Below are 57,671 nucleotides of genomic sequence, written 5' to 3'. Positions count from 1 at the left end.
CTGTAGAACCATCTATAGAAATGTATTCTCCTTCTTTTATAACTACATCATCAAGTGCTCTTATTTCTTTATTAAACTCATCAACTTTTATTTCTCCACATCCAGCAACACAACATTTACCCATACCTCTAGCAACAACTGCTGCATGTGATGTCATTCCACCTCTAGCTGTAAGAATTCCTTCAGCTTTAACCATACCTTCTATATCTTCTGGAGATGTCTCTAGTCTAACTAAAACTACTTTTTCTCCTTTTTCATTTGCTTTTACTACATCATCAGCATTGAAATAAACTTTACCACTTGCTGCACCTGGTGATGCTGGTAAACCTTTTGCTATAACCTTAGCTTCTTTTAATGCATTATCTTCAAATTTTGGATGTAATAATTGGTCTAATTGATTAGGTTCAATTCTCATTATAGCTTCTTTTTCATCAATTATTTCAGCTTCAACTAAATCAACCACTACATTTATTGCTGCTGCTGCTGTTCTCTTACCATTTCTAGTTTGTAATATATATAATCTTTCATTTTCTATAGTAAACTCTATATCTTGCATATCTTTATAGTGACCTTCAAGTATATGAGTAATTTTTACGAATTCATCGAATACAACTGGCATTACATCAGCAAGAGTTGATATATTTTGAGGAGTTCTTATACCTGCAACAACGTCTTCACCTTGTGCATTCATCAAGAATTCACCAAATAATTTGTTTTCTCCTGTAGCTGGATTTCTAGTAAATGCAACACCTGTACCACTAGTCTCTCCCATATTACCAAATACCATTGATTGAATATTTACTGCTGTTCCTAAGTTATGAGCTATATCATTCAATTTGCGGTATACGATTGCACGAGGGTTATTCCATGATCTAAATACAGCCTCTATAGCAAGCATTAATTGCTCTTTTGGGTCTTGTGGGAAATCACTTTTTATTTCTTTTTTATAAATTGCTTTAAATTCTTTTACTATTTCTTTTAAATCATCAGTTGTAAGTTCTGTATCAACTGTGTATCCTTTTGCTTCTTTTACTCTGTCTAATACATTTTCAAATTTATATTTTGGAACTTCCATAGCAACATCAGAAAACATTTGTATGAATCTTCTGTAACTATCATATGCAAATCTTTCATTTTGTGTAGCCTCTGCTAGACCAACAACACTATTGTCATTAAGACCTAGGTTAAGAATTGTATCCATCATTCCTGGCATAGAGAATACTGCACCAGAACGAACTGATACTAATAATGGATTCTTATTGCATCCTAATGTTTTATTTAAGTCTTTTTCTAAAGTAGCTAAATGCTCTTCTATTTCTTTTATTATCTCTGCTCTTATACTTTCATTGTTAACATAATAATCATTACATGCTTCTGTTGTTATAGTGAATCCAGGAGGAACAGGTAAGCCTATCTTAGTCATTTCTGCTAAATTGGCACCTTTACCTCCTAGTAAAGATTTCATGTCTTTGCTTCCTTCACCAAAACTATAAACATACTTAGTTTCCATTGTTAAATCCCCCATTAATCTTTTTATTTTAATTTATATTATTTTTATTAATAGACATTATTAAATTTCTATTTCTTTGTATATCTTTAGACCATTTTCTTTCATTATGTCTAAAATTATACCTGCTGTTTCTTCTATTGCCTTATTTGAAACATTTATTACTGGGCATCCAATTCTTTTCATTATTTCTTCTGAATAATCTAACTCCTGAAGTATTCTTTCTAAATTAGCATAGTTTGCTTTACTAGATAAACCTAAAGCTTTTAATCTTTGAGTTCTTATTTCATTCAGCTTTTCAGGTGAATTAGTAAGACCTATTATCTTCTTAGTATCTATCTCAAATACTTCTTTAGGAATTGGTATTTCTGGAACTAATGGAACATTAGCTACTTTTATATTTTTATTAGCTAAATACATACTCAAAGGAGTCTTAGATGTTCTTGAAATTCCCACTAAAATTATGTCTGCTTGAAGAACACCTCTAGGGTCTTTCCCATCATCATATTTTACTGCAAACTCTATAGCTTCAACTCTCTTAAAGTAAGATTCGTCTAATTTTCTAATTATACCAGCTTCTCTTTTAGGTTTTCTTCCTGTTCTCTTGCTTATCTCTCTTAGTATATCTGTCATCAAGTCTATAGAACTAAGACCTTCTCTTTCACAATATCTTTCAACAATACTGCATAATTCTTCATCAACTAATGTATATACAATCAAAGCGTTTTCAGCTTTTGCATTTTCCAAAGTTTCAAGTAGTACTCCTTTATTAATCATGTATGGAAATCTTTTTATTTCATAAGTTTCATTCACATAAAACTGTGACATACATGCTTTTGCAACTTGTTGTGCAGTCTCCCCTACTGAATCTGATACTGCATATATAATTAGGTTTTTCACCAGCATACCTCCTTAATTGTCAACTATTTCTAAGAATAGCTTAGTTATGTTGGTTTTTGATATTCTCCCAACAACTCTCATATGATTTTTGTCTTCTCCCTTATATTCAACAATTGGAATCGAATCTACTTCATGTTCTATTATTTTTCTTGAAGCTAATAAAACACTTGCTCCTTTAGTTAGAGTAACTACATTTGGAGTTCTTGTCATTATCATACCTATTGGCATCTTATTTATATCAGAACCTCCTATAGTTGCTTTTAACAAGTCTTTTCTGGAAACAACTCCACATAGCTCTTCATTTTCATCTATAATAACTATACTCCCTACATCAGATAAAAACATAGTGACTATTACATCATATATACTTTCGTCCTTCTTAGCTAGTACAGGCATGCTCATTATATCTTCTACTGTTTTTTCTTTTATACTTTTACCAATTAAATTAATTTCACTGACTCCTGAATAAAAATATCCAACTTTTGGTCTTGCGTCTAATATTCCTGTCATTGTTAATATAGCTAAATCAGATCTAAGTGTAGCACGAGTCACATTCAACCTGGAGGCAATACTTTCACTCGTTATTGGTTCATTTTCCTTAACTATATCTATAATTTTTAGCTGTCTTTCATTAAGCTGAATAATAATCACCTTCTTTCATTGTGCTATACTTTTTATCTTTTCGCATCTTATATAGTATATTATATAACTATATATATCATTCTGTAAACAGATTTTTTACTGAATACGATATATTTTTTACTAAGTTCTCTTGCTTAAAGATATTTATTATATATTAATGGGGGATAATTCTTTAATTAATAGAACTATATTAGTATTACAGTTAATATTATAATACATAATTGGTCATTTTAATTCATTTTATATTAAAATTTTTAATAATATTATTTTAATATGAATACAAAGTTGCAGAACCAATTTAGATTAAACATACTAGTATCTTTTATAATTACAAATAAGCTATAATATACTTCTAAACAAAATATCCTAACAAAAATATATAGAAATTTAAAAGGGCTGATTTAGAAATATAGTATAATCCCCTTATAGTAGACATTTAAATAAAAGGCCATTATAATAGGTCTAAAAAGCGTATACTCTAAGGGGGTTTTTCTATGTCTAAAAAACACAAAAATATAGCAAAGAACTTAAACTAAAAGCTGTAAACTTATATATAAAAGAAGGATACTCATCATATAAAATTGCTGAGATGCTGAATATAAGAAGCAAAACACAAGTTCAAAACTGGGTAAAAGATTATAAAAATAAAGGTAAAATTGCATTTAATGAGGAAACTAGGGGCAGATTTAAAAATATTAGTCTAGAAAATGATAATAGAATATTTAAATCTGTTGAAGAAGAATTGAAGTACTTACGCATGGAGAATGAATTCTTAAAAAAGTTAAGTAGCCTATCGGACAAGTCAAAGTAAGCGATAAATTTAAAACAATTAAACTTATGTCTAGGAAGTATAGTATTTCTAGTATGTGTAAGTTGATAGGTGTGTCAAGAAGTGGTTAGTATAAATGGCTAAGTTATTCTAAAAAATCTACCGATAGAGGTATCAAAGATAGAATTATTAAGGATTATATAATTGAAATACATAAAAAATATAGAGGCACTTACGGTAGAAAAAGAATTTGTACTTATTTAAATAAAATACTTGATACCCCTATTAATCATAAGAGAGTATATAGGTTGATGAAAGAACTAGGAATTAAATCTATTATTAGAAAGAAAGTATATAGACGCAAGTTTAAATCATCTGAGGTATATGATAATATATTAAATCGTGAATTTACAGCTAATCAACCATTAGAAAAAATTTGTATGGATATAACATACATACCTATCGGTAAAAAATTCTTATATATGAATGTAGCCAAAGATTTATTTAATGGTGAAATAGTCGCATATGAGATAAGTACAAAAATGAATTCCAAATTAGTTAATAATACAGTAAATCAACTAATAAATATGAATTTAGCTAAAGATTGTATTTTACACACAGATCAAGGTTCACAATATACAAGTAGACCTTACTCTAAAAGGCTTAAGGATAATGGTATTATACAATCTATGTCCCGAAGGGGCAACTGCTGGGATAATGCTCCTATAGAAAGTTTTTTCAGTCATTTTAAATCTGAATTAATATATTTAATTGATACTACAGATCCAAAGGAAATGATTAGTCTAATAAATGATTATATTTATTTTTATAATAATGAAAGATACAATTAAAAAACGGAATGAGTCCGATTGAATATCGAACTCATTCCGCATAAAGATAGCCTTTTTTAAGTCTGTCTACTTGACAGGGACATATCCAAAACAGATAAGCCTCTTTTTCATTGTTGAAATGATAAAAATAATCTAAATACTACTCTTCCTTCATTTTTTTCAATAACTCTGGATTTTCAAATAAATTAAATCCTGTTAAAGCTAATATTTTTATACCATCAATCACTCTATCTTTTGCATATTGATTTATAGAAGCTTCTAAAAACTCTTTTGTGTGTAGTTCTTCTCCATTTTCAGAAAACTTCATCAAAGGATGTATACATGGCATTATTTGACTTAAATTTCCCATATCTGTTGAACCCAACATTACTTGATCGTCTTCATATATTCCAAATTCTTCCATGATTTTTGTAAATATACCTGTTAAAACTTTGTTTTCATTTAATCCTTGACAAGTTGGCTCAAAGTGATAAAATTCAAGTTCACATCCAGTAGCTATTGCAGCACCTCTAGCACAATTTTTCACTTTTTCTACTACTTCATCAAAATAATTTTGTTCTTTTGCCCTTATCTCTAATCTTACTTTTCCCATATCAGGTATTACATTTGCAGCAGTCCCTGCTTCTAGTATAATACCATGTATTCTCGTTCCATCTACTAGTTGTTGTCTTAGTGCATTTATATTGTTATATAGTAATACTACTGCATCTAGGGCATTTATTCCATTATATGGCTTAGCTCCTGCATGAGATGCTTTTCCAGTGAATATAAAATCTAGACCTCCTATTGCTATAATTTCTGGTGCTACACAAGTCTTCGAATTTGGATGTATCATCATTGCTGCATCATATCCATCAAATACACCATGTTCTATCAAGTAAGGTTTTCCATCTCCAGTTTCTTCAGCAGGCGTCCCAATTATACTTACCTCTCCTTTGTAAGTATCTAGTATACTTGAAAGAGCTATTCCAGCTCCAACTCCCATAGATGCTATTAAATGATGTCCACATGCATGACCATTTCCTGGAAGAGCATCGTATTCTGCTATAAAAGTAATTCTTGGTCCATCGCCATTTTTCTTAGTTGCTTTAAAAGCTGTAGCCATACCTGCTAAATTTTCTTCAACTTCAAAGCCCTCTTCTCTTAAAAATTCTGCTATTTTTTTAGCAGACTTATATTCTTGTAAGGCAATTTCTGGTTCATCATATAAAGATTGACATAGCCCTAAAATTTTTTCTTTCTTTAAATCTGCCACTTGTATTATTTTTTCTTTCATATCAATCTTACCTCCCATTAAATTTATTTATTCATTTTTGTATCCTATTATAACTTTAATTTAGTTTATCTTTATTCTCTTTTAGGTATCTATTTTCCCAAAATTCAGCATTTTTTATATCCAGTTCTATAGGGTTAAAAGTTCTATCATTCCTTTTAATTCCTATCTTTTTCTGTCTTAGATAATCATAATATGCATTTATAGCTGGTTTTTTTAATGTAAAGATGGCAATTAAATTTATATATGTTAATATCCCTATACATATATCACCTAGTGCCCAACTTATAAGTGGCTCTATAAAACAACACATTGCTGCACATATTATAAGCATAAATCTACAGACATTAATTATGTACTTTCATGTTTTTCTGCTTTAATTCTAGTTACTAAGTAAGATACATTAGTCTCCATCATGTATGAAAATGCTAACAAAGTTGTAAATGTAAATAATAATAAAACTATTGCTATAAAAATATCACCTAATTGCGGATGTAATGTATTTATTAATATTGTGGACCCGGCTCTACACCTGGTAGTGTTGTGCAAACACCTGTAACATTATACATTCCTGTTATTACAATCATAATACCTGTAGCCATACATATTAATAGTGTGTCTACATAAACAGAAAATGCTTGAACTAATCCTTGTTTGGCTGGATGAATGATGATATCCCAACATGAGAACTATCTCCTTCAAGCAAGAGAGTAAACATCTCTTTTACATCTCTTATTTGAAAAAATTTTAATTTCAATGAAAAATATAATCCTATACACAAACACATTACAACTAATACGGGTGACCAAACAATTCCATTAATGGTGTTAACTAAATCGGTCACTTAACTCACCACCATTCATTTTATATTTATAGACAATAATTTAAACAGCTATATTTCAATATTTTATATAATCTTTATCTTAATATATCTAAAAAATCTATCTTCTATTTATTTATATTATTTTTAATCCACAATCTACAAATATTTATTTCTAAAATCAAGAATATTAATCGATATCTAAACATAAATTTATAAACTTTTTAACGATATGTGTTTGACCAATAATCAAACAATATAAATTGGAATACATATAATGAAAAGCCTGAAATTGTTACTATATAAATAGTACAATATACAATTATTGATATATAATTAAATAGTATCTAGTTAGATTTTAAATTTTCGTATTTATTATTAGGTGTAAAATTGAGTACAACTACCATCTATTTTTGGAATTCTTTTAAAATTTAAATTAAATAGGTTTATGTAAATATGCAAATAGATAATAATTGCTACTCAATTTTATACCTTTAGGGGTAACTTTATGCTAAAACCTAGAAAACTTGATAACATTTTGATTTTTACGCTTTATTCTCTAAACATTATTATAAAACTTAATTTATTGATATTTTTTATGCTATTTATGCAATCACATTCATCAAAATAAGTATTATATTTACATATACTTAATCACCAAATTTGAATATTTAAGCTTCTAATTTACTTGCTCTTCTCTTCTTAACCTTTAATATATATAAACAAGATAATATTCCAATAATTAGAATTGCTATCTGGAATATAAATGTGTATGTGTAACCTTTATTACCATAAGTATCTATCCAATATCCTATTAATGCAAATTGGAATACATCTGGTGAAAATCCTAAAGCTGCAGCTATACCTATAGTAGTTGCTGAATATTTAACTGGAACTTTTACTTCATCTTGAACTGCATAGTATATACCTTTTCCCATGTAACCTAATATACCTACTACAAATGTTAGAGCTATGAATATAGTCATTGGAGTTGATGCAGGTAATACTAGGAATAAAATTATTACTGCTATACCAAATACATAGATTGGTAAAAGCACTTTCGTAGGTGATTTTAATTTGTCTGCACAGTATCCTCCAAATGGTGCTCCAAACAATTTTAGACCATGCTGTCTTATTATTGCTAATGCACCAGATAGTGCAACAGAACCTCCAAGTACTGATGTTATATATGGTGTAAAATAAGACATTGTAACTGTGAATGAATATACACAGAATATACTTATACCTACTAGCCAAGTATTTGGTGATTTTAGTACTGTCATAAAATCACCAGCAGACATTTTTTCACTTGCTTCTTCTTTATCTTCTCTAATATCTACATCTTTAATTACATACCATAATACTGGACACATTGCTATTGATAATATTCCTAGAGATATCATTACCCATCTCATACCCAATGCAGGAGTTGCAAAGCATGTATAAATATATAAGAATATTGCGCCCATTACTACTCCAGAAACTCCAACCATAGCTTCATTAAATCCATAAACTTTACCTTGATTATCTTTTCCTATAACTCTAAGTATCTTTACCATAGAAGGATAGTTCATAACTAATGATGTAATTGCACAACCTACCCAAGTTGCAACTGCAAATGAATAGTTCATATTAAATGCAAATAAAAATGATACTACTCCATTAAGAAACACAGAACCTAAAATTATCTTTCTATAATCAAATCTATCTGCTAACCAACCTCCTATAGGAGCTCCAAATATATTTCCTAATCCATAAATCGTAAGTAGAAAACCTAGTTGAGTATTTGTACATTCTAATGCTTTTAAGATTGGATCATATAATGTATATTGGATAAATGGTATAATATAAACTAATTCCCAAGATATTGCTATAATAACAAGTTGAAACATTAACTTTCCAAAATTTATACCGTTCCCTTTTTCTCCCATATTTAAACCCTCACTTTTTATATTTATTCACAAGCATAATTGAGTTCTTTTTTTATAACCTCTGCAAGTATTTGAACACCTTTAACAATTTGTTCTTCTGACATTGTTGTATAGTTAAGTCTCATAGTATTCTTTGGACCATTGTTTGCAAAGAAAGATTCTCCAGAAACATAAGCAACTCCAGCATCAATGGCTTTATCTAGTAAATCATCTACATTTATGCTTTCAGGAAGTTCAACCCATATAAACATTCCTCCATCTGGCTCTGTATATTTAGCTTCCTCTGGGAAATGTTTCTTCATAGCATCTAACATCAATAGACATCTTTTTTTATACTCTGCTCTTATTTTTTCTATATGCTCATTTAAGTTATATTTCTTTAAAAATTCTATTACTTGTACTTGAGAAAATTGGTTTGACTGTAAATCTATACCTTGTTTTAAAAGTTCTGCTTTATCTATAATGTCTACATTACCACACATCCAAGCAACTCTAAATCCTGGACATAATACCTTTGAAAATGACCCTAGATATAATACTTTGTCTTTAGTATCAAGTGATTTAAGTGTAGGTAGAGGCTCTGGTGTGAATCTTATTTCTCCATAAGGATTATCTTCTATTACTATGACATCATATTTATTTACAACTTCCATAAAATCTTTTCTTCTTTGTAGAGACCACGTTTTTCCTGTAGGATTTTGAAATGTTGGTATTACATAGATTACCTTTATATTAGAATTTTCAGATAATAATTTATCTAATTCATCTGTTACCATTCCTTCTTCGTCTGTATCTACTCCTAAAAAATCACATTCATAAGGTCTAAATGCATTTATTGCACCTAAGTAACTTGGATTTTCTGTAACTATTATATCTCCCTTTTCAAGTAAAATCATAGCACTAAGAGCGATACCTTGTTGTGACCCAGTAGTTATTATGATATTTTCTGTTTTTGTATCAATATTTTCTTCTTCTTTCATTCTTTTTACTAATAAATCTAATAACTCATCTTCACCTTTAGTAGGTCCATATGCTAAGGCAAATTTTCCTCTTTCATTAAGTACTTTTTGAGTTATTTCACTTATCTCTTCTATTGGAAATAAATTTGGGTCAGGAAGTCCTGCCGCAAAAGATATAACAGTACCACCACTTGCTACCTTCTGAGCTATTTTCTTTTGAGAATCTCTTATAGCTGAAGCTTTTACCATATCCATTCTTTTTGCATATTTCATAATACTTTATCCTCCTTAATAATAATTTCTTATTGTGATGCTAAGCACGCTAATGCTATTGAATTTATTTTAATTTCAGCTGTATCAGAACGTGAACCTAAAATTATTGGATTTGTTGCTCCTAAAACTATACCTGCCCACTTAGCTTTATTAAATCTAAGCCATGACTTTCCTAATATATTCCCTGCTTCTATATTTGGAAATACTAATAAGTCAACATCACCAGCGATATTGCTTTTAATACCTTTATGTTCTGCTGCATGTGCATCAAATGCTACATCAAATGCTATTGGACCTTCTACTATACAACTTGGTATTTCTCCTGATTTTTCCATCTCCACAAGTAAGTTGGCATCCACTGTAGATTGTATTTTAGGGTCTACCATTTCATTTGCAGTAAGTATCGCAGTTTTAGGATTTTCCATACCAATACTCTTCATAGTGAGAAGTGCATTTATCATTATATCTTTTTTTTGATTTAAATTTGGTGATACATTTATACCACTATCAGTGCAATAAAGAAGTTTGTGGTATTGAGGTAATTCATATACTGCAAGTAAACTTAATAATCTTCCTGTTCTAAGACCAGTTTCTTTGTTTAGTATAGCTCTCATATAGACACTTGTATTTACTAATCCTTTCATAAGAATTTTAGCATCCTTATTCTTAACTATTTCTACAGCCTTTTTAACTGATTCATCAGGATTTTGACATCCTATTATTTCATGACCTTTTAATCCAATTTCTCTCGATATATTTTCTATTTTATCCTTATCTCCTACAAGAATTGGCTTTATAATATTTAAATCTGTTGCTGATTTCACAGCCTTTAATACTTCTTTGTCTTCTGCAACAGCAACACTTACAATAACAGGTTCAAGCTTTTTAGCCTCTTCCAATAAATTATTAAAATCTTTTAACATACTCTTTCTCCTAAATATTAATAAGTTTTTGCTATTTCTTCTCCATTAAGTACTCTAAGTGCTCCAAGAGCAAGTGCTTCCATTTCCATCTCTCCTGGTACTATCTCTACTGGAGCTAGATATGACACTTTTTCTATGACTCCTTTAATTACCATTTCCGAATGAGATATACCTCCTGTTAAAATAATTCTATCTACATTTCCTGAAAGTGAAGCTCCATACATAGAGATTTCTTTTGCTACTTGATAAATAAATGCATCCATTATAAGTTTTGCCTTCTCATCACCTTCCTTGATTCTGTTTTCAATTTCTATCATGTCTTTTGTACCTAAATAGTCATACATTCCTCCAATAGAACTTACTTTTGAGACCATTTCATCATGAGTATATTTTCCTGAGTAACACAATTCTATAAGAGGATATGCAAGTAAGCCACCGCTTCTTTCTGGAGAAAATGGGCCATCAGATCTTCCACCACTTCCATCAATCATTTTGCCTTGTTTATGTGCTACAATTGATATTCCAGAACCTAAATGAGCTACAATAAAGTTATAATCCTCGTATTTTCCACCAAATTTTTGTGCAATTTTTCTTGAAACAGCTTTATGATTTAATGCATGTAACCAGCTAGCTTTTCCTATATCTGATATTCCTGTAATCCTTGATACATCATCAAACTCATCCACAGAAACTGGGTCTACTACAAATGATTGTACTCCTATTTCATCTGCTATGGTTTTGGCTAATAATGCACCTAAATTTGATGCATGCTCTCCGTTTATTTCATTTCTCATATCCTCAATCATTTCTTCACTCACAATATAAGTGCCACCTTTTATAGCTTTCATAAGTCCACCACGACCAACTACTGCATCAAAAGAATTTATATTATGATTCTCACTACTTAAAATATCTACTATTAATTGTTTTCTATAGTCATATTCGTCAAATACTTTAGAAAAGCTTTTTAAATCTTCTCTTGTATGAGTTATATTTTTTTTCAAAACTTCATTTTCATCTTGAAAAACAGAAATTTTTGTAGATGTACCACCAGGATTTATTACTAGAATTTTCAATTTAACACCCCCTAGTTCTATTATATAGAACATTGTTCTTATTTTTTAACCTAAAACCTTCGTCCTATTATTCAGAACGATGTCCTATATTTATCAATTAAATACTAACATATAAAAATAAGTATTTCAAATATTTAAAATATTCATTCATAGTCGTATCCAGCTTCAAATGCTTCTACATTTTTAGCATTAAATTTACCTTTACCTTGATTTTCAAAGTATTCACACATACCACTTTCAAATTCTTCTTTTGTAAATAAATCTAAATTCTTTACCATAGCACCTAACATACAAATATTAGCAGCTTTTTCATTACCTAAATTTTGTGCTATTTCAGTAACGGGTACTCTTATAACATTAATATCTTCTCTATATTTTCTATCCTTACTTACTAGTGATTCATTGACAAACATATAACCATTTGTTTTCATTAAACTTTCATACTTATCTACTGATACACTATTCATTCCTAATAATATATATGGATTTTTTACACAAGGATTTGCAATTTTTTCATCGCTTACGACAACATTACAATTTGCACTTCCTCCCCTCATCTCATTTCCATAAGATGGGAACCATGTAATTTTCTTTTCTGCCTTATATGCAACATACATTATAATTTTTCCTGCTGTAAGAACTCCCTGTCCTCCAAAACCAGCACATATAATTTCATTCAACATATTATTTCCTCCCTAATCAATAAATTCTCCAAGTGGATACTTTGGAACAAGTTCATTTTCGATTCTCTTCATAGCATCTACTGGTTTTAATCCCCAGTTTGTTGGACATGGTACAAGTACTTCTATTAAGCAAAAACCTTTCTTTTCTTTTTGTTTTTCTAGAGCTTTTTTGATGTATCTTTTTGTTGTATTTATTTCTTTAGGGTTAGTTATTGTTCCTCTTGCTAGATATGCTATATCTAAATTTCCCATAACTTTTACAACATCAAATGTTGAACCATGATCTGCGTAATTTCTACCCGCTGGAGTAGAAGCTGTATATTGACCTTCTACAGTAGTTGGAGCCATTTGACCTCCTGTCATTGCAAACATGTTATTGTTCATAACAAGAAATATTACATTATCATTTCTAGTAGCAGCTGACATAGTTTCTCCAAGCCCTATTGCATAAGCTCCACCATCTCCAGCTATTGTAAATATATATTTATCTGGTCTAACTCTTTTCATAGCTGCCATCGCTGCTCCCATTTTACCATGAGGTGGAACGACAACATCTACATTCATACTAAATTGAAACATATGATTACAACCTATATCTGAACATATAATTGTATCTTGACATATATCCATTTCTGTTAGTACTTCTCCAATAATTCTATCGACTATAGAGTGTCCACAGCCTCCACAGAACATATTTTCACACATCATTATTGCTGGTGCTTTTTTAGCCATAATTAAAATACCTCCTCTTGCTTAGCTTTTCCATCTATAATCTGTTGAGCAAAATCTATTAATTGATTTACTTCTGCCATATATTGAGCTGTTGCTACTGAATACACTGGAAATCTATTATCACATGCTATAATTACATCTTCCTTCATCTGTGCCATCATGTTCATTTCAACTGTTACAAGCCCTTTCAATGAATCACTTAATTTTTTAAATGCTTTTCTTGGGTAAGGCCACAATGTTTTTGGTCTTATTAGTCCTAATTTTATTCCTTTTGCTCTAGCATCTCTAACTGCACCTTCTGCTATCCTTGAGGAAATTCCATACGCTACAAATACTACTTCTGCATCTTCTATTTCTATTTCTTCCCATCTTTGTTCATTTTCTTGAACTTTTCTCATTTTTTCTATATAACCTTTTTGCCATGTATCTTGGTCCTCAAAATATGTTATATCAGTTATAACTTTATTTTTTTCTCCTACAGGTGTTCCTTTAGCAGCCCATGGAGCTTTATCCATATCGTATTCTTTCATTGGTGGTGCTATACAAGGTTCTACCATTTGACCTATTGTAGCATCAGAAAGTATAAGTACTGGATGCATATATTTTTCAGCTAATTCAAAAGACTCATATGCCATATCCATATTTTCTTGAACACTATTAGGTGCCAATACGATTAGATGATAATCTCCATTTCCTCCACCTTTTACTGCTTGCCAATAGTTATCTTGACCAGCTCCTATAAATCCATCACCTATACCATACCTTTGTACACATGCTACAACTGCTGGCAAACCAGCTGATACCCAATATGCAATACCTTCTTGTTTTAATGAAAATCCTGGACCAGATGAAGAAGTCATGGCTCTTGCTCCAAGTGCACTTGCTCCCATAACCATATTTACACTGGCTATTTCTGATTCACCTTGGATAAATACTCCTCCAACTTCTTTTTGTCTCCATGCCATCATTTCTAATATTTCTGATTGTGGTGTTATCGGATAACCTGCATAAAATCTACAGCCACCACGTATAGCACCTTCTGCTAAAGCTTCATTTCCTTTAATTAATAAACTTTGCATACTTTTTCTCCCCCCCAATAAAAATAATTTATAATATTTCAAATACTAAATCAGGACACATTGTATAACAAGCGCCACATTGAATACATTTTTCTTCATCGACTTTGATAGTTACAAAGCCTTTTTTATTTGTGTAATCAGAAAGACTTATTGCATCTTTTTTACAAGCTTCAATACAAAGATAACACCCCTTACATCTTTCAACACTCAATTTGACTTTTTCCATTTCTCAAATCTCCCCTTTATGTAATATTTTTTACTTAATTTTAAATATATAATATTTATATTTTGTATAAACACTATATATGCATTAATTTTGTTCTGTAGTATAGAACATCGTTCTGTTTTTATATTGCTTAATTAAAAGATAACACATTTGCTTATATATTTCAACAATATTTTAAATTTTAAGAATATTTAAATTTAGATTAAATAAAAAGAGGCTATATTTAAACTGATATTCACAAATAACAATTTAAATATAGCCTCTTTTTATTATCCAGATTAAAAAATCATCTAAAAAGTTCAGATATACTTTTTGCAGTTTCTATAACTCTTTTAATTTTATACTCAAAGTCCCCTTCTCTCATTCTTATAGTTGGACCTGATAAACTTATTGCTGCAATAGCTTTATTGTCTTTATCTAAAATAGGTGCTCCAATACAAGTTAACCCGTGTTCTAGTTCTTCATCATCTATGGCATATCCCTGTTCTTTTATTTTTGCTAAAAAAAGCATCATATCATCCCAATTATCAATTGTGTGTTCTGTATACTTGTGTATTGGTGTTTTTCTATATTTTTCAAAATCTATAGAATCATTAAATGCCATAAGACATTTTCCAACTGCTGAACAATAACATTCACTACTTGAGCCAACTGATGGATTTACCGAGAGTAGTTGATTTGAACCATATTCTTTATGTATTATGATACTCCTTGGAGAATCTTGAGCTCTTTCTTCCAATATAGATACATTAACTACTTCGTTAAATTCTTGATTTAATTTTTTCGTATATGGTTTTACTATTTCAGTCAATGACATTTTTTCTCCCACAACCATACCTATTGCATATAAATTTATTCCTAGCCAATACTTACCATTCTCTGTGTTTTGTATAACAAAACCTTTGTTTTCAAGAGTGACCAAAGTTCTATGTATAGTACTTTTATATACTCCCATAACCTTACTTATTTCAGTTATTCCCATTTCTCTCTTTTCATGATATAACAGCAAAATTATGTCTAGGGCTCTATCTAATGCATTTATTATTTCTCCCATATACAAAAACTCCTCCTGCAAATATTAAGTGCTACTTCAACACTCTATTAAATATTATATATTAAAATTACAAAATTATCTATTTATCTTAATTATATTTTACAAAACAAAAATATTATACTTATTTTATAAAATAAAAACAAAATACTCACTACATCTTTCTTATTCTTGCTTATAGTAAGATTATTCTGTTATATTTTTATCCTATATAGATAATAATATATATATCTATTATACAATAGATATATTTTTACACAAGACTAATAATGAGGTGAGATAATGGACAATTTTAAGAAAATATTGTTAAATGAACTACCTAATTTTAAAGAATATTCCTTAAAGTTTTTAAATGGAGAAATAAATAAAATGCAGTACAAAGGATTTTCAGGTGGATATGGTGTCTATGCTCAAAGAGATAAAAAATCCTTTATGATAAGACTTAGAGTATCTGCTGGAGTTTTATGTAAATATCAACTTAATAAAATTTATGAAATGGCTATTAAACATAACTTAGATAAAATACATTTAACAACTAGACAGGCTATACAACTACACGATTTATCTATAGACTCTATTGTTGATGTTATGGAAGAAGGAATAAAAAACGATATATTTACTAGAGGTGGTGGTGGTAATTATCCTAGAAATGTCGGATTATCTCCATTATCTGGAGTTGACCTTAGCGAAGCCTTTGATGTTACTCCATATGCAGTTGCTACTGATAAATATTTTATCAAAAATGCCACTACATATCATTTACCTAGAAAATTAAAAGTTTCTTATTCTAATTGTTACACAGATACTGCTCATTGTAGTATACAAGACTTAGGATTTGTAGCTACTTTGAAAAATGGCGAACAATATTTCAGAGTCTTCTTAGGTGGAGGTTTAGGTAAACATCCTAAAGTTGCTTTAGAACTTGATGAACTTATAAAACCAAAAGATGCACTATATTGTGTTGAAGGTATGATTAAATTCTTTATGGCTTATGGTAACTATGAAAATAAAAATAAAGCTAGGGTTAGATATATGGTGGAAACACTTGGTGAAAAATTATTCTTAGAAAAGTTTAAAGAATACTATAAATCAGAAAAAGAAAAAGGTGGTCTTAAACTCAATGTTGAAGAAATAGACTACTCTAAATCTGGAGTTAAAATAGATGTATAAGATTCTAGATTGATACCTCAAAAACAGGATGGTCTATACACTGTATATATACATCCAGTTGGAGGTATATTGTTGACAAAGGATTTAGATACTTTACTTAAAGAATTAGATAATATTGAAAATCCTATGATTAGACTAGGAATGACAGAAGGATTATACATTTTAAATTTAAATGGAAATGAAGCAAAAAGGATATTAGAAATAAGTAAAACTATTAGTTGTAATTCTCAGCTAGAACAGAGTATATCTTGTATAGGTGTTCCAATTTGTCAAATGGGTATACAAAATAGTCAGAAAATGTTACATGAAATCATAGATTATTTTAGATTACAAAATAGTGAAGAAGTTTTAAATAAAGCACCTAAATTATATATATCAGGATGTTTAAATTCGTGTGGTGTTCACCAAGTTGGTAGTATAGGTTTATGTGGTAAAAAGAAGAATGTTGATGGTGTATCTACAGATGCATTTGAATTGTTTGTTGGAGGTAGTTTTGAAATAGGCAAGACTAGATTAGGAAAGTCACTTGGAGATTTTAAAGCTAGTGATATTCCTGAAATGCTTTATAAAATATCTGACGCATCATCAGGCAATTTTTATGAATGGGTAAATTCAAATGATGATATTTTAAACAAAATAACTGATAAGTATAAAATATAATTTATTATATTTACTTACAAAAAGTGTGGGTGTCTCAAAATGAACTTTTTAGTTTATGAGACACTCTTTTTCTATGAAATCAAATATATTTTCATCATCTCAACAATGAAAAATAAGACTATCTCTATTTTGAGACAGCCTTATTTCTTATAAATAGTTTAAATTTTATTTATAAACAATTTTAGATAAATCACAAATTTCTAGCATAGTATCATATACTTGTTTAAGTAAAGCAAGTCTATTGTTCTTGATAGCTTCATCATTATCCATGACCATAACTGTATCAAATAAATTATCAACTACTGGTCTTAAAGATGCAAATTCATCTAAAGCAATACCATATTTCTTATCTTTTAATAATTCCTTAACTTTTATCTTTACTTGTTTAAATTCATTGTAAAGTTTAATTTCAGCATCCTCTTTTAATAAAGTTTCGTTAACTTTATCACTTTCTGCTTTTTGAGCTAAAGTAGAAACTCTATTAAATGCAGTAAGCATCTCAACTAATTCATCTTTTTCCAACCAATTATTAAGCTCTAAAGCTCTCATGTGCATATCAGAAACATCATTTATATCAGAACTTAAAACAGCATCAACAACATCATATCTTATTCCTAAATCTTTAAATAGATTTTTTACTCTCTCATTGAAGAAATTCATTATTTGTTCAACAACTTCTTCTTTATTAAAATCTAATTCAGAGTAATTATCTAAAGCATGTTCAATAAGTACTTTTATATCTACAGCAACTTTTCTATCCATAAGTATACTTAATATACCTAAGGCTTGTCTTCTTAAAGCATATGGGTCTTGAGAACCTGTTGGTTGTATACCTATAGCGAAGAAACCTGCTATTGAATCCAACTTATCAGCTATTGATAAGGCAACCCCTGCATTAGTCTTAGGAAGTATATCTCCTGCAAATCTTGGAAGATAATGTTCAAAAATAGCTTCACTTACAACCTCATTTTCTCCTCCAACTTTTGCATATTCTTTTCCCATAAAACCTTGTAATTCGTCAAATTCTCCTACCATTCCAGTAACTAAATCTGCCTTAGATAATTTAGCAGCCCTTATAGTATCTTCCTTTTCATCTACTAAACCTAAGCTATCAAGTATATCAGCACTTAATTTTTCAAGTCTTAAGGTTTTATCATAAATAGTTCCTAGTTTTACTTGGAATACAACAGTTTTTAATTTTTCTATGTAGCTTTCTAAGTTTCTCTTAGTATCTTCTCTATAGAAAAATAAAGCATCTGCAAGTCTTGCTTCTAAAACCTTTTCGTTTCCAGCTTTAACATTGTCTATTCTGTAAGAATCACCATTTCTAACAGCTATAAAGTTAGGTAACAGTTTTCCATCTTTAAGTACTGGGAAATATCTTTGATGTTGTTTCATAGGAGTTATAACAACTTCTTTTGGTAGTTTTATATAATCTACATTAAATTCTCCATAAAAAGCAGTTGGATATTCAACTAAGTAAGTTACCTCTTCAAGTAAATCTTCATCAAATTCAACTTCTCCACCCAAAGAATTTGCAACTTCTATACATTGTTTTCTTATAATTTCTTTTCTCTTATTTTGGTCTAAAACTATATAATTTTTTTCTAATTTTTCAAAATAATCTTCTATAGAATTGACTTCTATTGTACTTTCTCCTAAAAATCTATGACCTTTTGTTATATTAGAAGATATTATTCCTTCTAAATCAAACTCTAATACTTTATCATTTAATAATGTGACTATCCATCTTATAGGTCTTGCAAATTTAAGATTTTTTCCTCCCCAACGCATAGCTTTTGGGAATACTACAGATTTTATAGTTTCTGGTAATATATCTTTTAATACTTCTGAAGTTTCTTTTCCATCTTGCTTTATAGTAGCAAAGATGTATTCGTCTTTTCCAACTTGTTTAAAGTATATATCAGATTCACTTAACCCTTTGCTTTTTATAAATCCTAAAGCTGGTTTTGTTAAATTATTTTCTGCATCAACAGCAATTTTCTTAGCAGGACCTTTTATTTCTTCTTCTAAATCATTTTGTTTATCACTTAATCCTTCAACTACTAAAGTCAATCTTCTTGGTGTCCCATATGCATTTACTTTATCAAAAGATATTCTATTTTCATCAAGTAATTTATTAAGATTGTTTTTTAATTGTTCTAGTGTGCTGCCTACAAATCTTGATGGCATTTCTTCAACACCGATTTCAAATAAAAGATAATTTTTCATTATTTGTCACCGTCCTTTAAAAGAGGGAATCCCATTTCTTCTCTTTGTTTTACAAAAGTTTCTGCAACAGTCTTTGCCATATTTCTAACTCTACCTATAAATGAAGCTCTTTGACTAACTCCTATTGCACCTCTTGCATCCAATGTATTAAATGCATGAGAGCATTTTAACACATAATCATATGAAGGTATTACAAGTCCATTTTCCATAAGTCTTAATGCTTCTTTTTCATATATATCAAATAGATTAAACAACATATCTGCGTCACATAATTCAAACGCATACATTGAATTTTCATACTCAGCTTTATTAAATACTTCACCATAAGTTATTTTATCATTCCATTTTAAATCATAAACACTATCAACTTCTTGAATATACATAGCTAATCTTTCTAATCCATATGTAATTTCTCCTGTTTCAAGCTCACATTCAATGTTGCCTACTTGTTGAAAATACGTAAATTGAGTTATTTCCATACCATCTAGCCAAACTTCCCATCCAAGTCCCCAAGCACCAACTGTAGCAGCTTCCCAGTTATCTTCAACAAATCTTATATCATGCTCACTTGGGTCAATTCCAATTTCTTTTAAACTTTCCAAATATAACTCTTGTATATTATCTGGAGATGGTTTTAGTATAACTTGGAACTGATGATGTTGATATAGCCTGTTTGGGTTTTCACCATATCTTCCATCTGCTGGTCTTCTTGAAGGCTCTACATAACATACTTGCCAAGGTTCAGGTCCTAATGATCTTAAAAAAGTATTAGGGTTCATAGTTCCCGCACCTTTTTCAATATCATAAGGTTGCATCACGATACAACCTTGCTTTGACCAGTATTTTTGCAACGCCAGTATCATCTCTTGAAAATTCATAAAAATCCCTCCTATAACAATAAAGCCTCTCGTCTACACGAAAGGCTATTTTAATAGTTCTTTTACAACTTTTAGAATATCAAATTCTATAAAATTTGTCAATGTTAGCGATAATTCTCACAATTATCTTCTCTTCATTTTTTAAAAGTCACTTTATATCTATTTATTTTCGTCTTCGTCTTCTTTATTCTTTTCAAATTCTTCTTTCATAAGGTCATCAGTTACATCTTTGTCATCTTCTTTTTTATCAACTACTACATCCTTCACATCTTTAGCTGCATTAGTTATCATATTCTTCAAAACATGAAGTTTTTCTTCATTCAATTCACCTAAATCTACAATTTCTCCATCTTCTTCATTTTGAACTTTTATACGATATTTACTTATAACGGCAGCTGATAGACCAACTAAAGTAGCTAATGGTACAAAAGCTAATCCAACAACTCCAACTGTTAAAGGAATGTTCATCATAGTTTTTCCATCTTTTTCAATTATTACTCTTACTACACTACTTTTTCTAAGAAGCTCTTTTAGTTGAAATTTTATATTTTCTCCATCTTTACCAAATACTTCTTCCATAGTTTCTTTAGCAGATTTTGCTTTACAATTACAAGTATTTTTTTTATTTTCTAAATATATTACTGCTTCAATTACATCTCCATCGCATATTACTAATGCCTCTTTTGCTTCTGCATAAGTTGCTCCTGGAACTCTTTCAAAGACTGAATCAACCATTTCAATAGTTATATTACTACTCATCATTATCCACTCCCTTATTATTTTTTACACTTTGTAATACGTGTAATGATTTAAAATTAATATTATCAACATAAACTTTCAAATACTTGTCTAGAATATTCTCAAGCTCATGTGTTATATATTTTGATACTTTAGCTTTACTACATGTTAAAATATCATTCCTTAATACATATTCCATAAGACTTATAGTTGTTAAGTCTAATTTTATATTATTATCAAAAAGTTTGCTACACTTACTACATAGTATACCACCTTCGTAGATATTAAACACAGAATTTTGCAAAATTTTACATTTACAATTAATGCATTTATTCACTATAGGTTTAAATCCTATATAGTCTAAAAATTTTAACTCGAATGCTACTGTTATAAACCTATTATCTGTATTCTCTTGTGTATACAAATACAGCGTCTGCGCAAGTAATATAAATAACCTATTATTAGTCTGATTTTCAAGTATAGAATTCTCAACTAATTTTGTAATATATGTAGCATAAGAAAATGCCTCTATATCGTAGGATATATTATAAAAACTTTTTATTATTTCGCTTTGAGTAACCTTGTACATATTACCTTGTTTTTTTAAGGTAAAATTGCTATAAGAAAATAACTGTGATGATGAAAGTAAAGAGCTCTTATTTTTTTTGGCTCCTTTTGCTATTGCAGATATCTTTCCAAGCTTCCTTGTAAATAGTGTAAGTATTATATCACTTTCCTTATACCTTATAGCTTTAAGTACTATCCCCTGGGTGTTCAGGATTATCATCGTCTTCTTTTTTCTCCCTTACTTCTTCAATTTCTTCATGTATGTTTTTGCAATCACAGAAATATAAATATGCATCTATACTACCTGTTTTTTTAAAAACTTCCCAACTGATATTGTTCATTTTTAAAAAACCCCCTTCTTACATTTATACTTATATTTTTAGTAAGAAGAGGATAAATCATACATAAAGTTATTAAACAATTTTTGACAATAATGCTGTTGTTATTATAATGTAAACTGCTATGCCAGTTATATCAAGAGCTGTAGATATAATTGGTGATGAAACTGTAGATGGGTCTGCATCCATTTTTTTTAATAAAACAGGCATAAACGCACCTATTGTTGCACCCAAAACCATATTTATAAATAATGATATTGAAACAATTAATACAATGTCTAACTTTCTCATAACAAAGTAAATTATAATACCTGTTATTATACTACACAAAAGACCTGTAATAATTCCTACAATAGCTTCTCTAACCACATTACTAAAATTCAAATCTTTATTAGACAATGTTATTACTGTAACAGATGATGATTGAGTTCCAATATTTCCACCCATACCAATTACTACTGGTATAAAAAATACTAATGGAGCATATACAGGGTTCATTATATAGTCTAAGTTAGAAAGTATTAACGAAGCCAACAATCCTCCTATTAATGTAATAATTAACCAAGGTAATCTTCCTCTAAGTGCTGATATTGTCTGCTCTTTCAATGTAGGGTTTTCTTTTTCAGCAACTTCTCTTTCATGTTCTGAACTTCCTGCAAACTTATACATATCTTCAGTTGCTTCTTCTTCCATTACATCGATTATATCATCTACTGTTATTATTCCTTTTAATTTTTCTTGTCTATCCACTACTGGAATTGCTATTAAATTGTATTTAGATACTAATCTTACTGCTTCTTCTCTATCTTCATCTACATAAACAGAGATTATATTTTCACTCATCAAATCTTCTACTATATTTGCATCTCTAGCTATTATTAATTCTCTTAATGACAATACTCCAACTAGTTTTTCTTCATCATCAACTACATATATATAATAAATAGTTTCGGCTTCTTCAGCTTCTTCTCTCATATGGTCTATCGCCTCAAGAGCTGTCATATCTTTATTTATAGAAATATATCCAGTAGTCATTGTTCCACCAGCAGAATCTTCATCATAGAATAATAGCTCTTTTACATAATCAGCATTCTCTTGATTTAAAAGATTTATTATGTGTTCTCTTTCTTCTTCTTCAAGCTCACTTAACTTGTCTGCCATGTCCCCAAGAGACATAAGTTCAAGTGTATTTTTTGAGTGTTCTACATCCAACTTAGATAAAATACTAATAAAAAACTCTACACTACCTTCTTCTAATATAGAAGATGCCATATCTAAAGGAAGTACTTCAAACAATTGAATTTTCATGTCTTCCTCTAAATTTTCCATTATATCGAATATATCAATTATATGATATTCCTCTATTAATTCTCTTAACTCCAATACTTTATTATTATCAATTAATGATTTTACTTCATATAATAAATCTTGGGAAGCATCCAGTTTCCTATCCATATAACCCACCTTTATTTATCATTATATCCAAAATTATTTATATAATTTTGTAAATTTCTCCAATTTTCTTTGACTTTAACCCATAATTGAAGATTTATTTGTGAACCTAAAAGTAATTCTATATCTTGTCTTGCTGATTTACCTATTCCTTTTAGTTTCCTACCATTTTTTCCTATTATTATTCCCTTATGTGAATCTCTTTCACAATATATTACAGCAGATACATCTACTATTTCTTTATCATTTCTTGCTTTCATTTTTTCAATTTCAACAGCTACACCATGAGGTATTTCATCATTAAGATAGTGAAGAACTTTTTCTCTTATAAGTTCTGCTATTAATACCCTCTCTGGCTGGTCTGTAATCATATAATCTGGAAAATACTTTGGTCCTTCTTCTAAATAGTTTTGTATAACTTTTATTAGGGTATCCGTATTCTTTCCTTTTAATGCTGATATTGGTACTATTTCTTTAAAAAGCCCCTCATTATCATACATTTTGATTATATCAAATAATTCATCTTTTTGGTCTAGTTGGTCTATTTTGTTTACAACTATAATTATTGGTGTTTTGACACCTCTTAAGTCCTCTATTATCTTTCTATCTCCAGGACCTATTTTTTTAGAATCATCAACCACAAATAATATTAAATCTACATTTTTAAAGGCTTCTGTTGCTGCCTTTACCATAAATTCACCTAATTTATTTTTTGGTTTGTGAATACCTGGTGTATCTAAAAATACTATCTGAGATTCTTCATCTGTATATACTGCTTGTATTGTATTTCTTGTAGTTTGAGGCTTATCACTCATTATAGCTATTTTTTCTCCAACTACATTATTCATTAAAGTAGATTTTCCTACATTTGGTCTACCAACTATACTGACAAAACCTGATTTGAACATTAACTGTCTCCTAACTTTTTTATCTTCTTGTTTTAATCACATTAAATTTATTTAGATTTTTAAATTTATTTTAAATCATTTCCAGAGAAATAGTTTGGCAACAAATCCTTTATATCATGCTCAAACACCTCTCCTTTAGTATATCCTGTTATTATTTTTATATCAGAGCCAAACTCTATAATTACCTGCCTGCATATTCCACATGGATATGTTTGCTCATTATTTTCTGAGTTATCACTTGCTATAGCTATTTTATAGATATCTTTATCACCTTCTGATATTGCTTTAAAAATGGCTGTTCTTTCTGCACAATTTGTTCCACCTAATGATGCACATTCTATATTACATCCAGTATAAACTTTACCACTCTTAGTTAAAAGAGCTGCACCCACTCTAAAACCTGAGTAAGGAGCATAAGAATGTTGTCTGGCATCTTCTGCCAACTTTAACAATTCTATGTTATCCACAACATCTCCTCCTGTATACAATAATTAAAAGTTATTTTTATTTAATACTCTACATTATATCATAAAATTTTAATTAGCACAGATTTGTTTTATTTTAAATATTTTATGTACATTTATTTTAATTATAGAACATTCCAAGCTGAAATACTAATATAGCTATCAGCACACCTAATAAAGCTCCAGCTATAGTCTCCCAAAATGTATGTATTTTTCCTTCAATCCTACTTTGGGCAACTAATACAGCCATTATATATGCAAGAGTAGATGCAACAACTCTTTCAGTCATAAGTGTAATTGCAGTTGCTATAGCAAATGCTAAAGCAGCATGACCACTTGGCATTCCTCCTTTTAAAGGAGTACCTGTAGAAGTCAATGCTTTTACAACTACAACAGCTATAAGAACCAATAATATACATATCAAGGTTATATGTAATTCTGATTCTCTTATTTTATAAATTAATATCCCAGATATATCCGTCAATTTATCATAAAACAAAATATATCCAACTACTACTGAGTTTAGTGCTGCTACTAGAACACCACCAGCCGCAACATCTTTTGCTATCTTAGCAAGCACATGATATTCATCAGTTACTAAATCAACAGCTTTTTCTATAGCTGTATTAAACATCTCCGCAACTACAACTAAACATATGGACATAAGCAACATTATCATTTCTAATTTTGAAAAGTTAAAAAACAAACTTATTATAAGAACAGCAACTGAACCTAAATAATGTATTTTCATGTTTCTTTCAAATTTAAATGTATACAATATCCCTTCTATAGCTGCATTAAATGCTTTAATTATACCTTGACGAGCTTTTCCTGGTTTCATAAAAACTACTCCCTTGTTATGTTTAACTTATTCAATATGTGTTCTTCTTTTTCTCTCATTTCTTTTGTATTTTCATCTGTATCGTGGTCATAACCTAAAAGATGAAACATACTATGACATATTAAAAAACATACTTCTCTTTCAAAACTATGATTGTACTCTATACTCTGTTCTAAGGCTCTTTCAAGAGATATTACTATATCACCTAGAGATTCTTCTTCTAACTCAACATCATCAAAATCATCACTTAAAAGAGGAAATGATAAAACATCAGTCACTCTATCAACTCCTCTATATTCTCTATTTAATTCATGAATCTCTTTATTATCTACAAAAGAAAGACTCACTTCATAATTATCATCATATCCTTCATAATCTAAACATTCTAAGATTATATCCTTTATCTTTTCAATTAACTCCTCGTTTACTTCTAATTTATCTTGTCTATCATCTAATATCAAATCCATTAACTACACCTACTTTTTATTCATTAATAATGCTATATATCTATATTACTACACTTTTACTTTCTTTTGAAAGTCTTTTCCTGTATTTTCGCTTTTTTACGTTCTTCTTTTTTAAATTCTTCTCTTTTATCATGCTTCTCATAAGCTCTTATTATTCTCTGTACTAACTCATGTCTTACAACATCTCTATCAGTTAACATTATAGACCCAATTCCTGGAACTCCTTTAAGAATCTCTGTAGCCTGTATTAGACCACTCTTCTTATTTTGTGGTAAGTCTGTTTGTGTTACATCACCTGTAACTACAGCTTTAGAACCAAATCCTAGTCTAGTTAAAAACATTTTCATTTGTTCAGAAGTAGTATTTTGAGCTTCATCTAATATTATAAATGAATTGTCAAGGGTTCTACCTCTCATAAATGCAAGTGGAGCAACCTCAATAGTACCTCTTTCTAAATATTTATTAAATTTATCAGCACCTAACATTTCAAATAGTGCATCGTATAATGGTCTTAAGTATGGGTCAACTTTGTCCTTTAAATCTCCTGGCAAAAAACCTAAACTCTCTCCAGCTTCCACAGCTGGTCTTGTAAGTATAATTCTACTAACTTCATCTCTTTTAAAAGCTTTTACTGCCATAGCAACGGCAAGATAAGTCTTTCCTGTTCCAGCAGGTCCAACACCAAAAGTTATATCATTATTTTCTATAAGTTTTATATATTCTTTTTGACCTAAAGTTTTAGGTTGAACAGCTTTACCTCTTTGAGTTATGACAATTGTTCCCTCAAGTTCTTTTATTTTTTGTTCACTACCTTCAAGTAAAAGAGACAATGAATAAGAAATACTCTGTTTATCTAAATGTTTACCATTTGATACAGTCTGATGTAATTCATTCATAAGTTTTAATGCAGAATCTACATTCTTTTCTTCTCCAATTAAAATTATATTACCTTCTCTAAGTATCACATCTATATTTAAAGTTTTTTCTATTAATTTTACATTTTCATCAAAGTTACCAAATAACTCTCTTTCAAAATTACCATCTGCTATTGTAAATTTCTTTTGTATTATCAATTGAATTAGTCCTCCTAAGATTTTAAGTTTAATTTTATTAGTTATTATTGCTATTATTATTTTGACTATTATTACTATTTTGATTACTATTATTTTCATCATAACTGTTTTGGTCTTTATTATCCTTATTATCCTCATCAAATTCATTTCTTATATCATTCAATGGCCTTTTTTCTGGATTAGAAGGAACTTCCTCTTCGCCTTCTTTTGGTTTACTTTCTTCCTTTATAAACCTTTCTGCTTCTGATTTACTAAGAGGATAAATTTTAGCAATATTTTCACTAGTTTGAACTGTTATTAAATATTCTAACATATTTTTATTAACCTTAAAGTTATGTTTTACATCTATTATTCTAGCCGAAGCTGGGATTATGTATTCTAACTCTTTTAAAGCTTTTTCAGATAATTCTTTTTTTAACTCTTCTTTATTCCTTTTCACTTCTACTTTTTTTGTTTCATAAAAAGTACTCGTCTTTATCTTTATCGGAAAAGTATAGTCTCCTATTGATAGTTTTTTTTCTTTATTTTCAACAATATAATCTTTATATTTTATATTTTTTCTCATTGTGAACTCTTTATCATAAAAACTTAACGTATATATATTTTTCTTTTCTCCAGTCTTTTTGTTTACAATATCTACATAACTTGCCTTTTTTGTAGATTCATAAAAAGTACTTGCCCATACTTCTGGTATTGATTTTGTATTAGCTCCATTTAACAAGACATCTCCCTTTTGAACTATATCTCCAGATTTAATGACAGATTTACCACTTCTAGGGATTACCTTTTCTATTATACCATTTTTTAAAGCAATTACATTACAATAATTTGATTGGTCTGTAGATTTTAGGGATTCCGCCTTTTTTGTAACAGTAACAAATATATTTGTTCCTTTTACATTAATGGATAAATATGCTACATCATTAAATTTTGACATCATATGGTCTCTAACTTCTTTTCTATCAATACTCTTCTTATATACTCCTGGTCTTACTCCAACCTTGTAAAGCTCACTTCTAAGAGCTTCTTTTTTTATCCCTTCAGGAGATTGTATATATACATCTGTCACGAACTGTGATGTTGACATCAATAAAAATAAAGATACAACAGCACAAATCCACATACCTTTGTGCTTATAAATTCTTTTGATAATAAAAGGAACCCCTGTTTTTTGCTTTACCTTTATATCAAACTTACTTCCTCTATAAATATTCTTAAACTCTTTTATATCTTGTCTATCTATATGAAACTCCATTTTAGTATTTTTTATTCTAGTTACATTGTAAACACTTATCCCATTTCTTATAAGATGATTTAAAAATTGTTCGAGTCCTACTCCTTCCACAACTATAACATAGTATCCCCTTATAAAACTTATCAAGTGTATCTCCTCCTAATCAACATACTCAACATTGTAAATAATTCCTTTTATACCTATCTCACTATCAGTAATATACTTAAGTGATAGTTTATCCCCAGATATTTTAATTGTTTTAACTTTAGTCTTTATTCTTATTAAATCAACTTCATATTCTAATATTGATAGATAATTTTCTATACTCATAAACGTATTACTTGTAACAGTAATAACTGGTTGATTTACTTGTAAATCAGTGGATATTTCTAACATAAGCATTACCCCCTTAATTAATTTTATGCTTGAAATAGGTATTTATGCACTTTATTGATGTTGCAATAGATTAGTTTTAAAATTTTTATACAATAATACCTAATATTTAATATATTATTTAAACAATAAAAAGGTAATCATATTGATAAAAAATCAATATAATTACCTTTTTATTTTTCTTATATAAAATCTAAACGTATACAATTTTTATTAGTCTTGTTCTATTAAACCATATCCACCAGCTTTACGCTTATACACTATGTTTATTTCAAAATTATCTTGATTTCTAAACATATAGAAATTGTGTCCTACCAATTCCATTTGAAGTATTGCTTCTTCTGAGCTCATAGGTTTTACATTAAATTTCTTTCTTCTTTCTATAACTATATTTTTATCTTCTTCATCATAATCATAATCATCAAATTCATTGCTATTATCTATAAAGTCAACATTTTCAAATCTTATGCTCTTATTATTTTGATTTTTGTCTTTAACTTTAGTTTTATACTTGACAACTTGTCTACTTAATTTGTCACAAACAATATCAATCGCTGCATATAAATCATCTTCCACATCTTCTGCTCTTATTATTTGCCCACTAACAGGAATTATTGTAACCTCCACTTTTTGTCTATCCTTTTTCGCACTTACTGTTACTTTCACTTCTGATTCAGGATCAAGGTATTTTTCTAACCTACTTAATTTTCCATCTACGTATCCTTTTATTCCGTCAGTTAATTTCATTTGTCTCCCAGATACTATTATTTGCATAAAAACCTCTCCCTTCAAGCCTTTCCAATTCTAATACTTTAATATGTTAATCTTTAAATACAACTTTTATAAATTTATTATATTTAAATTAATATTATTGTATATGAAAATGATTATTTTTAATAGTCTATTTATTTTTTATTTGGTGTGATATTATTAAAAGTACAGGGTAATTTACAAAACCTTTACATTCTATTTATTAATAAACCATATAAAATAATTCAAAAATCCTGCATAAACAAGCCACATCAAATATACCAAATTTATGTATCCAGCTCTCTTATCTATTTTAGAAAACTTAGAAATGGTTATTATAGAAACCAAAATCATTATTATTATATCTATTAAAGCTGTAAATCTAAGTCCAAACCCAAAAAATAGTATACTCCAAACAAAGTTTAGCACAAGTTGTAACCCATAATAAAAAATTGCATCTCTTACTTTAGGTAAGTTATAACCCTTTCTTAATATTATGTATGAAGATATACCCATCAGTATGTACAATATAGTCCAAACTATTGGAAATATAAAAGCTGGTGGTGCAAAGCTTGGCTTTGTGAGTTGTAAATAATAGGTTGAAATATCTGTTCCACTAATAATCATTGTTAAAATACTACTTAAGTAACCTATTATTAATGGTATCAATATGTTTATCAAAAAATTCCTAATCTCTTTTACTGATATAATCAAATTTTTCCCCTTCTTTCAAAATTTTCTTTGATTATAGATATGCTCAAATATGACTTGTTATTCCCAAAAACTATAAAAAGCCTAGAGATTTCTCTCTAGGCTATATCAATCTATTGTAAGTTTTGTTTTACCAACTTATTTATAAGTTTTCCGTCAGCTCTTCCTTTAACTTTTGGTTGGATAACTGACATTATTTTTCCCATATCCTTCATAGAAGTTGCTCCTACTTCAGATATAGTAGATTTTACAATTTCTTCTAACTCTTCTTCGCTTAATTGTTGAGGTAGGTACTCTTTTAAAACTTCAATTTCAACTTCTGTTTCTTTTATTAAGTCTTCTCTTCCAGCTTTTTCAAATTCAACTAATGCATCTCTACGTTGCTTTAATTGCTTTGCTATTACATCGATAATTCCATCTTCATCAAGCTCGACCCTATTATCAACCTCATACTGCTTTATAGAAGCTCTTATTAAAGTTACTACAGATTTTCTCACTGTATCTTTGTTTTTCATCGAAGATTTCAAATCCTCTTGTAACTTCTGCTTAAGGGACATCCCCTTCACCTCTTTATTCTTATTTACTACTATTTCTTAGCGTTTTTTCTTCTTGCTGCTTCAGCTTTTTTCTTACGCTTAACGCTTGGCTTATCATAGTGCTCTCTTTTTCTCACTTCTGACATGATGCCAGACATTGCACATTGACGCTTGAATCTTCTTAAAGCGCTGTCTAATGTTTCATTTTCTCTAACTCTTACTTCTGACATTTCTTTTTCCCTCCCTCCAATAGCGCAATTATGCTGGGACTGTAACTATGTTCTTTTTGCATAATATGCATTACAACCTAACACTTTGTTTATTATAAACTAAATTTTTACTTTTATCAAGTATTTTTATCAAGAAGAAACTCAATTTTTCAATAATTTAGTTTAGTTTTGTCCCGCTTCGTAATTAGGAAGCTTTTTACCAGCTAAAATATGATAGTGCAAATGCTTAACTTCTTGCCCTCCATCACTTCCACAATTATTTATGATTCTGAATCCAGTTTGGTCAAAACCTTTCTCTTTAGCTATTTTATTAATAACAACATGAATATGTGACACAATGTCCATCTCTTTATCAGGAATATCAATTACACTATCATAATGTTTTTTAGGTACAACTAATATATGATATGGAGCAACTGGGTTCAAGTCGTTAAATGCTAAGACTCTATCATCTTCATAAACTTTAGTTGAAGGTATTTCTCCGTTCGCTATTTTACAAAAAATACAATCCATTTTTTTCCACCTCCTATCTTACTAAATATTATAATTTCTACATGTTATAGCAAAATTCCTTCTACATATTCATCTTTTACATCATTTATTTTTACTTTTAATATCTGACCTTGTATATTTTTGTCACTTTCAACAACAACTCTTATATAATTTGAAGTTAAGCCTTCGTATTTATTGCCTTCTAGATTTTGTTCAAATAAAACATCTAACTCGCGACCAATAAATTTAGTTGCAAATTTATTAAAATTTACTTTACTTAAATTTAAAAGTTGTTCACTTCTAAAATGCTTCATTTGAGGGTCAACTTGATTTTCCATAATTGCAGCTGGAGTTCCTTTTCTTGGTGAATATTTAAAAATATGCATTTGTGAAAGCTCTATTTCTTTCAAAAACTCATATGTTTTTTTAAATTCTTCATTTGTCTCTCCTGGGAACCCTACTATTACATCTGTAGTTATTGCAACATCTGGCATTTTACTTCTCAATCTGTCTACAATAGTTTTGTACTCTAAAGTTGTATATCGTCTATTCATTCTTTTTAAAGTTTCATTACATCCACTTTGAAGCGATAGATGGTAATGAGGACAAACTTTATCCATCTTTAAAACTTCATTCACAAATTCATCTGTAAATAAAATTGGTTCAACAGAGCTAAGTCTAATTCTTTCTATTTCTTCTATTTCATTTATTTGTTTTATTACATCAAGAAGTTTAATATCTTTATCCTTTAAATCTTTTCCATAAGAGGCAACATGTATTCCTGTTAATACGACCTCTTTATAGCCATTATTAGCCAATTTTTTTACCTCATAGACTATACTATCAATATCTCTACTTCTAACACGACCTCGTGCATAAGGAATGATACAGTAGGTACAAAATCTATCACATCCATCTTGTATTTTCATAAATGCTCTAGTCTTTCCATTAGTCTGGCTAATTTCTATTTCTTCAAAAGCTTTAACTTTCATTATATCATCAACCGTACTAACTTTTTTGTTTGCATCTATCTTTTTAATTTCTTCAACAATCGTTCTTCTGTCATTTGTACCCATGACTAGATTTACTTCTTCTATATCCAAAATTTCTTCTGGTGATACTTGAGAATAGCATCCCACTACGGCTATTATTGCATCTGGATTTTTTTTCTTAACTCGTCTTATGTATTGACGAGATTTTCTATCACTCATATGAGTAACTGTACATGTATTTATAACATAAACGTCAGCATATTCTTCACTATTAACTTGTTCATAACCATCTTTTTCAAATAGTTCTAGCATAGCTTCCGTTTCATATTGATTGACTTTACACCCAAGTGTATAAAAAGCTACTTTTTTCAATTTATTTTTCTCCTCCTAAATCACTTAGCTCATACAAAGCTATTGTTGATGCTACAACAGAAGCTGTCTCAGTTCTCAATATTCTAGGCCCTAATGATACAACACTACAATTATTATTTTGCACTTGTTCTATCTCTTCTTCAGAAAATCCACCTTCTGGACCTATAAAAATTCCAACGCTGTCTACATTAAAATCACATTTTTTAAGTGCATGTTTTATTGAAACTGTTCTTTCATTTTCATAAGGGCAAATACTTGTATTATTTTTTTTCATATCTTCTAAAGCTTCTTTAAAACTTAAAACACCTCTTAATTTTGGTATCTTGCCTCTTTTACTTTGCTTTGCTGCTTCATAAATTATTCTTTCCCAACGTTCAAATTTTTTATCTTCTTTTTTGTCATCAACTTTAGCAACACTTCTCTTAGTTTGAACTAATATTATCTCTTCTACACCCACTTCAGTTAATTTTTGAAGTATCATCTCCATTTTTGGAGCTTTTGGAAGTCCTTGATATAGTCTTATTTTAAGTTCTGATTCTCTATTTATATCAACCTTTTCTAAAATATTTAAATTAACTACACTTTTATCTATATTCATTATCTCACAAATATACTCATTATTACTCTTGTCACATATCTCAAGTTTCTCACCTGGCTTGTATCTTAAAACTTTTGAAATGTGTTTTACATCTTCACCTTCTATAGTGCAAGTTCTATCTTGTAGATTTATATTATTTTTTTCAACAAAAAATCTATCCATTATACGTCACCATATCCCTTATTTTTTAAGCTTAGAAACTATTGCTGACCATTCACCTAATTTTTGAACTTCAACTATTTCAAATCCATTTTCAATTAAGCTTTCTTTAACTTCTTCTACTTTATCCAAAATTATACCTGAAGATATGAATATAGCATCTTCTTTCATAAAGTTTTGTACATCTTTTGCAAGTATCTTTATTATATCTGCTATTATATTGGCAACTATTACATCAGCTTTATCTTTTATTACATCTGTTAAATTACCATGCATTACAGATACATTTTCTTCAACTTTATTTTCAAGGACATTTTCTTTTGCAACTTTTACTGCCACTTCATCTAAATCTACAGCTACAACTTCTTTTGCTCCTAATTTGGCTGCTGCTATTGCAAGAATTCCACTACCACAACCAATATCAAATACTTTAGAATCTTTATTCACATACTTTTCTAATTCTCTAATGCACATACTAGTAGTCTCATGTGTTCCTGTACCAAACGCCATTCCAGGGTCAAGCTCTATGATTAAATCCCCATCTTGAATAGCATAATCTTCCCATGTAGGTTTTACTACTACCCTTTGTCCCACTTTTGTTGGTTTGTAGTATGCTTTCCATGCATTTGCCCAATCAGCTTCATTTACTTGGTCTAATGATACACTTCCTTCACCTATATCTATACCAAAATCTTTTAATCCTAAAACTTTTTGCTTTATTATTTCGACAAATTCCATCACATTTTTTTCTTCAGAAACGTAAGTTTTTATAAGGACATCATCTTCTTCATTCTTTTTAAATACTTCTTCTTCAACATAATCCCAATCTAGTTCATTTTTCTTTTGAAATAAAAAGTCTTTTGGGTCTTCTATTACAGCCCCTCCAGCTCCTTGTTCATATAGTATATTTGTTATAGGCTCAACTGCTTCTGTTGTTGTTTTTATAGTTACTTCTATCCAATTATTCATAAGTTTACCTCTCTTCTTTATAGTAATATTCCTATTTTTCCATAACTTTTATTATATCATAAATATAATGTTTTTTTGTTTTATAAATTTTTATTAATAATATCTTACATAAAATAAATTTTCCAATTTTTACTAGATTAAGCTCATAACTATTCATTAAAATATATAAATTCTTAACTTCCACTAAAATAATGACAGATATCACTTTTTAATATATTTTACATATTACATAATAATATATATTATACATTAGAATAATAATAACTACATTATTAAACAAAAAAGTTTAGTCATTTTACACATTTAATATAATAAAAAAATTTGATACTATATAATTAAAATTTAAATATCAAGGAGAATATTATGTCAGAAGTAATTTTAAAAAATATATCAAAACTTTACTCAAATGGATTTAACGCAGTAAAAAACATAAACATAGACATTAAAGATAAAGAATTTATCGTCTTAGTAGGACCATCTGGTTGTGGTAAATCGACTACACTTAGAATGATTGCTGGTCTTGAAGAAATATCTTCTGGAGAACTATACATTGGAGATAAACTTGCCAATGATATAGAACCAAAAGATAGAGATATAGCTATGGTTTTTCAAAACTATGCTTTATATCCTCATTTATCTGTTTATGAAAACATGGCATTTGCACTTAAACTTAAAAAATTACCAAAAGATGAAATAGACAAAAAAGTTAAAGAAGCTGCTAAAATATTAGATTTATTATCTCTTTTAAATAAAAAACCTAAAACACTATCTGGAGGACAAAGACAAAGGGTTGCTTTAGGACGTGCAATAGTTAGAAATCCTAAGGTATTCTTAATGGATGAGCCTCTATCAAACTTAGATGCAAAACTTAGAACTGCCATGAGAACAGAGATAACTAAGCTACATCAACAGCTTGGAACTACATTTATCTATGTAACACATGACCAAGTCGAAGCTATGACTATGGCTGATAGAATTGTAGTAATGAAAGACGGAGTGGTTCAACAGATTGCAACTCCACAAGATGTATACGACTATCCAGCTAATATATTTGTTGCAGGGTTTATTGGAGCACCACAGATGAACTTTATTAATGTAACATTAATAGAAGAAAACAACGAAATTTATGTACAAAATGAACATATTAAGCTTAAATTGAATAAGGAGAAACACTATGATTTAATAAAAGATAATTATATTAATAATGAAGTTGTTGTAGGTATTAGACCAGAAGATATTCATGTAGAAGATGCTTTTGTTAAATCTAATCCAGATACTTGTTTTAAATCAAAGATTGAAATAAAAGAGCTTATGGGAGCAGAAACTTATGCTCACTTAAAACTAGGTGAAAATACGATAACAATTAGATTTGATAGTAAAAACAGAATTAATGTTGGTGATGACTTAACACTTTCAGTTGACAATAGTAGAATACACATATTTGACAAAGAAACTACTTTAGCTATAAGATAAGAATATAATCTTATTTTTAAGGAGACTTTATGGAAGAGTTAAAAGATTTTTTAGAAAGACAACTTAATAAAAAAATAAATATCTATCCATATAAAAATCAAAGTTTAAATGCTAATAGCCATTTAGTTACTTTCAATAATATTATTTATGTTATTGATTTTCTAGATAAAAATAATCTTGATAATCTAAAAGGTAACTTTTATTTAATTTATCAATCTCACATAGACTTTGAATATCTAAAAAATATTTTTTATAATTTATATGAAGATATAAGTATAATACAACACAATGGTTTTTTTATAGTAAATTCTAAATATAACCTAGATATTAATGTAACTACACAAAATATAATTGAAGCTGAAACTTATCAAAGTACTTATATTTTTTATCTTGGTGAATTAGATAATAAATCTGATTTTGATTTTAGATTACAGTTATGTTCTGATTTACTACCTCATGTTGTAAAAGACAATGCTGAAAATAAGTTTTTAAATTTATTTGACCTTATTAGATATAAAACTTTAGATTTAATTAATGAGGATAGTATACTTAATAAGTTAATAGACTTTAATAAAATTAAATCTATTGATGAAGAACTTCTATATACAGGAATAAAGTTTATAAATAATGACTTAAACATTTCTAAAACATCTACTAGTATGTTTTTACATAGAAACACACTAGTATATAGATTGGAAAAGATTAATGAGATACTTGGATTTGATTTAAAGAACTTTGAAAATGCAATGATTTTTTATCTGAGTGTCAAATCTTATTTTCTATATAAAAAAATTTAACTATTAAATTAAGCAGAAATTTGAAAGACTAATTCAAATTTCTGCTTAATTTTAATTCAAAATATTGTATACTTGTCAAATATTCCGTACTTCAAAGCTTCAAATTTATAAATATCCAATCATTTATATTTTACAAATAATACTTTCAAATCTATTAACTATCAGACCTATTAAACCCATAAATCCACTATTTTACATTTCTTAATTCTTTCTTTAATATAAAATTCAATAAAAAACTTATTGCACCTAAGATCACCATTACATATCCTAATATCTGAAATTGTTCTGACGTTATGCTTGCCTCAAATACCATTCCAAGTAAAACAGTTGCTAAAATAGAACCTAAATAACGACTAGTTTGAAACAGACCAGAAGCTGTTCCTATACTATCAGGAGGACTTTCTTTAAACATTGAGGATTGTAATGCTACATTACCAACTCCATAACTAATGCCTGCTAATGATAAAATAATGCCCTTTCCTATTACTGGTATATAAACAAAAATTACTGAAAGAAGTACTGCACTAATAAGCATAAAAATTGATGACATCATAAGGGGCAATCTAGTTCCAGATTTGTCTATCCATTTCCCAGTTAATGGAGATATAAATATACCTATACCAGACATAAATAGCATAAATAACCCAGTTGATTTTGCACTATAGTGTAATGCATCTTGAAAATAACTAGGAAGACCAAAAAACAAAATATAATTAAAGAAATTTAATATAATAAACTGTAAGTAAACTTTTGACAATTTAGGATTACTTATAAAAAGCTTAATATCTATAAATGGTAATTTTATTCTCAACTCATGCCAAATAAAAAGACTCATCAATATTACACCTAGTACAAGTTGTTCTAAATTAAAAGACTCCTTCATAGATAGCAAAAATAACAATATAAAAATCATTGCAATTGAAAATAGAAGTATACCAATGACATCTAATCTTGACAAAACATTTTTTAAAGTCTCTTTTATAGATTTCTTATCTTTTGATTCCTTTGGGAATAAAAAATACCCTAAGCATATAGAAACCAAAACAATAGGTATATTTACAAGAAATATAGCATGCCATCCTCCTAAATCCAACAATAATCCTCCAAGTGTTGGACCTAATCCTGCTGTAGTTGAAGCAAAAATGGTTAGAACCGCTAATGCAGAAGACTGTCTTTCTTTTATATTATTTTGTATAAGAGCAACTCCAGATGGATATAATGTACTTGTTCCAATTGCCTGAATTACTCTTATAAAAATCAATATAAAGAACGATTGAACAAATGGTACTATAGATGCTGATAAAATTACAAGTATTAAACCACTCAAAAATAAGACTTTTCTACCTATTAAATCTCCTATCTTACCTGAAACTGGTTGTGCAATAGCACTAGCTAAATAAAATGCTGAAACAATCCAAGATACAGTTGTAAAACTAATATGAAAATCATTTTGGATACTATGTAAAGCAAGTGAAATCATAGAAGAATTAAGAGGATTTAGCATAGTTCCTGAACCTATAGCTATCAAAAAAAGCGTTCTTCTAGCATTTGTTTTACCCATATATCACGCCTCCAATAAGCAGTTCATTTACCTTATAAAAAAGCTGCTCCTATAATACCTGCGTCTGAACCCAAAGTTGCACATGTAATTTTAGCTATCTCTTCTTTTTTATACAATACGAATTTTCTTACTAAATCTTCTATTCCATCAAGTATTATATCACTAGATTTAGAAATTCCTCCACCTATAGATATAATTTCTGGGTCTAAAGAATTTATCGTGTTTGCAAAAGTTTTAGCTAAATACTCTTTAAATCTATTTATTACTTTAATTGCCACTAAATCATTTTCTCTATATGCATCAAACACCATCTTTGCATTTATATTTTCTAAATCACCTTCTGCTAAATCTAAAATCCTACTCTTTTTCCCTTCTTGTATAAGCTTTTGAGAATACTTTATAATTGCAGTTGCTGAGCAAAAAGTTTCTACACAACCATTATTTCCACAATTACAATTAAAATAGTTTTCTCCTATAATCTGATGACCTATTTCTGAACCCAATCCATGTGCTCCAGAAAATACTTTTTGATTAATTATTATTCCTCCACCTACACCAGTTCCTAAAGTATATAAAACACCAACATTAGCGCCCTTCATACTTCCAAACTTTGCTTCTCCAAGTGCTGCTACTGTTGCATCATTTTCTCCATGAATTTCAACATCTGGAAATATTCTTTTTAGTTCCTTATCAAAAGCTTTTCTATTCCACTTTAAATTTACACAAGTTACTAACCCCTCTTTGTTTATAAATCCCGGAACACCAAATCCAATAGATTTTATGTCACTCATAGTAAGTTTGTTATCTTCAAGCAACTTATAAATCATTATTTTTATGTCATTAAGTATTCCTTCAAAACCTTTTTCAATTACTGTTTTACATTCTGACCTAAAAAGTATCTTCCCATAATTATCAACTACTCCTGCTTGTATACCTGTTCCACCTATGTCTACACCTATATAATACATCACATTTCACCTTTCTCTTTTGAATAATTTAATTTTTACCTATATTTTATTATATATATAGTATATTAAAATGTGACACTATGCAAATTTTTCATAAAAGTTTATATACAAAGCAAAAACATCTTCTCACAGTATATTCTTACTATGAGAAGATGTTTATTTTATTAATTATTTTAATTTGGCAAGTGTTCAAAACAAACTTATACTTTAGTAATTTATACTAAAAATTATATACATTATATGCATATTTCTTTACATCTACCTAACCAGACACATATTTCTTTACATACACATCCAGAACAACAACTAATACTACATACATATTTCTTTACACATGTACATACTAAAAGTAATTTAAATTAGGTTATCCTAACTAAACTCTAATCAAATATACCCTTTGTAAAAATTTTAATTCATACAAAAGATTTAAAAATTAGATGCCTTGTCTATATAATATTACTATTTTACTACTAAAAATTTGAGTCTAGGTAATTACAATAATTATCCCAGCTCATGAGTTTTTCCAGTACTTAATCTAGCACTAAAAGCATCTAATTTTATTTTGTATATTACAATAAAGTTTTCTTCGTCATTTGGCAGTGCCACATCCGTTCCCACTGGAATCACCCCTTTCTTTTATTTGATTATATTATAGCATATTATATATTTTAGGATAAGTATTTTTCAGAAAATTATTTATATTCAGTTTTATTTTATGCACATTTATTTTTTATACAAAAATAGCCAATATAAAAATCATAATATCTCCTTTGACAATCTTATAAATAACTAAGATTTCAAAAATATGATTATATATTGGCTACTTTAACTACTTTTTCTTAAACATATCTTCTATCTTTTGTCCGAAGGTTTTCTTCTTTTCGTGGACGTTCGACCCACACTCTTTCGCAAATTCTCTCAATAGTTCTTTTTGCTTATCGTTTAATTTTTTAGGAATTTCAACTACAACCTTAACATATTGGTCTCCTCTTGAGTTTCCTCTGATTCTAGGAATTCCTTTTTCTTTAAGTCTAAATACAGTTCCAGTTTGTGTTCCTTCTGGCACACTATATTTAACTTTTCCATCCAAAGTAGGTACTTCTATTTCATCACCTAAAGTTGCTTGAACAAATGTAATTGGCATTTCAAAGTAAATATCATTTCCATCTCTAGTAAACAGTGGATGTGACTTAACATTAACTACAATATATAAATCTCCTCTTGGAGCACCTTTTTCACCCACTTCACCTTGAGCAGAAAGTTTTATCATTTGACCATCATCTATACCAGCAGGTATATCCACTTCTATAGTCTTAACTTTTCTTGTATTTCCAGTTCCATGACATTTACTACATGGAGATTCAATCACTTCTCCAGTTCCATTACAATCACTACATGGTCTTGAACTTGCTATATTACCAAATGGAGTTCTTTGAACAGTTCTAACTTGACCAGTTCCATTACAAGTTGAACAAGTTTTCTTTGATGTCCCTGGTTTTGCCCCAGTTCCATTACATTCTTCACACTCTTCGCTTCTATTTACTTTTATAGACATCTTTTTACCAAATGCAGCTTCTTCAAAAGATATAGTAACACTTTGTCTTATATCTGCACCACGTTGAGGGCCTCTTCTTCTTGCTCTTCCACCTCCGAAGCTTCCTCCAAACATGTCACCAAATATATCTCCGAACATATCTTCAAAACCACCAAAGCCTTGACCGCCAAATCCTCCTTGACCACCAAAACCTCCTTGACCATTCAGCCCATCATGTCCAAACTGGTCATAAGTTTTTCTCTTAGTATCATCAGATAGAACTTCATAAGCTTCATTTATCTCTTTAAACTTTTCTTCTGCTTCTTCATCTCCAGGATTTCTATCTGGATGGTACTTCATTGCTAATTTTCTGTAAGCTTTTTTTATCTCTTGAGCTTCTGCACCTTTACTGATACCTAAGACTTCATAATAATCCCTTTTTGTACTCAAAAATTGACACCACCTTCATTTTACAAAACGATAGCTTGTAGAATAATAAACTACAAGCTATCATTAATTCTTATATTCTACTTTAAGTTATATAATCTATGATATATTATATTCTTTATGATGTGTATTGTCCATATATCTTTAACATATATATGATTTTCACAAATCATATATGCTCCAATTATCATTTAGTGTTACATATTATATAGCTTATTTATCTTCATCTACTTCTTTAAAGTCAGCATCTACTACATTGTCATCTTTAGGACCATTGTCTTGAGCTTGTTCTGCACCTTGTGTTGCTTGTTGCTCTTGAGCTGCTTTTTGGTACATTTCTTGAGATACTTTTTGGAACTTAGTCATTACTTCATCTGTAGCTTTCTTAAGTTCTTCTGCTGTAGCATCTTGATTATCTTTTACAGTTTTTAAGTCTGCTATAGCTTTTTCTATATCCTCTTTATCACTTGAACTTATTTTATCTCCAAGTTCATTTAAAGTTTTTTCAGTTTGATATATAGTAGATTCAGCTTGATTGAATGCTTCTATTTTTTCTTTCTTTTGTTTATCAGCTTCTGCATTCATTTCTGCTTCTTTTATCTTTTGCTCTATTTCTGCTTCTGATAGATTAGTGTTTGATGTTATAGTTATTTTTTGTTCTTTTCCTGTACCTAAATCTTTAGCTGAAACATTAACTATACCATTTGCGTCTATATCAAACGTAACTTCTATTTGAGGTATTCCTCTTTGTGCTGGTGGTATATCTGTTAATTGGAATCTTCCTAAAGTTGTATTGTCATAAGCCATACTTCTTTCACCTTGAAGAACGTGTATATCAACAGCTGTTTGATTATCTGCAGCAGTTGAGAATACTTGAGATTTCTTAGTTGGTATTGTAGTATTTCTTTCTATTATCTTAGTCATTACATTACCCATAGTTTCTATACCAAGAGATAATGGAGTAACATCTAGTAATAATAAGTCTTTAACATCTCCTGCTAAAACTCCAGCTTGTATAGAAGCACCTGCTGCAACACACTCATCTGGGTTTATACCTTTGTGAGGTTCTTTTCCTATAAATTTCTTAACAGCTTCTTGTACTGCTGGTATTCTTGTAGAACCACCTACTAATAATACATCATCTATATCACCTGTAGAAAGTCCTGCATCTTGTAAAGCTGTCTTAGTTGGCTCCATAGTTTTTTCAACTAAACCTCTAGTTAATTCTTCAAATTTAGCTCTTGATAAATCTATATTTAAGTGTTTTGGTCCTTCTGCTGTAGCAGTTATGAAAGGTAAGTTTATATTTGAACTCATTGTTGATGATAATTCTTTCTTAGCCTTTTCTGCTGCTTCTTTTAATCTTTGAAGAGCCATTTTATCATTTCTTAAATCTACACCTTCAGCTTTTTTAAATTCCTCTGCTAAATAATCTATTACTATTTGGTCAAAGTCATCTCCACCTAATCTATTGTTACCTGCTGTAGCTAAAACTTCAAAAGTTCCATCTCCTATTTCAAGTATAGATACGTCAAAAGTTCCTCCACCTAAGTCAAATACTAATATTTTCTTTTCTTGGTCTAATTTATCCATACCATAAGCAAGAGCAGCTGCTGTTGGCTCATTTATTATTCTCTTAACATCAAGTCCTGCTATTCTACCAGCATCTTTAGTAGCTTGTCTTTGAGCATCTGTAAAATAAGCTGGAACTGTTATAACTGCTTCTGTTACTGTTTGTCCTAAGTAACTTTCTGCATCTGATTTTAATTTTTGTAATATTATTGCTGATATTTCTTGTGGAGTATATGATTTCCCATCTATATTTACTTTATAATCAGTTCCCATATGAGTTTTTATAGAAGTTATTGTTTTGTCTGCATTTGTAACTGCTTGTCTTTTTGCAGGTTCTCCAACTATTCTTTCACCATCTTTTGTAAATGCTACTACTGATGGAGTAGTTCTCATACCTTCACTATTTGCTATTATTTGTGCTTCTCCACCTTCTAATACTGCAACACATGAATTTGTTGTTCCTAAATCTATTCCTATTATTTTTCCCATGACTAAAATCCTCCTCGAGTAATTATATAATTAAGTTTTACTTATTTTAATATTTTATATTAAGTTAAATAATTTAACCTTTAATTTATACTTAGCAAGAAACTTTAACCATTGAAGGTCTTACAACTTTAGTTCCTAGCTTATATCCTTTTTGAAGCACCATTACTATTTGATTTGCTTCAACTCCATCTACACTTTCTTGCATAACTGCTAGATGTAAATTAGGGTCAAATTCCTTAGATTCTGCTTCTATTTCTTCTACTCCAAATTTTACTAGAGTGTCTATTAATTGTTTATGTACAAGGCTTATACCCTTATACATAGTATCTTCCTTATTTTCACATGCATCTAAGGCTCTTTCCATACTATCTATAACTGGTATCAACTCAGTTATTATCTTTTCATTTGCAAATACACCTATTGTTTCTTTCTCTTGTTGAGTTCTTCTTCTGTAGTTTGCATATTCGGCTTGAAGTCTTTGATATTTATCATTTAATTCATCTAACTCATCCTGCAATTTCTTTTCTGCTAACTTAGAATTTATATCTGTTACATTTTCATCATCAACTTCTTTTTCATCAGTTTTTTCACCTGACGTTTCACATTCTTCATTAACAACTTCCTCTTCTAACTCTACTTGAGTTTCAGATTCTTGGTTAATAGAAGTATCATTTTCTTCTCTTACTTCCTGTTGTTCATTTTTTTTATCCAAGACTTTACACCTCGCAATTTAAAATTTCTTTACTTTCTATTAATTAATAAACTCATATAATTTATTATAGAGTAAATTCTAGCATAATCCATTCTTGTAGGGCCTATAAAGCTTATTCGCCCAACCAAGTCTCTATCTATATTATAAGTTGCTGTAACTATACTACAATCCTGTGCCAGTTCACAATCATTATCACTACCAATTATTATATTTAGATTGTCTTTTTGTATTCCCTTTGATTTAATTATATCTGCTATCGTTTCCTTTTTTTCCAACATATTTAAAAATGACTTTGCTTTTAATACATCATTAAATTCTGGATAACTAAATATATTAGTAGCCCCATTTAATGATAGAGAAAAATCTTCTTCTTTCATATTTGAGTTCAAAGCATTTAAAAGCTCATCTATAAGCCCAGAATACTCACTTATTTCGTATTTAATAAAAGCAATTAGATTATCATCCAAATCTGTTATACTTTTACCTAAGAGCTTCCTTGTAAGATTATCAGAAATCAAATTTAACTTAGATTGATCTAAATATACATTAGTTGTAAGGTTAGCTTTTTTTAAGTCCCCTTTATCTGTTACAACTATAAGTAAAATATTATTGTCATTCATGGCAACCAACTGTATGTGCTTTATAACACTTTGATTTATTAAACTCTTAGTGACTGCTACAGTTGTATAGTTTGTTAGTTGAGATAATAGCTTAGAAGTTTCATGAATCAATTCTTTTATATGATTTATATTGTGATTCATACATTGTTCAATAAGAATCTTATCATTATCATCCAATTCACTTTTACTCATAAGAGAGTTTACATATAGCTTATAGCCTTTTTCAGATGGAACTCTACCCGCAGAAGTATGAGGCTGAATTAAGTATCCTAATTCTTCAAGGTCAGCCATTTCATTTCTTATGGTAGCAGCACTAACACCTAAATCATGTCTTTTAGATATTGTTCTAGAACCTATAGCTTCAGCTGTTTCTATATAATCTTTAACTATAGCTTTGAGGATATTTAATTTTCTTTCATTTAATTCCATATTATTATACCTCCCAGCTGTTAGCACTCACCAAGTTCGAGTGCTAAAAAGATTATATATATTATATACCATTATAAATTTATTTTGTCAACACCTTAAAAATTATTCCATAAATTCTATAAATATACTATTAGATATTTCTCTTCCTTTTTGAGTTAATTGTATACCTTCAAAGCTCTGATTTACAAGCTTTCTAGTTGATAGCATTTCTATTTGCTTACTATACTTTTCTCTAAAATCTATTCCAAATTTTTTTTTGAAATCTTCAAATTTTATACCTTTATTCATTCGAAGCCCCATAAATATCTTTTCTTCTATCATATCTTTTTCAGAAAGAATTTCACTTTCTTGTATTGGTTTTTTTCTTTTTGATAACATTAAATGATAATCCTCTAAAGATTCTAAATTATTATATCTGTTCTTATTGATATAGCCAGAAGCTCCTGCTCCAAACCCTATATAATGTTCACATTCCCAATATAAAATATTATGCTCACAATTATAGCCTTCTTTTGAGTAGTTTGATATTTCATATTGATTATATCCTTTTGACTTTAGATAGTTTATCGTATACTCATACATTTCTATATCTACATTTTCATCTATAAGTTCAAATTTATTACTCTCATACATATTGTATAGTTCAGTACCTTCTTCTAATATAAGAGAATAAGCCGATATATGTGTTGGATTTAAGTCTACAACTTTTTGAAGAGTTTCCTTCCAATCACACAAAGTTTGATTTGGAAGACTGTACATTAAATCTATATTAATGTTTTTAAAACCTACACTTAACGCATCTTTATAGTTTTTCTCAAATTCTTCATAAGTATGTATTCTTCCTATAAAATTTAAATGCTTTTCTTGAACAGCTTGTAATCCTATACTAAGCCTATTTACACCAATATCTTTCATAGTTCTTAATTTTTCTAATGTCAATGTACCAGGATTACACTCTATAGTTATTTCTGCATTCTCATCTATGTTAAACATTTCTTTTATACTTGTAAATACTTCTCTTATTTCATTAGATGTTAATATACTAGGTGTACCTCCACCTACAAATATACTAGTTATTTTGTCATTTTTATTTAGACTATAACATTCTTTATTTTTATATTCATTATCTTTATATAATTTATTACTGTATAATTCCATTTCTATTTTTAAATCTTCTATATATCTTTTTTTTGAATCTATATCCATTTTATAAGAATTAAAGTCACAATACTTACATTTTTTCACACAAAATGGAATATGTATATAAAGTCCTAGCATTTTTTATTCCTCATTTCTTAAATTGTCTTAAATCATCAATTACTAAATTATAAATCAAACAAGATAGCATATCAAGTAACATATATAACACTCATATTATGTAATATTATAAAAAATTTGGATAAAAGTTAATTTTTACTTTTATCCAAATTCATCTAACTTAAATTAGGTAGTTATCTTTTTTTCATATAATAATAAACTGGTAAACCTAATAGTGTTATAAATATTCCACCTAAAGATATTATTGTTGAAGTCAATATTTGATTTATTATTACGAACAGTCCACCTAATATAGCTATAATTGGTATTACTGGGTATAAAGGAACTTTATACGGTCTGTATAAATCTGGTTTTTCTCTTCTAAGTCTCATAACTCCTATAAAAGTCAATACATAAAATACCCATATTGAAAATATAGTTAAATCTGTTAAAAGATTAAATTGTCCAGATAATGCATATACACAGGCTAATACAGTTATTAGTAATATTGAATTTACAGGAGAACCTCCAGAGTTTACTTTTAAAAGAGTCTTAGACGCTGGCAAAGTTCCCATTTCAGCTAATGTATATGGTATTCTTGAACCTGTCAATAAATATCCATTTAATGTACCAAATACTGATATTAATATACCCACAGTTATTACTTTTCCACCTAAATTTCCAAATAATCTTGTTGCAACCAATGTAGCTGGTGAAGTAACTGTTGCTAGTTCACTTGCTGGTACGACCCAAAGATATGCTATATTTATTATAATATAAACTGCCATAACTAACGATAAACCACCAACTATTGCTCTTGGCAAGTCTTTCTCTGGAGATTTCATTTCTCCTGATATAGCTCCAACATTTATCCAACCATCATATGCAAACAAAGTAGCTATTAGTACTTGTCCAAGTGCATTTGATACATTAACACCCTCTCCTACAAATGGATTTAATACTTCACTACTTTGACCTTTAATAAACCCAAAGATTATTATTAAAATTAAAGGTATCATCTTTCCAATAGTAGCTACTGTCTGAACTTTTCCACCTAATGATGAACCAATTATGTTGAGTAATGCCAGAAATAGTATAACACCAATTGCTATAGGAAGTACATTAGCCAAATTACTTGGACTCATACCTAAAAGTTCAGATGCTTGTTGAGCAAATATTACTCCTAACGCTGCTGATGTGCCTGGAAAAAATAATACAGTTTGCATCCATCCAGTTAAAAAACCTAACTTTTCTCCATATATTTCTTCGATATAAATCATCATACCACCAGTTTTTGGTATAGCAGCTGAGATTTCTGTGGCCGTAAGCCCAGCAGTTATTGTTATAAAACCACCTAAAAACCATGCTATAATACCTAGACCTGGAGCTCCATTAGTTGTAGTGTATATTGCTTGTGGCTTAAAAAAAACTCCCGAACCTATAACCATACCTACAACAGTAGAAAGAGCTGCTGAAAGACCAATAGTCTTTTGTAGTTGAGTACGCATCCTGTTCCTCCTCACTGTTTTACAGTATATAAAATATTAATTTTATAAATTTATGGTTTTAGTATTCCCAAAGTTTTTTTTTATATTAATCTACTAATTCTAGATTAATTTTCTATACATTTAAAAATTACATAATCCTAGTTTCTAAAATATTCTCTAAAAATTATTTACATTATCTAAATGGGCATTGTATTTTCTAATCTTCAAATTAATCAGAATAAAATTTTTATATTTGAGTCTAAAATGTATATATATTTAATGCTTTTTCTTTCAGTATTTCTTTTTCATTTAGCTCTGGATTATTTATAACAATTTCAAGTATCTTATTCAAGATATGTCCCATGTCTTTACCTGGTTTTACACCTATAGATATTAAATCTTTTCCGTTAATAGCTAAATCTTTAATATTAAAACACTCTTTTTGATTTATTATATGTTTAAATTCTTTTTCACACTCAATAAGATTCAATATCTTTTGTTTCGCATATTTTGGATTTTTAGCAAGTGTATCAGCCCAATTAACTTTTATTAAATCTTCAAATAGTTCGATATCTTCAAGTTTATTTAATAACTTTTTAATTATCTTCCTTTTAGGTTCTATTCTATAATCATGATATTGTATCAATATCAAAACTTTATTAATAGTATAATTATCATATTTAAGTCTCTTCAAAATCTTCTTTGCAATCTTTACAGACTCTCTACTGTGAGTATAAAAGTGGTCAATCCCATTTTTGTCAGTTGTTTTAGTTACTTTTTTGCCTAAATCATGAAATAACATTGCAAGTTTTAAATATAATTCGTTTTCAATTACTTCTGTAGCTATTAAAGTATGTTTTTGTACATCATAAATATGATATGGATTATTTTGGGTAACACCTTCTAATTCACAGATTTCAGGCACTATAAATTTCAACAAACCTGTTGAATTTAATAAATTTAATTTAGATGAATCAGACACTAGCATTTTATTAAATTCAGTCTGGATTCTTTCCATAGAAACATTTTTTATCAAAGTTGCCTTTTTGTGGATACTTTGCTTAGTACCTTCAGCTATTTTAAAATTGAGTTGTGCAGAAAATCTAACTGCTCTAAGCATTCTAAGTGCATCTTCTTCAAATCTATCTACTGGATTTCCAACACAGCGTATATATTTATTTTGTATATCCTCATAACCATTAAATGGGTCGACCAATCCTGTCTTTGAATTGTATGCAATTGAATTAATAGTAAAATCTCTTCTTGATAAGTCCTTAACTATGTTATTTGTAAATTCTATTGAATCTGGATGTCTACCATCACTGTAGTTGCCATCTATTCTATAAGTTGTTACTTCAAATGGTTCATGTTCAATCATAACAGTTACAGTTCCATGTTGTATACCAGTTGGAATTGTCTTTTCAAATAACTCTACTACCATTTCAGGTCTAGCACTAGTTGTTATATCCCAATCGTTTGGAATTCTATCTAATAAACAATCTCTGACACATCCTCCAACTATATAGGCTTCATAACCATTCTTTTCTAATTCTTTAATTATATAGTCTACTTTTTTAGGAATTTCTATATTAATCATAAATATCACCTTTTTATTCTTCTTTAATATATTCTTACTTATATTTTCTATGAGTTTACTTAAAATATACCACAAAAAAGCTAGATTAATTTAGAAACAATTCTAAAATCACTCTAGCTTTTAAATATCTTTATCTAAATTTATAAGAATTTATTCATCTAATTTAAGTACAGACATAAATGCTTTTTGTGGAACTTCAACAGAACCAATTTGTCTCATACGCTTCTTACCTTCTTTTTGTTTTTCAAGAAGTTTCTTCTTACGAGATATGTCTCCACCATAACATTTAGCAAGTACATCTTTTCTTAGGGCACTTATTGTTTCTCTTGCAATGACCTTATTTCCAACAGCAGCTTGTATAGGTATAGCAAATTGATGTCTTGGAATTTCCCCTTTTAGTTTTTCACACATTGCCTTTCCTCTAGGGAAAGCACGAGTTTCATGAACAATAAAGCTAAGTGCATCAACTTGCTCTTTATTAATTAATATATCAAGTTTTACAAGCGTAGATGCTACATAACCTTTAACCTCATAATCAAGAGAACCATAACCTCTAGTTCTTGATTTCAAGGCATCAAAGAAATCGTAAACAACTTCATTAAGAGAAAGGTCATAGTGAAGCATTACTCTTCTCTCATCTATATATTCCATATTTAACATGTTTCCACGTCTTTCCTGGCAAAGTTCCATAACAACACCTACATAGTCTTTAGGAACTATTATATCTCCTTTTACTATAGGCTCTTCTATCATCTTTATTTCAGATGGTTCTGGTAAGTTTGCAGGATTTTGTATCATTACAACCTCTCCATCCATTTTTGTAACTCTATATATAACAGATGGTGCTGTAGTAATTATATCAAGATTAAATTCTCTCTCAAGTCTTTCTTGCATTATCTCCATATGTAAAAGACCTAAGAAACCACATCTAAAACCAAATCCTAGTGCTGCTGAAGTCTCAGCTTCATATTCAAGTGCAGCATCATTTACTTGAAGCTTTTCAAGAGCATCTCTAACATTTTCATACTTTTCTCCTTCTCCTGGATATATACCACAATATACCATTGGAGTAGCTTTTTTGTATCCTGGTAAAGGTTCTTCTGTAGGATTATTTGAATCTGTTATTGTATCACCAACACGACAACTTCTTATATCTTTTATGCTAGCTGCAATATAACCAACATCACCTGCTGATAATTCACTAAGTTCAGTTTGACCTGGAGCCATGACACCAACTTCAGTTACTTCAAATTTTTTATTGGTATTCATCATTTTTATTGTCATACCCTTTTTAACAGTTCCTTCAAATACTCTAACATAGGCTACAACACCTTTATAAGCATCATAGTAAGAATCGAATATTAATGCCTTTAATGGAGCTTCATTATCTCCTTTAGGTGGAGGAACATTTTTTACAATATCTTCTAAGACATCTTCTATATTTAAACCAGTCTTAGCTGAAATAAGAGGTGCTTCACTTGAGTCAAGCCCAATTAAATCTTCTATTTCATGTTTTACTTCCTCTGGTCTTGCACTTGGTAAATCTATTTTATTTATTATTGGTAATATTTCTAAATCTTGGTCTATGGCAAGATAGACATTAGCTAAAGTTTGTGCCTCAACACCTTGAGCTGCGTCAACTACCAATAATGCTCCCTCACATGCAGCTAAACTTCTTGATACCTCATAATTAAAGTCTACATGTCCAGGTGTATCTATAAGATTTAAATAATATTCATTTCCATCCTTCGCTTTATACATTAATCTTATGTTTTGAAGCTTTATAGTGATTCCTCTTTCCCTTTCAAGGTCCATATTGTCAAGTAATTGACTTTTCATGTCTCTTTCACTAACAAGCCCAGTTTGTTGTATTAATCTATCAGCTAAGGTAGACTTTCCATGGTCTATATGTGCAATTATACTAAAATTTCTAGTTCTACTTTGTTTATTGTCCACCTTAAAATTCCCTCCTCTTAATTATTCTTATAGTTATTATTTTACATTATCTAAAAACTCTTTATATATCAAATTTAAAATTTTTGAATATAAACTAATTGGCACTAAACAAAATTATCCACATTATATGTGGATTATCAAGTCTAACACTAAATATTATATAATATCATAAACTTAAAGTAAATCCTATAAAATACAGTTATTGCATTTTTATTTTATATATTAAAAATATATAACTAAAATAAGGCTTATTTTAATCAATAAACCTTATTCACTTATTACTACTTATTAAATTTTTTGATTATTTCATGTATATCAAAGTTCGTTATATTAAGGTCAAACTTTGTCATATCAAAGTTAATACTTGGAAAATCATATTGTTTCATTCCTAACATACTTTTTGCATTACTGTCTACTATAAATACACAAACTGATGTACCTATAATCATAATAACCAAAAATAAAACTCTCATGATATATTTGTATTTTCTTAGTTTACTTTTACTTTCTATAGTTTTTTCTAATCGGCTCATTTAACATGCTCCTAATTATACCCTAAGCTCTAATTTTTTTGTTTAAAATATTCATCCAATATCTCAGCTAGATACTTTGTAGTAGCCTTAGATTCTTCTAAACTTGTTGCGTTATTTCCTATTTCAACTAACATATGATTCTTAACTGCAAACTGATTGAATCTAGCATAGTCTTTTTCTACTATTGGAGAGACTAAGCCAGGATATTTCTTTTCAGCAAAAGCAGTTATATCCTCTGCTAAAGCTCTAATTTGTGCTCTATTTGTATTTTTACCTCCTACAACAAAGAAAAACTTTGATACTCTTTCTCCATTTATCATAGTTGTATATTTTAAATGGTCTTTTTCCTTAGTGGCTGGATTAGTTAAATCCCTAGCATCTCTATGTAAGTCTATTGCTATGTCCACTGAGTTATATTTAGGTAATATACTTTTTATTGTTTTTAAGCTACTTGCATAAGAGTTATTATAAGATGGATAGTCATGATATTTAGTTGTATGAACTACACCCCATCCCTTGCTATCTAAAGCACTAGTTAATGTACTTCCTACTTCCATTACTGAGTTTTTCTTATCTCTTGAATGGTAGTTTCCAGCAGGTGAATTTGAATAAGTTTCACATCCATGAGTATGATATATCAAAATTCTTGGATTTTCTTTAGTTACCCTTAAATCATCCTTATAATCTGAGCTAGATGTAGTGTTAGTTTCAGTTGTGTCTGAATTTTTTGACTCAATATCTGGAACATTTTCTTTACCAACATAAAGTTTTATATATTCTTTTTCACTCTCTTTTTTATTATCAACTTTACTTGCATCTTTAGATTTATTGTTTTCTTCTTTACTTTCTTCCTTATTTTCTTTGCTTGTTTCTTTATTTTTATTATTCTTTTTATCTTCTGTATCATTTCCTTCAACTTTAGCTTCCGGATAAGATGAATTCACTAAAAATTTTAAAAAATCATCTTGATTCAAAGCCAATGACTTTCCTGGTAAAATGCATGCTAATATAAAAGTCAAGGTTACTACTTTAATGCATTTTTTAAACATAATTGTTCCTCCTTATTTTATACCAATCTACCTGGATGTAAAGACCTATTTAGACCTTCGCTTATTATTATAGATAGATTTTCGATTGTATCATCTATATCCTTTGGTGTTACTATTAAATTCTTGTCATATGGATCTAATGAATCTTTTATTAGATGATATTTTTCTTCTTCTTTAAGTTTTTTCAACATTTCATAAAAACTTTCTGTTTCTTCTGATTGAGCTATTAAATTGTCTATTGCCATATCTAAAACATCTATTGTAAGAGTTGCTGCATCAACCACTGTTGGTACTCCTATTGCAATAACATCTACTCCTAAAGTTTCTTTAGTTAGAGATTTTCTTGTATTGCCAACACCTCCACCAGGTGATATTCCTGCTGTTGATATCTGTATAGTAGAGTTTACTCTTTCCATTTTTCTCGAAGCCAATGCGTCTATTGCTACTACTCTATCTGGTTTTACTTTTTCAACTAATGACTTTACAATTTCGCTAGTTTCTATTCCAGTAACTCCCATAACTCCTGGGCTTAAAGCTGATACCTCAGTAAAATCATCATCATAATCTTTATTATAGTTTTTAAAAAGATGTCTAGTCACAAGTGTTTTGGATACACTTTTTGGTCCTAATGCATCAGAAGTAATATTTCTATTTCCAAGACCGATTACTAGTGTTTTTTTATTTTCGTCTTGTCCAAATATATCTACCAATTCATCTTTTAAATAACTTATCATTTCTTCTCTTGATTCATCATCATCAAACTTCATAAGATTGCTTTCCAGAGTTATATATTTCCCTATATCTTTATTCATTATTTCTGCACCTTGTTCGTCTATTACTTCCACTTTAGTTACAATACAATTTTCTAATTCTTTAATTTCTATTTCTACCCCAGGAATACTACTTCCTTCTTGAGACTTTTCACACATTTCACTAGCTTCTAAAGCTAAGTCTGTTCTTACATTAATCATATAAACCTCCAGTATAAATTAAATGCTAATTATAATTGTTAACAAAATTTAGTATTTTATAACAAAAAACTATAAATTTATTTAAAACAAGTAAAATTAAGGCTTTCAATGTAAGAAAATTGAGTTTGGTCAGTAATTTGTCAGTAAACTTTCTTATCTATCATTTATTTACAAGCATAAAAAAGTAGCAACTATTTATATAGGCGCTACCTTTTAATCTATCCATCACTTTCATATTAAGTTTTTGTTCATTAGATATTTCCTCTAAAATAATTAAATGATAAACATATTCTTGAAAGTGTTTATTCAACTTTTTGAAGAGTTTAAAAATATTTAATCATAAAAAAGGCTCCCTAAGGAGCCTTTTCTTGTTTTATTGGTTAAAACCTAGTACAGATAATGCCTTAGCATCATAATACTTAGGCATAGTTTTTGTTGCATTTTCTAGTCTAGAAGAATTAAACTCTGCTGAAGTTCTATATAATGCAACTTCAGAACCATCAAATTCATACCACTTACCATCAATTTGCACATAGTTCCAAGCATGGTTTAAGGCTCCATCTTCCTGATATATCGAATTCATTCCCATTAGCCTTGTCAACACATGAAAGCTACTAGCAAAACTTCCACATGAACCACGTTTTTCAACAAGATTTCCATATACATTTGTATCATGTGCTATACCACTCACATATTTTGACTCTATTACTAGTTTTGCAGCTCTATTCGCTTTTTCCATATCAGATGCATTTCTCCAATCGAAACTATTTAGGAAATTTCTAATTACTGCAAGTTCATTTTTAGTCTGCTCATAAGTAAGCAACTCTTTGCCTGCTATACTTTTTATAGGGTCAAGATTTTTAAATATTACACTCTTGTATGGTTCACCTGCAAATGCAGCAGCGTATGCACCTAATCCTGCATATCCTTTATTTATATAATAATATTTACCATCTGCTCTAAGTTCATTTCCATTTTCATTTCCACCATAATTAATGTCCCATCCAAATTTTCCTGTTGTATTAAGACCAAGCTGCTCTAACATTCCTTTTAAAGGATACTTAGGGTCATAATTTGGTTTCTTATTATCACCTTTAGTTTGTGTTACTGTTCTAGTATCTGCCTGCTTTACATGATATTTTAAATCAGATACTTCATTCCCTTGCGCCATCACTGGTATACTTGTAGTTGATACTATAATTCCAGAAATAGCTAAAATTAATATACTTTTTTTCATATCATACCTCCTTTATTTACTGCATTTCTAAAAAGAAGCAACAATTACCTTATAAGCATCTCACTCCTTTATTCCTGCTGAAAAAATGGTTCAGCAATTGCCAGCCATTCATCTGGAAGATAAAGAGATAAATATCCATGATTGTAACCCTTAGCTTCATAAATCTCACAAGAGGATACATAAGACTGAAACATTTTTGCAGATTTTTTAACACATTTCATTTCTTTTTCTCCATACCAGTACATTACTTGTGCTGTGGTTTTTTTCACATTATCTTTAAGTGTATAGTTCATCATGTAAGTACGATACATATTATATAATGTTTCTTTTCTTACATGTGGCATATCCGTCATATAATATGCTTTTATTTCATCTGGATACTGCATGTTTTCAGGTAACAATTTTGGCATCATAGCAATTTGAAAGCGACAAGCCTTCTTACTAAATAAAAGCCCTCCAAAAAATCGGATACCAGCAATACAAAACCTTGCCATAGTAGGTCTTGGGTAGCAGATACTACCATCGATAATTGCTTTTTTAGCAATATCAGGCTTTCGAGATAAAAGTTCCATGACGATTTGACCACCTAGTGATACTCCACATAGAGCAAAAAGATGCCCACTACAATTTTCATCTATATATGATATCAACTTATTCGCTGTATCCTCTGTAGAAATGTATGTTGTCTCATATTCTTCTCCATGACCATCCAATGTAGGAAGTATCACATAATAGTTGTTAGACAAAACTTCTGCTTGTCGTAAATAGTTCCACCATGCATTCCCTCCTCCATGAATCAACATAATATGTGGTTTGTTTTTATTTCAAAATTCATGAAACTTCATATATAACCTGCTACTCAAAATATGGTCAAATATATCCATATCGAGATTTTTCCTTTTTCATTGAACCTCGCCTTGCATAAGCTACTACGATTTGGTATAGTTCTCCAAAGGCTTAAATTCCGAAGTTAGCCCTCCGTACATATATAAGTGCTTTTAAGCTATCTTATATTTTTTAGCATTTTTAAGATTAATACTTGCATTTAAATCTCTATCAATAGATAATCCACATTCACATTTGTACACTCTATCTTTAAGTTTTAAACCTTTATTAACCTCTCCACATTGGCTACAAGTCTTTGATGATGGATACCATCTATCAACTACTCTAAGTTCTATATTATTTTGTTTGCATTTAGTAGTTAGTTTAGTTCTAAATTCAAAGAACTTTTGACTTGATACAGCCTTTGATAAATGCTTATTCTTCATCATTCCAGTAACATTTAAATCTTCAATGGTTATATAGCTTGGTTTTTGCTCTATTACCTGGGATACTGTTTTATTAATATAATCAGTACTTATATTAGCTAATCTTTGATGAATTTTTTGTACTTTGACTATCTGTTTTTGGATATTTTGACGAGTAGCTACTCCTTCTTTTATATTTTTATTTCTTACTTTTAAACTCTCATATTTTCTTGAAAGTTTTCTTTGTTCTCTTTTTAATTTCTTTTCAACTTTTTTGACAGTTGAAGTTTTGTTTATATTTTTAAATTTACTTCCATTTGAACATATTGCAAAATCTTTAATTCCTAAGTCAATACCTATTCCTTCATTAGTACATTTAGATACTTGAATATCATCTTCCTCAACTAATATAGATACATAGTATCTATTAGATTTTTGACTTACTGTACCACTTTTAACTATTGAATTTGTTGGTATATATCCAAATTCTTTTAGTCTTACCCAACCAAGAGTAGGTATTTTGACCCTATGCCTTTCAATAGTCCAATCAGTTCTGTTATTCTTTGGAAAATACGCTTTAACATCTTGATTTTTCTTTTTCTTGAACTTAGGAAAACCTTTAGTTTTTTTAAAGAAATCTTTGAAGGCTTTATCTCCATTCATAATAGCTTGTTTTGTAGCTTTAGAAGATACATCTTTAATCCATTTCATATCTTGATTATTAGGAATATATTCATTATTTAACCATTTAGAAAAATCCATACCGCTTATAAATTCACCTTTACTCTCATAAACTTCTTTATTGTGAGCAAT

The 57,671-nt window shown here is 29.1% G+C and carries 55 protein-coding genes and 4 pseudogenes (1 of these 59 running past the window's edge); 6 read left to right on the top strand and 53 right to left on the bottom strand.

What is annotated here, in order from left to right:
• The 3 genes in view from ppdK to KGF39_RS03810 are tightly spaced (at most 60 nt apart) and all read right to left on the bottom strand, a layout consistent with a single transcriptional unit that may run on beyond the window.
• A protein-coding gene (gene ppdK / locus KGF39_RS03820; RefSeq protein WP_227821250.1) for a pyruvate, phosphate dikinase crosses the window boundary here: on the bottom strand, nucleotides 1–1,510 show its 5' portion. 1,118 nt of this gene lie to the left of the window's left edge; the window shows 1,510 of its 2,628 coding nt (coding positions 1–1,510); its start codon is at nucleotides 1,508–1,510; the stop codon falls past the left edge of the window.
• A gap of 60 nt (nucleotides 1,511–1,570) precedes the next feature.
• Complete coding sequence (locus KGF39_RS03815; RefSeq protein WP_227821249.1) at nucleotides 1,571–2,413, bottom strand: pyruvate, water dikinase regulatory protein; 843 nt, start codon at nucleotides 2,411–2,413, stop codon at nucleotides 1,571–1,573.
• A gap of 6 nt (nucleotides 2,414–2,419) precedes the next feature.
• Nucleotides 2,420–3,058: a helix-turn-helix transcriptional regulator gene (locus KGF39_RS03810; protein ID WP_227821248.1), complete on the bottom strand. Its 639-nt coding sequence runs from the start codon at nucleotides 3,056–3,058 to the stop codon at nucleotides 2,420–2,422.
• Between the two features lie 505 nt (nucleotides 3,059–3,563).
• Here KGF39_RS03810 and KGF39_RS03805 point away from each other — a divergent pair.
• Together KGF39_RS03805 and KGF39_RS03800 are read left to right on the top strand one after the other, a co-directional pair.
• A pseudogene (locus KGF39_RS03805) lies at nucleotides 3,564–3,860 on the top strand (transposase); the annotation flags it as partial.
• Nucleotides 3,861–3,979: 119 nt separating this feature from the next.
• Nucleotides 3,980–4,669: pseudogene (locus tag KGF39_RS03800) on the top strand (IS3 family transposase); the annotation flags it as partial.
• A 139-nt stretch (nucleotides 4,670–4,808) separates the two neighbouring features.
• Here KGF39_RS03800 and KGF39_RS03795 read toward each other — a convergent pair.
• The 13 genes and pseudogenes from KGF39_RS03795 to KGF39_RS03745 all read right to left on the bottom strand — a co-directional run bounded on the left by KGF39_RS03795 (nucleotide 4,809) and on the right by KGF39_RS03745 (nucleotide 15,698).
• On the bottom strand, nucleotides 4,809–5,945 hold the full coding sequence (locus tag KGF39_RS03795; protein ID WP_227821247.1) for a M20 family metallopeptidase: 1,137 nt from the start codon (nucleotides 5,943–5,945) through the stop codon (nucleotides 4,809–4,811).
• Between the two features lie 55 nt (nucleotides 5,946–6,000).
• Nucleotides 6,001–6,294: an alanine:cation symporter family protein gene (locus tag KGF39_RS19810; RefSeq protein ID WP_308463829.1), complete on the bottom strand. Its 294-nt coding sequence runs from the start codon at nucleotides 6,292–6,294 to the stop codon at nucleotides 6,001–6,003.
• Nucleotides 6,294–6,491: an alanine:cation symporter family protein gene (locus tag KGF39_RS19805; protein WP_255643233.1), complete on the bottom strand. Its 198-nt coding sequence runs from the start codon at nucleotides 6,489–6,491 to the stop codon at nucleotides 6,294–6,296. The genes KGF39_RS19810 and KGF39_RS19805 overlap by 1 nt, the downstream gene beginning before the upstream one ends.
• 62 nt (nucleotides 6,492–6,553) lie before the next feature.
• Nucleotides 6,554–6,610 (bottom strand): annotated as a pseudogene (locus KGF39_RS20110) (hypothetical protein); the annotation flags it as partial.
• A gap of 823 nt (nucleotides 6,611–7,433) precedes the next feature.
• Nucleotides 7,434–8,693: an MFS transporter gene (locus tag KGF39_RS03785; protein ID WP_227821246.1), complete on the bottom strand. Its 1,260-nt coding sequence runs from the start codon at nucleotides 8,691–8,693 to the stop codon at nucleotides 7,434–7,436.
• Nucleotides 8,694–8,716: 23 nt separating this feature from the next.
• Nucleotides 8,717–9,925 carry a PLP-dependent aminotransferase family protein gene (locus KGF39_RS03780; RefSeq protein WP_227821245.1) on the bottom strand — a complete coding sequence of 403 codons (1,209 nt, stop codon included), beginning with the start codon at nucleotides 9,923–9,925 and terminating at the stop codon, nucleotides 8,717–8,719.
• Between the two features lie 29 nt (nucleotides 9,926–9,954).
• Nucleotides 9,955–10,848 carry a bifunctional enoyl-CoA hydratase/phosphate acetyltransferase gene (locus KGF39_RS03775; protein WP_227821244.1) on the bottom strand — a complete coding sequence of 298 codons (894 nt, stop codon included), beginning with the start codon at nucleotides 10,846–10,848 and terminating at the stop codon, nucleotides 9,955–9,957.
• 17 nt (nucleotides 10,849–10,865) lie between these two features.
• Nucleotides 10,866–11,924, bottom strand: a complete 1,059-nt coding sequence (buk, locus tag KGF39_RS03770) for a butyrate kinase (RefSeq protein ID WP_227821243.1) — start codon at nucleotides 11,922–11,924, stop codon at nucleotides 10,866–10,868.
• Between the two features lie 143 nt (nucleotides 11,925–12,067).
• Nucleotides 12,068–12,607 (bottom strand): 2-oxoacid:acceptor oxidoreductase family protein, encoded by a 540-nt coding sequence (locus KGF39_RS03765; protein ID WP_227821242.1) that lies wholly within the window; start codon nucleotides 12,605–12,607, stop codon nucleotides 12,068–12,070.
• 12 nt (nucleotides 12,608–12,619) lie between these two features.
• Nucleotides 12,620–13,339, bottom strand: coding sequence for a thiamine pyrophosphate-dependent enzyme (locus tag KGF39_RS03760; protein ID WP_003416668.1), 720 nt, complete (start codon nucleotides 13,337–13,339; stop codon nucleotides 12,620–12,622).
• Between the two features lie 2 nt (nucleotides 13,340–13,341).
• Nucleotides 13,342–14,418 (bottom strand): 3-methyl-2-oxobutanoate dehydrogenase subunit VorB, encoded by a 1,077-nt coding sequence (gene vorB / locus KGF39_RS03755; RefSeq protein WP_054274432.1) that lies wholly within the window; start codon nucleotides 14,416–14,418, stop codon nucleotides 13,342–13,344.
• Nucleotides 14,419–14,446: 28 nt separating this feature from the next.
• Nucleotides 14,447–14,644, bottom strand: coding sequence for a 4Fe-4S binding protein (locus KGF39_RS03750; RefSeq protein WP_003416663.1), 198 nt, complete (start codon nucleotides 14,642–14,644; stop codon nucleotides 14,447–14,449).
• A gap of 286 nt (nucleotides 14,645–14,930) precedes the next feature.
• Entirely contained in the window at nucleotides 14,931–15,698 is a 768-nt protein-coding gene (locus KGF39_RS03745) for an IclR family transcriptional regulator (RefSeq protein WP_054274433.1), read from the bottom strand.
• A 279-nt stretch (nucleotides 15,699–15,977) separates the two neighbouring features.
• On the opposite strand from KGF39_RS03745, the gene KGF39_RS20165 reads away from it, so the two are divergent.
• The gene (locus KGF39_RS20165; RefSeq protein WP_413927064.1) at nucleotides 15,978–16,865 is read left to right on the top strand and encodes a hypothetical protein; all 888 of its coding nucleotides are present in this window, start codon (nucleotides 15,978–15,980) and stop codon (nucleotides 16,863–16,865) included.
• Nucleotides 16,866–16,937: 72 nt separating this feature from the next.
• A complete protein-coding gene (locus KGF39_RS20160) occupies nucleotides 16,938–17,525 on the top strand; it encodes a hypothetical protein (RefSeq protein WP_413927063.1) in 588 nt (195 codons plus the stop codon).
• 165 nt (nucleotides 17,526–17,690) lie between these two features.
• Here the strand turns inward: KGF39_RS20160 and glyS are convergent, their stop codons facing one another.
• The 21 genes from glyS to prmA all read right to left on the bottom strand — a co-directional run bounded on the left by glyS (nucleotide 17,691) and on the right by prmA (nucleotide 34,919).
• A complete protein-coding gene (gene glyS, locus KGF39_RS03735) occupies nucleotides 17,691–19,757 on the bottom strand; it encodes a glycine--tRNA ligase subunit beta (RefSeq protein ID WP_227821241.1) in 2,067 nt (688 codons plus the stop codon).
• The gene (glyQ, locus tag KGF39_RS03730) at nucleotides 19,757–20,635 is read right to left on the bottom strand and encodes a glycine--tRNA ligase subunit alpha (protein ID WP_227821240.1); all 879 of its coding nucleotides are present in this window, start codon (nucleotides 20,633–20,635) and stop codon (nucleotides 19,757–19,759) included. Before glyQ ends, glyS begins: the two co-directional genes overlap by 1 nt.
• 159 nt (nucleotides 20,636–20,794) lie before the next feature.
• Nucleotides 20,795–21,394 carry a DUF4342 domain-containing protein gene (locus KGF39_RS03725; protein ID WP_199856142.1) on the bottom strand — a complete coding sequence of 200 codons (600 nt, stop codon included), beginning with the start codon at nucleotides 21,392–21,394 and terminating at the stop codon, nucleotides 20,795–20,797.
• Nucleotides 21,387–22,160: a DNA repair protein RecO gene (gene recO, locus KGF39_RS03720; RefSeq protein WP_054274438.1), complete on the bottom strand. Its 774-nt coding sequence runs from the start codon at nucleotides 22,158–22,160 to the stop codon at nucleotides 21,387–21,389. The genes KGF39_RS03725 and recO overlap by 8 nt, the downstream gene beginning before the upstream one ends.
• A complete protein-coding gene (locus KGF39_RS03715) occupies nucleotides 22,126–22,281 on the bottom strand; it encodes a YqzL family protein (protein WP_003416649.1) in 156 nt (51 codons plus the stop codon). Before KGF39_RS03715 ends, recO begins: the two co-directional genes overlap by 35 nt.
• Before the next feature lie 72 nt (nucleotides 22,282–22,353).
• On the bottom strand, nucleotides 22,354–23,733 hold the full coding sequence (gene mgtE / locus KGF39_RS03710) for a magnesium transporter (RefSeq protein ID WP_227821239.1): 1,380 nt from the start codon (nucleotides 23,731–23,733) through the stop codon (nucleotides 22,354–22,356).
• Nucleotides 23,734–23,744: 11 nt separating this feature from the next.
• Nucleotides 23,745–24,638, bottom strand: coding sequence for a GTPase Era (gene era, locus KGF39_RS03705; protein ID WP_227821238.1), 894 nt, complete (start codon nucleotides 24,636–24,638; stop codon nucleotides 23,745–23,747).
• Between the two features lie 65 nt (nucleotides 24,639–24,703).
• Nucleotides 24,704–25,105 (bottom strand): cytidine deaminase, encoded by a 402-nt coding sequence (locus KGF39_RS03700; RefSeq protein WP_054274441.1) that lies wholly within the window; start codon nucleotides 25,103–25,105, stop codon nucleotides 24,704–24,706.
• A gap of 118 nt (nucleotides 25,106–25,223) precedes the next feature.
• Nucleotides 25,224–25,943 carry a diacylglycerol kinase gene (locus tag KGF39_RS03695; RefSeq protein WP_054274442.1) on the bottom strand — a complete coding sequence of 240 codons (720 nt, stop codon included), beginning with the start codon at nucleotides 25,941–25,943 and terminating at the stop codon, nucleotides 25,224–25,226.
• Nucleotides 25,944–25,948: 5 nt separating this feature from the next.
• Nucleotides 25,949–26,410: an rRNA maturation RNase YbeY gene (gene ybeY, locus KGF39_RS03690; RefSeq protein WP_227821237.1), complete on the bottom strand. Its 462-nt coding sequence runs from the start codon at nucleotides 26,408–26,410 to the stop codon at nucleotides 25,949–25,951.
• 56 nt (nucleotides 26,411–26,466) lie between these two features.
• On the bottom strand, nucleotides 26,467–27,582 hold the full coding sequence (locus KGF39_RS03685; protein ID WP_227821263.1) for a PhoH family protein: 1,116 nt from the start codon (nucleotides 27,580–27,582) through the stop codon (nucleotides 26,467–26,469).
• Entirely contained in the window at nucleotides 27,521–28,864 is a 1,344-nt protein-coding gene (yqfD, locus tag KGF39_RS03680; protein WP_227821236.1) for a sporulation protein YqfD, read from the bottom strand. The genes KGF39_RS03685 and yqfD overlap by 62 nt, the downstream gene beginning before the upstream one ends.
• A 12-nt stretch (nucleotides 28,865–28,876) precedes the next feature.
• Nucleotides 28,877–29,113, bottom strand: coding sequence for a YabP/YqfC family sporulation protein (locus KGF39_RS03675; RefSeq protein WP_054274445.1), 237 nt, complete (start codon nucleotides 29,111–29,113; stop codon nucleotides 28,877–28,879).
• Between the two features lie 210 nt (nucleotides 29,114–29,323).
• A complete protein-coding gene (gene hpf, locus KGF39_RS03670; RefSeq protein WP_227821235.1) occupies nucleotides 29,324–29,884 on the bottom strand; it encodes a ribosome hibernation-promoting factor, HPF/YfiA family in 561 nt (186 codons plus the stop codon).
• A gap of 192 nt (nucleotides 29,885–30,076) precedes the next feature.
• The gene (locus KGF39_RS03665; RefSeq protein WP_227821234.1) at nucleotides 30,077–30,574 is read right to left on the bottom strand and encodes a TspO/MBR family protein; all 498 of its coding nucleotides are present in this window, start codon (nucleotides 30,572–30,574) and stop codon (nucleotides 30,077–30,079) included.
• Between the two features lie 110 nt (nucleotides 30,575–30,684).
• Nucleotides 30,685–31,128: a GatB/YqeY domain-containing protein gene (locus KGF39_RS03660; RefSeq protein ID WP_054274448.1), complete on the bottom strand. Its 444-nt coding sequence runs from the start codon at nucleotides 31,126–31,128 to the stop codon at nucleotides 30,685–30,687.
• A gap of 29 nt (nucleotides 31,129–31,157) precedes the next feature.
• Nucleotides 31,158–31,337 (bottom strand): 30S ribosomal protein S21, encoded by a 180-nt coding sequence (gene rpsU, locus KGF39_RS03655; protein ID WP_003416618.1) that lies wholly within the window; start codon nucleotides 31,335–31,337, stop codon nucleotides 31,158–31,160.
• Nucleotides 31,338–31,499: 162 nt separating this feature from the next.
• Nucleotides 31,500–31,850, bottom strand: a complete 351-nt coding sequence (locus KGF39_RS03650) for a histidine triad nucleotide-binding protein (RefSeq protein WP_054271054.1) — start codon at nucleotides 31,848–31,850, stop codon at nucleotides 31,500–31,502.
• A gap of 44 nt (nucleotides 31,851–31,894) precedes the next feature.
• Nucleotides 31,895–33,193 (bottom strand): tRNA (N(6)-L-threonylcarbamoyladenosine(37)-C(2))-methylthiotransferase MtaB, encoded by a 1,299-nt coding sequence (gene mtaB / locus KGF39_RS03645; protein ID WP_227821233.1) that lies wholly within the window; start codon nucleotides 33,191–33,193, stop codon nucleotides 31,895–31,897.
• 1 nt (nucleotide 33,194) lies between these two features.
• On the bottom strand, nucleotides 33,195–33,953 hold the full coding sequence (locus KGF39_RS03640; RefSeq protein WP_227821232.1) for a 16S rRNA (uracil(1498)-N(3))-methyltransferase: 759 nt from the start codon (nucleotides 33,951–33,953) through the stop codon (nucleotides 33,195–33,197).
• A gap of 18 nt (nucleotides 33,954–33,971) precedes the next feature.
• Nucleotides 33,972–34,919, bottom strand: coding sequence for a 50S ribosomal protein L11 methyltransferase (gene prmA / locus KGF39_RS03635; protein WP_107596015.1), 948 nt, complete (start codon nucleotides 34,917–34,919; stop codon nucleotides 33,972–33,974).
• Between the two features lie 363 nt (nucleotides 34,920–35,282).
• On the opposite strand from prmA, the gene KGF39_RS03630 reads away from it, so the two are divergent.
• Nucleotides 35,283–36,392: a sn-glycerol-3-phosphate ABC transporter ATP-binding protein UgpC gene (locus tag KGF39_RS03630; protein WP_227821231.1), complete on the top strand. Its 1,110-nt coding sequence runs from the start codon at nucleotides 35,283–35,285 to the stop codon at nucleotides 36,390–36,392.
• A gap of 29 nt (nucleotides 36,393–36,421) precedes the next feature.
• Nucleotides 36,422–37,189: a helix-turn-helix domain-containing protein gene (locus tag KGF39_RS03625; protein ID WP_227821230.1), complete on the top strand. Its 768-nt coding sequence runs from the start codon at nucleotides 36,422–36,424 to the stop codon at nucleotides 37,187–37,189.
• Between the two features lie 187 nt (nucleotides 37,190–37,376).
• Here the strand turns inward: KGF39_RS03625 and KGF39_RS03620 are convergent, their stop codons facing one another.
• The 16 genes and pseudogenes from KGF39_RS03620 to KGF39_RS03545 form a co-directional block, all read right to left on the bottom strand.
• Nucleotides 37,377–38,750: an MFS transporter gene (locus tag KGF39_RS03620; RefSeq protein ID WP_227821229.1), complete on the bottom strand. Its 1,374-nt coding sequence runs from the start codon at nucleotides 38,748–38,750 to the stop codon at nucleotides 37,377–37,379.
• 32 nt (nucleotides 38,751–38,782) lie between these two features.
• Nucleotides 38,783–39,718, bottom strand: coding sequence for an ROK family protein (locus KGF39_RS03615; protein ID WP_227821228.1), 936 nt, complete (start codon nucleotides 39,716–39,718; stop codon nucleotides 38,783–38,785).
• Nucleotides 39,719–40,547: 829 nt separating this feature from the next.
• Nucleotides 40,548–41,702 (bottom strand): molecular chaperone DnaJ, encoded by a 1,155-nt coding sequence (gene dnaJ / locus KGF39_RS03610; protein WP_227821227.1) that lies wholly within the window; start codon nucleotides 41,700–41,702, stop codon nucleotides 40,548–40,550.
• 210 nt (nucleotides 41,703–41,912) lie between these two features.
• Entirely contained in the window at nucleotides 41,913–43,760 is a 1,848-nt protein-coding gene (dnaK, locus tag KGF39_RS03605) for a molecular chaperone DnaK (protein ID WP_107595608.1), read from the bottom strand.
• Between the two features lie 91 nt (nucleotides 43,761–43,851).
• Nucleotides 43,852–44,472 (bottom strand): nucleotide exchange factor GrpE, encoded by a 621-nt coding sequence (grpE, locus tag KGF39_RS03600; protein WP_227821226.1) that lies wholly within the window; start codon nucleotides 44,470–44,472, stop codon nucleotides 43,852–43,854.
• 29 nt (nucleotides 44,473–44,501) lie between these two features.
• Nucleotides 44,502–45,521 (bottom strand): heat-inducible transcriptional repressor HrcA, encoded by a 1,020-nt coding sequence (hrcA, locus tag KGF39_RS03595; RefSeq protein WP_227821225.1) that lies wholly within the window; start codon nucleotides 45,519–45,521, stop codon nucleotides 44,502–44,504.
• A 102-nt stretch (nucleotides 45,522–45,623) separates the two neighbouring features.
• The gene (gene hemW / locus KGF39_RS03590; RefSeq protein WP_227821224.1) at nucleotides 45,624–46,799 is read right to left on the bottom strand and encodes a radical SAM family heme chaperone HemW; all 1,176 of its coding nucleotides are present in this window, start codon (nucleotides 46,797–46,799) and stop codon (nucleotides 45,624–45,626) included.
• A 173-nt stretch (nucleotides 46,800–46,972) separates the two neighbouring features.
• Entirely contained in the window at nucleotides 46,973–48,286 is a 1,314-nt protein-coding gene (locus KGF39_RS03585; protein ID WP_227821223.1) for an amino acid permease, read from the bottom strand.
• A 238-nt stretch (nucleotides 48,287–48,524) separates the two neighbouring features.
• A complete protein-coding gene (locus KGF39_RS03580; RefSeq protein ID WP_227821222.1) occupies nucleotides 48,525–49,862 on the bottom strand; it encodes a CCA tRNA nucleotidyltransferase in 1,338 nt (445 codons plus the stop codon).
• Nucleotides 49,863–50,012: 150 nt separating this feature from the next.
• Nucleotides 50,013–51,818: a translation elongation factor 4 gene (gene lepA, locus KGF39_RS03575; RefSeq protein ID WP_227821221.1), complete on the bottom strand. Its 1,806-nt coding sequence runs from the start codon at nucleotides 51,816–51,818 to the stop codon at nucleotides 50,013–50,015.
• Between the two features lie 281 nt (nucleotides 51,819–52,099).
• A complete protein-coding gene (locus KGF39_RS03570; protein WP_227821220.1) occupies nucleotides 52,100–52,351 on the bottom strand; it encodes a hypothetical protein in 252 nt (83 codons plus the stop codon).
• Between the two features lie 29 nt (nucleotides 52,352–52,380).
• Entirely contained in the window at nucleotides 52,381–53,400 is a 1,020-nt protein-coding gene (gene spoIIP, locus KGF39_RS03565; RefSeq protein WP_227821219.1) for a stage II sporulation protein P, read from the bottom strand.
• Nucleotides 53,401–53,417: 17 nt separating this feature from the next.
• Complete coding sequence (gene gpr, locus KGF39_RS03560; RefSeq protein WP_227821218.1) at nucleotides 53,418–54,371, bottom strand: GPR endopeptidase; 954 nt, start codon at nucleotides 54,369–54,371, stop codon at nucleotides 53,418–53,420.
• Nucleotides 54,372–54,744: 373 nt separating this feature from the next.
• Nucleotides 54,745–55,608 carry a transglutaminase domain-containing protein gene (locus KGF39_RS03555; protein WP_227821217.1) on the bottom strand — a complete coding sequence of 288 codons (864 nt, stop codon included), beginning with the start codon at nucleotides 55,606–55,608 and terminating at the stop codon, nucleotides 54,745–54,747.
• A gap of 68 nt (nucleotides 55,609–55,676) precedes the next feature.
• Nucleotides 55,677–56,417 (bottom strand): annotated as a pseudogene (locus KGF39_RS03550) (alpha/beta fold hydrolase); the annotation flags it as partial.
• A gap of 189 nt (nucleotides 56,418–56,606) precedes the next feature.
• Nucleotides 56,607–57,671, bottom strand: a 1,065-nt coding sequence (locus tag KGF39_RS03545) for a transposase (protein ID WP_227821215.1), incomplete at its 5' end; no start/stop codon positions are given.

The sequence above is a fragment of the Clostridioides sp. ZZV14-6345 genome (assembly GCF_020657775.1).
Lineage (GTDB): Bacteria > Bacillota > Clostridia > Peptostreptococcales > Peptostreptococcaceae > Clostridioides > Clostridioides difficile_D.
The sequence above is the reverse complement of the archived record's forward strand: the minus strand, read 5'-3'. Positions and strand labels throughout refer to the sequence as shown.

Excerpts from the sequence above, each read along its gene's own strand:
- KGF39_RS03580 (WP_227821222.1), bottom strand. The coding sequence starts at position 49,862 with ATGATTAATATAGAAATTCCTAAAAAAGTAGACTATATAATTAAAGAA.
- KGF39_RS03630 (WP_227821231.1), top strand. The coding sequence starts at position 35,283 with ATGTCAGAAGTAATTTTAAAAAATATATCAAAACTTTACTCAAATGGA.
- KGF39_RS03775 (WP_227821244.1), bottom strand. The coding sequence starts at position 10,848 with ATGTTAAAAGATTTTAATAATTTATTGGAAGAGGCTAAAAAGCTTGAA.
- KGF39_RS03570 (WP_227821220.1), bottom strand. The coding sequence starts at position 52,351 with ATGAGCCGATTAGAAAAAACTATAGAAAGTAAAAGTAAACTAAGAAAA.
- KGF39_RS03660 (WP_054274448.1), bottom strand. The coding sequence starts at position 31,128 with ATGTCCCTTAAGCAGAAGTTACAAGAGGATTTGAAATCTTCGATGAAA.
- hrcA (WP_227821225.1), bottom strand. The coding sequence starts at position 45,521 with ATGGAATTAAATGAAAGAAAATTAAATATCCTCAAAGCTATAGTTAAA.
- mgtE (WP_227821239.1), bottom strand. The coding sequence starts at position 23,733 with ATGGATAGGAAACTGGATGCTTCCCAAGATTTATTATATGAAGTAAAA.
- KGF39_RS03795 (WP_227821247.1), bottom strand. The coding sequence starts at position 5,945 with ATGAAAGAAAAAATAATACAAGTGGCAGATTTAAAGAAAGAAAAAATT.
- vorB (WP_054274432.1), bottom strand. The coding sequence starts at position 14,418 with ATGCAAAGTTTATTAATTAAAGGAAATGAAGCTTTAGCAGAAGGTGCT.
- KGF39_RS03625 (WP_227821230.1), top strand. The coding sequence starts at position 36,422 with ATGGAAGAGTTAAAAGATTTTTTAGAAAGACAACTTAATAAAAAAATA.
- hemW (WP_227821224.1), bottom strand. The coding sequence starts at position 46,799 with ATGCTAGGACTTTATATACATATTCCATTTTGTGTGAAAAAATGTAAG.
- KGF39_RS03685 (WP_227821263.1), bottom strand. The coding sequence starts at position 27,582 with ATGAAAATAATAGTAATCAAAATAGTAATAATAGTCAAAATAATAATA.
- KGF39_RS03780 (WP_227821245.1), bottom strand. The coding sequence starts at position 9,925 with ATGAAATATGCAAAAAGAATGGATATGGTAAAAGCTTCAGCTATAAGA.
- KGF39_RS03585 (WP_227821223.1), bottom strand. The coding sequence starts at position 48,286 with ATGCGTACTCAACTACAAAAGACTATTGGTCTTTCAGCAGCTCTTTCT.
- KGF39_RS03765 (WP_227821242.1), bottom strand. The coding sequence starts at position 12,607 with ATGTTGAATGAAATTATATGTGCTGGTTTTGGAGGACAGGGAGTTCTT.
- KGF39_RS03745 (WP_054274433.1), bottom strand. The coding sequence starts at position 15,698 with ATGGGAGAAATAATAAATGCATTAGATAGAGCCCTAGACATAATTTTG.
- KGF39_RS03555 (WP_227821217.1), bottom strand. The coding sequence starts at position 55,608 with ATGAAAAAAAGTATATTAATTTTAGCTATTTCTGGAATTATAGTATCA.
- KGF39_RS03675 (WP_054274445.1), bottom strand. The coding sequence starts at position 29,113 with ATGTTAGAAATATCCACTGATTTACAAGTAAATCAACCAGTTATTACT.
- spoIIP (WP_227821219.1), bottom strand. The coding sequence starts at position 53,400 with ATGTTTAAAAAATGCATTAAAGTAGTAACCTTGACTTTTATATTAGCA.
- ybeY (WP_227821237.1), bottom strand. The coding sequence starts at position 26,410 with ATGGATTTGATATTAGATGATAGACAAGATAAATTAGAAGTAAACGAG.
- KGF39_RS03815 (WP_227821249.1), bottom strand. The coding sequence starts at position 2,413 with ATGCTGGTGAAAAACCTAATTATATATGCAGTATCAGATTCAGTAGGG.
- KGF39_RS03785 (WP_227821246.1), bottom strand. The coding sequence starts at position 8,693 with ATGGGAGAAAAAGGGAACGGTATAAATTTTGGAAAGTTAATGTTTCAA.
- glyQ (WP_227821240.1), bottom strand. The coding sequence starts at position 20,635 with ATGAATTTTCAAGAGATGATACTGGCGTTGCAAAAATACTGGTCAAAG.
- prmA (WP_107596015.1), bottom strand. The coding sequence starts at position 34,919 with ATGAATAATTGGATAGAAGTAACTATAAAAACAACAACAGAAGCAGTT.
- KGF39_RS03640 (WP_227821232.1), bottom strand. The coding sequence starts at position 33,953 with ATGGATAGATTTTTTGTTGAAAAAAATAATATAAATCTACAAGATAGA.
- dnaK (WP_107595608.1), bottom strand. The coding sequence starts at position 43,760 with ATGGGAAAAATAATAGGAATAGATTTAGGAACAACAAATTCATGTGTT.
- KGF39_RS03725 (WP_199856142.1), bottom strand. The coding sequence starts at position 21,394 with ATGAGTAGTAATATAACTATTGAAATGGTTGATTCAGTCTTTGAAAGA.
- gpr (WP_227821218.1), bottom strand. The coding sequence starts at position 54,371 with ATGATTAATGTAAGAACAGACTTAGCTTTAGAAGCTAGTGAAATGTGT.
- era (WP_227821238.1), bottom strand. The coding sequence starts at position 24,638 with ATGTTCAAATCAGGTTTTGTCAGTATAGTTGGTAGACCAAATGTAGGA.
- KGF39_RS03615 (WP_227821228.1), bottom strand. The coding sequence starts at position 39,718 with ATGTATTATATAGGTGTAGACATAGGTGGAACAGGTATACAAGCAGGA.
- KGF39_RS20165 (WP_413927064.1), top strand. The coding sequence starts at position 15,978 with ATGGACAATTTTAAGAAAATATTGTTAAATGAACTACCTAATTTTAAA.
- KGF39_RS03620 (WP_227821229.1), bottom strand. The coding sequence starts at position 38,750 with ATGGGTAAAACAAATGCTAGAAGAACGCTTTTTTTGATAGCTATAGGT.
- KGF39_RS03715 (WP_003416649.1), bottom strand. The coding sequence starts at position 22,281 with ATGAACAATATCAGTTGGGAAGTTTTTAAAAAAACAGGTAGTATAGAT.
- KGF39_RS03750 (WP_003416663.1), bottom strand. The coding sequence starts at position 14,644 with ATGGAAAAAGTCAAATTGAGTGTTGAAAGATGTAAGGGGTGTTATCTT.
- KGF39_RS03760 (WP_003416668.1), bottom strand. The coding sequence starts at position 13,339 with ATGGCTAAAAAAGCACCAGCAATAATGATGTGTGAAAATATGTTCTGT.
- rpsU (WP_003416618.1), bottom strand. The coding sequence starts at position 31,337 with ATGTCAGAAGTAAGAGTTAGAGAAAATGAAACATTAGACAGCGCTTTA.
- KGF39_RS03650 (WP_054271054.1), bottom strand. The coding sequence starts at position 31,850 with ATGGATTGTATTTTTTGTAAAATAGCGAACGGAGAAATACCTTCAACT.
- KGF39_RS03695 (WP_054274442.1), bottom strand. The coding sequence starts at position 25,943 with ATGAAACCAGGAAAAGCTCGTCAAGGTATAATTAAAGCATTTAATGCA.
- hpf (WP_227821235.1), bottom strand. The coding sequence starts at position 29,884 with ATGCAAATAATAGTATCTGGGAGACAAATGAAATTAACTGACGGAATA.
- glyS (WP_227821241.1), bottom strand. The coding sequence starts at position 19,757 with ATGAAAAATTATCTTTTATTTGAAATCGGTGTTGAAGAAATGCCATCA.
- recO (WP_054274438.1), bottom strand. The coding sequence starts at position 22,160 with ATGATAATCCTGAACACCCAGGGGATAGTACTTAAAGCTATAAGGTAT.